Origin of the sequence: Roseisalinus antarcticus (assembly GCF_900172355.1) — a bacterium.
Classification (GTDB): Bacteria; Pseudomonadota; Alphaproteobacteria; order Rhodobacterales; family Rhodobacteraceae; genus Oceanicola; species Oceanicola antarcticus_A.
Map to the genome: position 1 here is coordinate 112,783 of NZ_FWFZ01000003.1, position 55,493 is coordinate 168,275.

The 55,493-nt window shown below is 68.3% G+C and carries 55 protein-coding genes (1 of these 55 running past the window's edge); 28 read left to right on the forward strand and 27 right to left on the reverse strand.

Going from position 1 to position 55,493, the window contains the following annotated elements; genetic code table 11:
- Positions 1-83: 83 nt before the first annotated feature.
- The 5 genes from ROA7023_RS04365 to ROA7023_RS04385 form a co-directional block, all read right to left on the reverse strand.
- Positions 84-593 (reverse strand): CarD family transcriptional regulator, encoded by a 510-nt coding sequence (locus tag ROA7023_RS04365; protein ID WP_085877799.1) that lies wholly within the window; start codon positions 591-593, stop codon positions 84-86.
- 204 nt (positions 594-797) lie between these two features.
- The gene (fdxA, locus tag ROA7023_RS04370; RefSeq protein WP_085877800.1) at positions 798-1,133 is read right to left on the reverse strand and encodes a ferredoxin FdxA; all 336 of its coding nucleotides are present in this window, start codon (positions 1,131-1,133) and stop codon (positions 798-800) included.
- A 52-nt stretch (positions 1,134-1,185) separates the two neighbouring features.
- Positions 1,186-1,584, reverse strand: coding sequence for an RNA-binding S4 domain-containing protein (locus ROA7023_RS04375; protein ID WP_085877801.1), 399 nt, complete (start codon positions 1,582-1,584; stop codon positions 1,186-1,188).
- A 6-nt stretch (positions 1,585-1,590) separates the two neighbouring features.
- Positions 1,591-4,461: a helicase-related protein gene (locus ROA7023_RS04380; protein ID WP_085877802.1), complete on the reverse strand. Its 2,871-nt coding sequence runs from the start codon at positions 4,459-4,461 to the stop codon at positions 1,591-1,593.
- 46 nt (positions 4,462-4,507) lie between these two features.
- Positions 4,508-5,065 (reverse strand): tetratricopeptide repeat protein, encoded by a 558-nt coding sequence (locus ROA7023_RS04385; RefSeq protein WP_085877921.1) that lies wholly within the window; start codon positions 5,063-5,065, stop codon positions 4,508-4,510.
- 73 nt (positions 5,066-5,138) lie between these two features.
- On the opposite strand from ROA7023_RS04385, the gene ROA7023_RS04390 reads away from it, so the two are divergent.
- The 4 genes from ROA7023_RS04390 to ROA7023_RS04405 are packed head-to-tail and all read left to right on the forward strand — an operon-like array spanning position 5,139 to position 9,021.
- Positions 5,139-5,429 (forward strand): SCP2 sterol-binding domain-containing protein, encoded by a 291-nt coding sequence (locus ROA7023_RS04390; RefSeq protein ID WP_085877803.1) that lies wholly within the window; start codon positions 5,139-5,141, stop codon positions 5,427-5,429.
- A gap of 1 nt (position 5,430) precedes the next feature.
- On the forward strand, positions 5,431-6,366 hold the full coding sequence (locus tag ROA7023_RS04395; RefSeq protein WP_085877804.1) for an alpha/beta fold hydrolase: 936 nt from the start codon (positions 5,431-5,433) through the stop codon (positions 6,364-6,366).
- 48 nt (positions 6,367-6,414) lie between these two features.
- Entirely contained in the window at positions 6,415-7,431 is a 1,017-nt protein-coding gene (locus tag ROA7023_RS04400) for a ligase-associated DNA damage response exonuclease (RefSeq protein ID WP_085877805.1), read from the forward strand.
- Entirely contained in the window at positions 7,432-9,021 is a 1,590-nt protein-coding gene (locus tag ROA7023_RS04405; protein WP_085877806.1) for an ATP-dependent DNA ligase, read from the forward strand. It abuts the gene before it with no gap.
- Between the two features lie 83 nt (positions 9,022-9,104).
- On the opposite strand, the gene ROA7023_RS04410 is transcribed toward ROA7023_RS04405, so the two are convergent.
- The 7 genes from ROA7023_RS04410 to ROA7023_RS04440 all read right to left on the reverse strand — a co-directional run bounded on the left by ROA7023_RS04410 (position 9,105) and on the right by ROA7023_RS04440 (position 17,794).
- The gene (locus ROA7023_RS04410; protein ID WP_085877807.1) at positions 9,105-10,046 is read right to left on the reverse strand and encodes an ABC transporter permease; all 942 of its coding nucleotides are present in this window, start codon (positions 10,044-10,046) and stop codon (positions 9,105-9,107) included.
- On the reverse strand, positions 10,043-11,095 hold the full coding sequence (locus ROA7023_RS04415) for an ABC transporter permease (protein ID WP_085877808.1): 1,053 nt from the start codon (positions 11,093-11,095) through the stop codon (positions 10,043-10,045). The genes ROA7023_RS04410 and ROA7023_RS04415 overlap by 4 nt, the downstream gene beginning before the upstream one ends.
- Positions 11,085-12,638, reverse strand: a complete 1,554-nt coding sequence (locus tag ROA7023_RS04420; RefSeq protein ID WP_085877809.1) for an ABC transporter ATP-binding protein — start codon at positions 12,636-12,638, stop codon at positions 11,085-11,087. Before ROA7023_RS04420 ends, ROA7023_RS04415 begins: the two co-directional genes overlap by 11 nt.
- Complete coding sequence (locus ROA7023_RS04425) at positions 12,635-14,014, reverse strand: amidase (RefSeq protein ID WP_085877810.1); 1,380 nt, start codon at positions 14,012-14,014, stop codon at positions 12,635-12,637. Before ROA7023_RS04425 ends, ROA7023_RS04420 begins: the two co-directional genes overlap by 4 nt.
- Before the next feature lie 65 nt (positions 14,015-14,079).
- Positions 14,080-15,069, reverse strand: a complete 990-nt coding sequence (locus ROA7023_RS04430; protein ID WP_085877811.1) for a BMP family protein — start codon at positions 15,067-15,069, stop codon at positions 14,080-14,082.
- Positions 15,070-15,246: 177 nt separating this feature from the next.
- Complete coding sequence (locus ROA7023_RS04435) at positions 15,247-16,539, reverse strand: amidohydrolase family protein (RefSeq protein ID WP_085877812.1); 1,293 nt, start codon at positions 16,537-16,539, stop codon at positions 15,247-15,249.
- 367 nt (positions 16,540-16,906) lie between these two features.
- The gene (locus ROA7023_RS04440; RefSeq protein WP_085877813.1) at positions 16,907-17,794 is read right to left on the reverse strand and encodes a LysR substrate-binding domain-containing protein; all 888 of its coding nucleotides are present in this window, start codon (positions 17,792-17,794) and stop codon (positions 16,907-16,909) included.
- A 109-nt stretch (positions 17,795-17,903) separates the two neighbouring features.
- On the opposite strand from ROA7023_RS04440, the gene ROA7023_RS04445 reads away from it, so the two are divergent.
- Genes ROA7023_RS04445 through ROA7023_RS04455 form a run of 3 tightly spaced genes read left to right on the forward strand, consistent with a single transcriptional unit; the run spans position 17,904 to position 20,779 of the window.
- Positions 17,904-19,034, forward strand: a complete 1,131-nt coding sequence (locus tag ROA7023_RS04445; RefSeq protein WP_085877814.1) for a TauD/TfdA family dioxygenase — start codon at positions 17,904-17,906, stop codon at positions 19,032-19,034.
- Positions 19,031-19,771: a class II aldolase/adducin family protein gene (locus tag ROA7023_RS04450; RefSeq protein ID WP_085877815.1), complete on the forward strand. Its 741-nt coding sequence runs from the start codon at positions 19,031-19,033 to the stop codon at positions 19,769-19,771. Before ROA7023_RS04445 ends, ROA7023_RS04450 begins: the two co-directional genes overlap by 4 nt.
- A 48-nt stretch (positions 19,772-19,819) precedes the next feature.
- Complete coding sequence (locus ROA7023_RS04455) at positions 19,820-20,779, forward strand: NAD(P)-dependent oxidoreductase (protein WP_085877816.1); 960 nt, start codon at positions 19,820-19,822, stop codon at positions 20,777-20,779.
- A 5-nt stretch (positions 20,780-20,784) separates the two neighbouring features.
- On the opposite strand, the gene ROA7023_RS04460 is transcribed toward ROA7023_RS04455, so the two are convergent.
- The 4 genes from ROA7023_RS04460 to ROA7023_RS04470 are packed head-to-tail and all read right to left on the reverse strand — an operon-like array spanning position 20,785 to position 24,381.
- Positions 20,785-21,615: a PPC domain-containing DNA-binding protein gene (locus ROA7023_RS04460; protein WP_085877817.1), complete on the reverse strand. Its 831-nt coding sequence runs from the start codon at positions 21,613-21,615 to the stop codon at positions 20,785-20,787.
- Positions 21,612-21,818, reverse strand: a complete 207-nt coding sequence (locus ROA7023_RS25545) for a hypothetical protein (protein ID WP_306372474.1) — start codon at positions 21,816-21,818, stop codon at positions 21,612-21,614. Before ROA7023_RS25545 ends, ROA7023_RS04460 begins: the two co-directional genes overlap by 4 nt.
- Positions 21,767-23,215 carry an AMP-binding protein gene (locus tag ROA7023_RS04465; protein ID WP_306372475.1) on the reverse strand — a complete coding sequence of 483 codons (1,449 nt, stop codon included), beginning with the start codon at positions 23,213-23,215 and terminating at the stop codon, positions 21,767-21,769. Before ROA7023_RS04465 ends, ROA7023_RS25545 begins: the two co-directional genes overlap by 52 nt.
- Complete coding sequence (locus ROA7023_RS04470; RefSeq protein ID WP_085877818.1) at positions 23,212-24,381, reverse strand: thiolase domain-containing protein; 1,170 nt, start codon at positions 24,379-24,381, stop codon at positions 23,212-23,214. Before ROA7023_RS04470 ends, ROA7023_RS04465 begins: the two co-directional genes overlap by 4 nt.
- Positions 24,382-24,586: 205 nt before the next feature.
- On the opposite strand from ROA7023_RS04470, the gene ROA7023_RS04475 reads away from it, so the two are divergent.
- Positions 24,587-25,825: an aspartate kinase gene (locus ROA7023_RS04475; RefSeq protein WP_085877819.1), complete on the forward strand. Its 1,239-nt coding sequence runs from the start codon at positions 24,587-24,589 to the stop codon at positions 25,823-25,825.
- 179 nt (positions 25,826-26,004) lie between these two features.
- Positions 26,005-28,257: a phosphoenolpyruvate--protein phosphotransferase gene (gene ptsP, locus ROA7023_RS04480; protein WP_085877820.1), complete on the forward strand. Its 2,253-nt coding sequence runs from the start codon at positions 26,005-26,007 to the stop codon at positions 28,255-28,257.
- A gap of 15 nt (positions 28,258-28,272) precedes the next feature.
- Here ptsP and ROA7023_RS04485 read toward each other — a convergent pair whose 3' ends face one another.
- From ROA7023_RS04485 to ROA7023_RS04520, 8 genes are all read right to left on the reverse strand, one after another.
- On the reverse strand, positions 28,273-28,812 hold the full coding sequence (locus tag ROA7023_RS04485) for a sarcosine oxidase subunit gamma (protein WP_085877821.1): 540 nt from the start codon (positions 28,810-28,812) through the stop codon (positions 28,273-28,275).
- Positions 28,805-31,732 (reverse strand): sarcosine oxidase subunit alpha family protein, encoded by a 2,928-nt coding sequence (locus tag ROA7023_RS04490; protein WP_085877822.1) that lies wholly within the window; start codon positions 31,730-31,732, stop codon positions 28,805-28,807. Before ROA7023_RS04490 ends, ROA7023_RS04485 begins: the two co-directional genes overlap by 8 nt.
- Positions 31,729-31,980: a sarcosine oxidase subunit delta gene (locus ROA7023_RS04495; protein ID WP_085877823.1), complete on the reverse strand. Its 252-nt coding sequence runs from the start codon at positions 31,978-31,980 to the stop codon at positions 31,729-31,731. The genes ROA7023_RS04490 and ROA7023_RS04495 overlap by 4 nt, the downstream gene beginning before the upstream one ends.
- Before the next feature lie 6 nt (positions 31,981-31,986).
- On the reverse strand, positions 31,987-32,448 hold the full coding sequence (locus ROA7023_RS04500; protein ID WP_085877824.1) for a hypothetical protein: 462 nt from the start codon (positions 32,446-32,448) through the stop codon (positions 31,987-31,989).
- Positions 32,449-32,452: 4 nt separating this feature from the next.
- Positions 32,453-32,962: a hypothetical protein gene (locus ROA7023_RS04505; protein WP_085877825.1), complete on the reverse strand. Its 510-nt coding sequence runs from the start codon at positions 32,960-32,962 to the stop codon at positions 32,453-32,455.
- Entirely contained in the window at positions 32,940-34,193 is a 1,254-nt protein-coding gene (locus tag ROA7023_RS04510) for a sarcosine oxidase subunit beta family protein (RefSeq protein ID WP_085877826.1), read from the reverse strand. Before ROA7023_RS04510 ends, ROA7023_RS04505 begins: the two co-directional genes overlap by 23 nt.
- Positions 34,194-34,271: 78 nt before the next feature.
- Entirely contained in the window at positions 34,272-34,724 is a 453-nt protein-coding gene (locus ROA7023_RS04515; protein WP_085877827.1) for a CopD family protein, read from the reverse strand.
- Positions 34,725-34,803: 79 nt separating this feature from the next.
- Entirely contained in the window at positions 34,804-36,246 is a 1,443-nt protein-coding gene (locus ROA7023_RS04520; RefSeq protein ID WP_085877828.1) for a Glu/Leu/Phe/Val family dehydrogenase, read from the reverse strand.
- Between the two features lie 584 nt (positions 36,247-36,830).
- Here ROA7023_RS04520 and ROA7023_RS04525 point away from each other — a divergent pair.
- The 3 genes from ROA7023_RS04525 (at position 36,831) to ROA7023_RS04535 (ending at position 39,796) form a co-directional block, all read left to right on the forward strand.
- Positions 36,831-37,367: a TadE/TadG family type IV pilus assembly protein gene (locus ROA7023_RS04525; protein WP_159458438.1), complete on the forward strand. Its 537-nt coding sequence runs from the start codon at positions 36,831-36,833 to the stop codon at positions 37,365-37,367.
- Positions 37,368-37,496: 129 nt separating this feature from the next.
- Positions 37,497-39,134: a TadE/TadG family type IV pilus assembly protein gene (locus tag ROA7023_RS04530; protein WP_159458439.1), complete on the forward strand. Its 1,638-nt coding sequence runs from the start codon at positions 37,497-37,499 to the stop codon at positions 39,132-39,134.
- A 62-nt stretch (positions 39,135-39,196) separates the two neighbouring features.
- Complete coding sequence (locus tag ROA7023_RS04535) at positions 39,197-39,796, forward strand: TadE/TadG family type IV pilus assembly protein (RefSeq protein WP_085877831.1); 600 nt, start codon at positions 39,197-39,199, stop codon at positions 39,794-39,796.
- 20 nt (positions 39,797-39,816) lie between these two features.
- Here the strand turns inward: ROA7023_RS04535 and ROA7023_RS04540 are convergent, their stop codons facing one another.
- On the reverse strand, positions 39,817-40,305 hold the full coding sequence (locus tag ROA7023_RS04540) for a hypothetical protein (RefSeq protein ID WP_085877832.1): 489 nt from the start codon (positions 40,303-40,305) through the stop codon (positions 39,817-39,819).
- 100 nt (positions 40,306-40,405) lie between these two features.
- Here ROA7023_RS04540 and ROA7023_RS04545 point away from each other — a divergent pair, with 100 nt between their 5' ends.
- The 3 genes from ROA7023_RS04545 (at position 40,406) to glpX (ending at position 43,229) form a co-directional block, all read left to right on the forward strand.
- A complete protein-coding gene (locus ROA7023_RS04545; protein ID WP_085877833.1) occupies positions 40,406-40,711 on the forward strand; it encodes a hypothetical protein in 306 nt (101 codons plus the stop codon).
- A 62-nt stretch (positions 40,712-40,773) separates the two neighbouring features.
- The gene (locus ROA7023_RS04550; protein WP_085877834.1) at positions 40,774-42,060 is read left to right on the forward strand and encodes a homoserine dehydrogenase; all 1,287 of its coding nucleotides are present in this window, start codon (positions 40,774-40,776) and stop codon (positions 42,058-42,060) included.
- A gap of 200 nt (positions 42,061-42,260) precedes the next feature.
- On the forward strand, positions 42,261-43,229 hold the full coding sequence (gene glpX / locus ROA7023_RS04555; RefSeq protein ID WP_085877835.1) for a class II fructose-bisphosphatase: 969 nt from the start codon (positions 42,261-42,263) through the stop codon (positions 43,227-43,229).
- A 33-nt stretch (positions 43,230-43,262) separates the two neighbouring features.
- Here the strand turns inward: glpX and ROA7023_RS04560 are convergent, their stop codons facing one another.
- Positions 43,263-43,712 (reverse strand): nucleoside deaminase, encoded by a 450-nt coding sequence (locus ROA7023_RS04560; protein WP_085877836.1) that lies wholly within the window; start codon positions 43,710-43,712, stop codon positions 43,263-43,265.
- A gap of 117 nt (positions 43,713-43,829) precedes the next feature.
- Between ROA7023_RS04560 and ROA7023_RS04565 the strand changes: the two genes are divergently transcribed.
- The 9 genes from ROA7023_RS04565 to ROA7023_RS04605 all read left to right on the forward strand — a co-directional run bounded on the left by ROA7023_RS04565 (position 43,830) and on the right by ROA7023_RS04605 (position 51,196).
- Positions 43,830-44,687 (forward strand): pseudouridine synthase, encoded by an 858-nt coding sequence (locus ROA7023_RS04565; RefSeq protein WP_085877837.1) that lies wholly within the window; start codon positions 43,830-43,832, stop codon positions 44,685-44,687.
- Between the two features lie 61 nt (positions 44,688-44,748).
- Complete coding sequence (locus tag ROA7023_RS04570) at positions 44,749-45,594, forward strand: TerC family protein (protein WP_085877838.1); 846 nt, start codon at positions 44,749-44,751, stop codon at positions 45,592-45,594.
- Positions 45,595-45,646: 52 nt separating this feature from the next.
- Positions 45,647-45,859 (forward strand): hypothetical protein, encoded by a 213-nt coding sequence (locus tag ROA7023_RS04575; RefSeq protein WP_085877839.1) that lies wholly within the window; start codon positions 45,647-45,649, stop codon positions 45,857-45,859.
- Entirely contained in the window at positions 45,859-46,731 is an 873-nt protein-coding gene (locus ROA7023_RS04580; protein ID WP_085877840.1) for a 5-bromo-4-chloroindolyl phosphate hydrolysis family protein, read from the forward strand. Before ROA7023_RS04575 ends, ROA7023_RS04580 begins: the two co-directional genes overlap by 1 nt.
- A 27-nt stretch (positions 46,732-46,758) precedes the next feature.
- Entirely contained in the window at positions 46,759-47,958 is a 1,200-nt protein-coding gene (locus ROA7023_RS04585; protein ID WP_085877841.1) for a toxic anion resistance protein, read from the forward strand.
- Positions 47,955-48,926, forward strand: coding sequence for a DUF2927 domain-containing protein (locus tag ROA7023_RS04590; RefSeq protein WP_234992022.1), 972 nt, complete (start codon positions 47,955-47,957; stop codon positions 48,924-48,926). Before ROA7023_RS04585 ends, ROA7023_RS04590 begins: the two co-directional genes overlap by 4 nt.
- A 75-nt stretch (positions 48,927-49,001) precedes the next feature.
- Entirely contained in the window at positions 49,002-50,132 is a 1,131-nt protein-coding gene (locus ROA7023_RS04595) for an SPFH domain-containing protein (protein ID WP_085877842.1), read from the forward strand.
- A 3-nt stretch (positions 50,133-50,135) separates the two neighbouring features.
- Complete coding sequence (locus tag ROA7023_RS04600) at positions 50,136-50,540, forward strand: hypothetical protein (protein ID WP_085877843.1); 405 nt, start codon at positions 50,136-50,138, stop codon at positions 50,538-50,540.
- 65 nt (positions 50,541-50,605) lie between these two features.
- Complete coding sequence (locus ROA7023_RS04605; RefSeq protein WP_234992024.1) at positions 50,606-51,196, forward strand: cytochrome B; 591 nt, start codon at positions 50,606-50,608, stop codon at positions 51,194-51,196.
- On the opposite strand, the gene ROA7023_RS04610 is transcribed toward ROA7023_RS04605, so the two are convergent.
- Entirely contained in the window at positions 51,193-51,729 is a 537-nt protein-coding gene (locus tag ROA7023_RS04610; protein WP_085877845.1) for a hypothetical protein, read from the reverse strand. The two genes, ROA7023_RS04605 and ROA7023_RS04610, sit on opposite strands and share 4 nt — an antisense overlap.
- A 196-nt stretch (positions 51,730-51,925) precedes the next feature.
- Here ROA7023_RS04610 and ROA7023_RS04615 point away from each other — a divergent pair, with 196 nt between their 5' ends.
- From ROA7023_RS04615 to ROA7023_RS04630, 4 genes are all read left to right on the forward strand, one after another.
- Positions 51,926-53,017 (forward strand): TFIIB-type zinc ribbon-containing protein, encoded by a 1,092-nt coding sequence (locus ROA7023_RS04615; protein WP_085877846.1) that lies wholly within the window; start codon positions 51,926-51,928, stop codon positions 53,015-53,017.
- A gap of 97 nt (positions 53,018-53,114) precedes the next feature.
- Positions 53,115-54,029, forward strand: a complete 915-nt coding sequence (locus tag ROA7023_RS04620; RefSeq protein ID WP_085877847.1) for a carbohydrate kinase family protein — start codon at positions 53,115-53,117, stop codon at positions 54,027-54,029.
- Positions 54,026-54,469, forward strand: coding sequence for a D-aminoacyl-tRNA deacylase (gene dtd / locus ROA7023_RS04625; RefSeq protein ID WP_085877848.1), 444 nt, complete (start codon positions 54,026-54,028; stop codon positions 54,467-54,469). Before ROA7023_RS04620 ends, dtd begins: the two co-directional genes overlap by 4 nt.
- A gap of 160 nt (positions 54,470-54,629) precedes the next feature.
- Positions 54,630-55,493: the 5' portion of an alpha/beta hydrolase family protein gene (locus tag ROA7023_RS04630; RefSeq protein ID WP_085877849.1), read on the forward strand. Its footprint extends 9 nt past the window's final position; 864 of the gene's 873 nt are visible here — the first part of the coding sequence; it begins with the start codon at positions 54,630-54,632; its stop codon lies off the right edge, out of view.

Here is a 55,493-nt window from a genome sequence, read left to right on the forward strand (position 1 = left end):
CCCGCGCAGGCAGCACCAGAAAACGGCAAAGCCGCGGACAAGGTCCGCGGCTTTTCAATTTGACAGGGGGCGGGAGGCTTGGCTCAGGCTGCCCGGCTGACCAGGACGTCGCCGATCTCCTTGGCCGCGGCATTCTCGTCATTGCCGGCCACGGCCGCGATCTCGCGGGTCAGACGCTCCAGCGCCGCTTCGTAAAGCTGCCGCTCGGAATAGCTCTGCTCGCGCTGGTCGTCGGCGCGGTGCAGGTCGCGCACCACCTCCGCGATCGCGATCAGGTCGCCGGAATTGATCTTTTGCTCATATTCCTGGGCCCGGCGCGACCACATGGCTTTCTTGACCTTGGCCTTCCCCTTGAGTGTCTTCATCGCATGCGCCACCACATCCGGCGACGACAGGGACCGCATCCCGACCTCTTCGGCCTTGTGTGTCGGGACCCGAAGCGTCATCTTGTCCTTCTCGAAGGAAATCACGAAAAGCTCCAACTCGTAGCCCGCGACCTCCTGCTTTTCGATCGAGATGATCTGCCCCACGCCATGGGCAGGGTACACGACGTGTTCATTCGGGTGAAAATCGTTCTTCTTGGTCTTGCTCATCATCTCGTCCTTCCAGGTCATCGACCCACGTCGACCCCGACGCGACAGAGAACCGGCGGTGACCGTGGCCTCCGTCGGTTCGCATCAATCGTATCAGGATCAATAATCCAGCAGCATTCTGCAGAACATATCACAAAAACGGCCTGCGCGGAAGGGCCGTCGTCGCGCGGATCCGATACAGTTTCGGCGGGATCGCAGCCCGGGTCAGCCGCCTTCGCCGGGGGCTTCGGAAAACAGCTCCAGCTTGCCGCTTTTCCCGTCCATCTCCTCGGCCCCCGGAAGCGGGTCCTTCTTGGTGATGATGACAGGCCATTGCTCGGAATACTTGCGGTTGAACTCCACCCACTTGTCCATGTCGGGCTCGGTGTCCGGGCGAATGGCGTCGGCGGGGCATTCCGGCTCGCAGACGCCGCAATCGATGCATTCATCCGGATGGATGACCAGCATGTTCTCGCCCTCGTAGAAACAATCCACCGGACAGACTTCGACGCAGTCGGTGTATTTGCAGGCGATGCAGTTGTCGTTGACGATGTAGGTCATGGTCGGGCCCCGAATGTCTCGCGCGAGGACCTAGTGCAATGCCGGGGCAACTTCAACCGTCCTCGGACCGGTTCCCCGGCAGATGTTTCGCCATGTCGCGCCGATCCTTGGCCGAGGGGCGGCCCTTGCCGTCATAGCGCGGGCCGGACGGCGCGGACGGCGCCTCCGGCGTCAGATCCTCGTAAAGCTCCTGCGCCTCGGGGGCGGGCCCGCGCCGCACGCTGGCCGCCAGGATCCGCACCACGCGAATCTGTTTGCCTTGCGGAAAGGTCAGAACATGACCGGCCCGCACGCTGCGCGACGGTTTCGACACCGGCGCCCCGTCGACCCGCACCCGCCCGGCATTCACCAGATCGGCCGCCAGCGACCGGGTCTTGAAAAACCGCGCATGCCAGAGCCACTTGTCGAGCCTGACTGTTTCCGGCCGCTCAGCCTCTGGCCGGTCCGCCACGCCGCCTCAGTTCGGCTTGAACCCGGCGAGCGCCGCGGCGAAGGGGTTGTCGGGGTCGATCTTCTTTTCCTTGCGGGGCGGCCGCGCCTCGTGCTGGCGGGGACCATCGGACTTGGCCGCACCCTTGCCACCCTTGCCGCCCTTCGGCCCCTTGCCGCGGGCCTGTTGCGGCTTGCCGCGGCCCTTCTGCTGGCCATCGCGCCGGGGGCCTCTCTCGCGTCGGGGGAGCCAGGTGAAGGTGTAGAAGACCTCCATCTCCGGTGGTTCCACGGGCTCGACCGGAGTCTCCTCGGCCACCGAATCTGGCTGCGCCTGATCCGGCGGGGGCATGTCCGGCACCTCTATCGGCATGTCCGCGGGCATTTCCTGCGGAGTCTCGGGCGGCGCCTCCGGCGGCGTTTCCACCGGCGTCTCCTGGGGCGTCTCGACCGGGGTTTCGGGTGGCGTTTCGGGAGGCGTCTCCGGGGGCGGCTCGTCCGGCACCTGCGCCGCGGTCGCCTTGATCTTGGGCCGCTCGCCCTTTTCGGCGGCATAGCCCAGGCCCTGCATCAACCCGGCGAATTGCTCCAAAGTCATGCCGGTGATCGACAGCATGTCGGCGGTCGCCTCAAATCCATTGCGGCTGTCGCGGTCCCGCACCATGTCGGCCAGACGTTCCAGCATGTCGATCCGGATCGCCCGTTCGCCGGCGGCGCGGTAGCCCGACATCGCATAGACCTCGGCCTCGACCCCGTCGACCGCGGGCACGGTCACAAGGCCGGGCGGCGGCGCCTCGGGGAAGGTGTCGAATCCGCGGGCCAGCGACCAGAGCACCAGCCTCAGCCGGGTCGGCGCGGGTTTGAGCATCAGCGGCAGGAACACGGTGAACTGGCCGAACCGCACCCCGTGCTTGCGCAGGGCCGATCGCGCGTCCTGATCCAGGGCCTTCACCTCTGTCGCGACCGCGCTGCGCGGGATCACGCCCATGGTCTCGACCAGGCGATAGGCGAAGCCGCGGGCCGCGCCCGTCATCTCGGCATCGTCGCGCAGCTTCAGCAGCGGCTCGAAATCCTTGGCGATCTTGCGGTCGATGAAATGCTGCAACCGGCGCTGCACCTTCTGGGCAACCTCCCGGCCGGCCTCGTCATCGACGAAAGGCGTCACCTGCGGCGACAGCGGATCGGTGCCCGCGACCAGCTTGCCGACGGCCTTGTCGCCCCACATCAGCCCGCCCTGCTCGGTAAAGTCGAGCTCTGGGTCGGGCGCGTTGTAGAAGCGGTCCGCCATCAGGTGGAATTGCGGCGCCAGGGCCTGGACAGACGCCTGACGCACCGTCTTGTCCTCATCGGCCGCGCCGGATTTGTCCTGCCGGAAACGGAACCCGTCCAGCCGTCCGACGAATTGACCCTCGACAGTCACTTCGCCCTTGTCGTTCACCTCGGCCACCATGGCCTCCTTCTGCTTGAGCCGGCGAAGCAGAACACTGGTCCGCCGGTCCACAAATCTCTGGGTCAGCGCACCGTGCAATGCATCCGACAGGCGATCTTCTACAGCGCGAGTGTCCTCACGCCAACGAGAATCGTCCCCAGTCCAGCCCTTGCGCTGCGCGACATAGGTCCATGTGCGGATATATGCCAATCGTTTGGAGAGCGTGTCGATGTCGCCATCGGTGCGATCCAGCCGCGCGACCTGCCGCGCGAGCCAGGCGTCCGGCACCCGGCCCGCCTCATGCAGATAGCCGTAGATCTGCCGCAGCATGTTGGCATGCTCGCCGTGCGAGATGCCGCGAAAGTCGGGGATCCGGCAGACATCCCACAGCAGCCGGATCGAGGGCCCATCCGACGCGCGGGCCACGACCTCGGCATCGGCGGAAAGCGCTTTCAGGGCGGTCAGGTCATCGGCCTCGCGCACCCGGGTCAGCCAGTCGTCGTCGGTCTTGCGCTCCAACGCGCCGATCAGCCGGCCGACCGATCCGAATTCCAGCCGGGCGTTGCGCCATTGCAGCTTCTTCACCGGCCGGAAACTGTGGCTGGTGATCGCCTCGACCGAGCCCGGGTCGATGTCGGGCGCCTCTCCGGTGACGCCGAAGGTGCCGTTGTTCATGTGCCGGCCCGCCCGGCCCGCGATCTGGGCAAGCTCGTCATCGGCCAGCATCCGCATCCGGCGGCCGTCGAACTTGCTGAGCGCGGAGAACGCCACGTGGTCGATGTCGAGATTGAGCCCCATGCCGATCGCATCCGTCGCCACGAGGTAATCGACCTCGCCCGACTGGTACATCTCGACCTGCGCGTTGCGGGTCCTCGGGCTGAGCGCCCCCATGACCACCGCGGCGCCACCCTTCTGGCGGCGCAGCAGCTCGGCGATGGCATAGACATTTTCAACCGAAAAGCCGACGATTGCGGCCCGCCCCGGCATCCGGCTTATCTTTTTCGAACCCGAATAGGTCAGCTCGCTGAACCGCTCGCGCCGCAGGAACTGCACCCGGTCGACCTTCGCCGCGATCGCCGGGCGCATGGTCTCGGAGCCCAGAAACAGCGTTTCATGCAGGCCGCGGGCATTCAGCAGCCGGTCGGTGAAGACATGGCCACGCTCGGGATCGGCGCAAAGCTGGATCTCGTCGATGGCAAGGAAATCGCAGCCCATGCCCTCCGGCATCGCCTCGACGGTGCAGACCCAATACTGGGTGCGCTCAGGCACGATCCGTTCCTCGCCCGTCACCAAAGCCACCACCGACGGGCCGCGCACGGCCTTGATCCGCTCATAGACCTCCCGGGCGAGCAGGCGCAGCGGCAGGCCGATCACCCCGGTCCGGTGCGCCAGCATCCGTTCGATGGCATAGTGGGTCTTGCCGGTGTTGGTCGGGCCGAGAACGGCCGTTATCCGGGAGTGCGCGGTCATCGAGGCCCCTTGCCCGTGTCGGTCGCCGTCTGGAGACCTCTGGTGGCTACAGTGTCACGCCGTTGAGCCGTTCCACAAGCCGATCCCGGGCCGCCTCGATGTTGTCCATCAGCGGGTTGATCGCCAGGATGGCGTCGATGACCTCAAGCGCCTCCTGCTCCTCGCCGATCTCTTCGAGGATGATCGCGAAGCCCCGCATCGCGCCGTAATGGCGCGGATTGAGCACCAGCACCTGGCGGATGTCGTCCAGCGCCGGGCCGTAGAGGTCGAGCATGAAATAAGCCGTCGCGCGCCCGTTGTAGGCCTCCGCGAAGTCGGGGGCATGGTCGATCGCGGCGGTGAAATGCTCGGCCGCGGCCCCGGGGTCGCCGTTTTCGAGCGCATCGATCCCACGCTGCCACAGCAGATCTATCGCCGCAGATCCGCTCCGCGACCATTCCGTTGCGATTCGCTCCTCGATCCGGGCGGCTTCCTCGGCCGATTGCGCCGCGCCCAGGCTTTCGAACATCTCGTCCAGCGTTTCGGTGGATCCAGGTAAGGAAAACCCGACCACGGCCACGCCCGACGCTACGATCTGTTTGATGATATCTTTGATGCTAGCCATATAGACCAATGTAGAGATCAGACGGCCGGGCGCCAGCCCCCGGGTCGTCACAAACAGCGGAAGGACGGCGAGAATGAGCGAAGTGGTGACAGAGGCCGTGCGCCAACTCAATGAAAAGATGGGCGGCCAGGGCTTTGACGGGCCAGCGAAATTCGTCATCGAGGACGAAGGCAGCATCATGATCGATTCAACCGGCGCACATGAGGGCGACGACGATGCCGAAGTGACGCTCTCGGCAAGCGCCGAGACGTTCAAGGCGATTCTGGACGGGTCCGAGAACGCGACCGCGGCCTATATGACCGGCAAGCTCAAGCTCGACGGCGACATGGCGACCGCGATGCGTCTTGCGAGCGTGATCAGCTAGGATGGAGCCTGCGCCGTATTTCGCGGATGTGGCCGACGGCCCGCCGGACGGGGTCGCCCATTGGGTGACCACGTCGGACGGGCTGCGGCTTCGCGTCGGGCATTGGCCGCTGGAGAAGGCCTCCGGCACGGTCCTGATCTTTCCAGGGCGCACGGAATACATCGAGAAATACGGCCGCGACGCGCAGGCCCTGGCCGAGCGCGGCTTTGCCGCGGCGACGATCGACTGGCGCGGCCAAGGGATCTCCGCCCGGATAAACCCGGATCCCAAGCTCGGCCACGTGGATCGGTTCGTCGATTACCAGACCGATGTCGCGGCCTTCCTCGACCATGTCGACCTGCTGGACCTGCCGGGGCCGTATTTCCTGCTGGCCCATTCCATGGGCGGCTGCATCGGCCTGCGCTCGGTGCTTGAAGGTCTCCCGGTTCCGGCCGTCGCCTTCTCGGCGCCGATGTGGGGGATCCAGATGTCGGCGGCGCTGCGCCCCATCGCCTGGGGCCTGTCGTCGCTGTCGCGCCCGCTTCGGTTCAGCCGCGCCTTCGCCCCGGGCCAAGTGGCCGAACCCTATATCCTGCGGTCCGACTTCGCGGTCAATTCGCTGACCTCGGACAAGAGCATGTTCGACTACATGCAGCACCAGCTGCAGGCCCATCCCGACCTGGCCCTGGGCGGCCCCTCGCTGCACTGGCTCAACGAGGCCCTGCGCGAGATGCGCGGGCTCGTGGACGCGCCCTCCCCCGATCTGCCCTGCGTCACCTTCCTCGGGACCGACGAGGCCATTGTCGACCCCGCCCGCATCGAAGAGCGGATGGCCCGGTGGGACGGCGGCGACCTGGTCCCGATCCTGAACGGCCGCCACGAGGTTCTGATGGAGACGGCGCATCACCGCCGGGCGATCTTCGACCGGATCGCAGAGCACTTCTCCGCCGCGGCCTGAGCACCGAAAATCGTGGCGCGACCCGGGCCCGCGCCCTAGCTCTGTCCCATGGCGAACGTGCTCACCTTCACCGATCGCGGCATCTATTGTCCGGCGGGCGATTTCCACATCGACCCCTGGCGCCCGGTCGACCGGGCCCTGATCACCCATGGCCACGCCGACCACGCCCGCCCCGGCATGGGCCGCTACCTCTCCACCGAGGCCGCGGCCCCCGTCATCCGCCACCGGCTGGGCGACATCGCGCTCGACACCGTCCGCTATGGCGAGGGGCGCCGGATCGGCGGGGCGCAGGTCTCGTTCCATCCCGCCGGCCACGTGCCCGGTTCGGCCCAGATCCGGGTGGAGGTCGCGGGCGAGGTCTGGGTCGCGTCGGGCGACTACAAGGTGGTCGACGACGGCCTGTCCGAGCCGTTCGAGCCGGTCCGCTGCCATGCCTTCATCACCGAATGCACCTTCGGTTTGCCGGTCTTCAACTGGACGCCCCTGCCCGAGCTGCGGGCCCAGATCAACGCCTGGTGGTCGGCGAACGCGGCCGAGGGACGCCCGTCGATCCTGGGCGCCTACTCGTTGGGCAAGGCCCAGCGCCTGCTGCACGACCTCGACCCCGCCATCGGCCCGATCCTGACCCACGGCGCGATCGAGAACACCAACGCGGTGCTGCGCGGCCAGGGGCTGTCCCTGCCCGACACCACGTTGGTGACCCCTGACACCAGGGCCAAGGACCATCCCGGCGCCATGGTCCTGGCACCGCCCTCGGCCCTCGGCTCCGCCTGGGCGCGGCGCTTCGCCGGCGCTTCCACCGCTTTCGCCAGCGGCTGGATGGCCCTTCGCGGGGTGCGCCGCCGGCGCGCCGCCGACCGCGGCTTCATCGTGTCCGACCACGCCGACTGGCGCGGGCTGAACAGCGCCATCGCCGCCACGGGCGCGGAGCGCATCTTCGTCACCCACGGCTATACCTCGGTCTTCCGCCGGTGGCTGTCCGAACAGGGCTACGACGCCGCCATCGTCGAGACCGATTATTCCGGCGAGAGCCTGGACGCGCCCGACGACCCGGAGGCCGCCTGAATGCGCGATTTCGCCACCCTCTTCACCCGCGTCGACCAGACCACCCGGACCAATGCCAAGGTCGCGGCCCTGGCCGAGTTCTTCGCCACCGCGGCCCCGCAGGACCGGCTCTGGTGCATCGCGCTGTTCTCGGGCCGCCGGCCCCGGCGCGTCATCACAACCACCACCTTGCGTGAATGGGCCGCCGAGCGCGCCGGCATCCCGCTGTGGCTGTTCGAGGAAAGCTACCCCGTCGTGGGCGATCTGGCCGAGACGATCTCGCTGGTGCTGCCCCCCGCCACCACCGAAGAGGACCACCCCCTCAGCCACTGGATCGACCGCCTTGCCGCCCTGTCGCAAGCCGAAGACGACAGCCGCAAGGCCGGCATCCTCGCCGCCTGGGACAGCATGGAGCGCACCGAGCGTCTGCTCTTCACCAAGCTCCTGACCGGCGGCTTCCGCGTGGGCCTCAGCCAGAAGCTCATGACCCGCGCCCTGGCCCAGGCCACCGGCCAGGACGAAGCGGCGCTCACGCACAAGCTCATGGGCTCCTGGACCCCGCGCACCACCAGCTGGGAGGCGCTGATCGAGGCCGATGACCCGGGCGCCGACCTCTCCCGGCCATACCCGTTCTACCTCGCCCACCAGAAAGAGCCCGATGCCGACCTCGGCCCCGTGACCGACTGGTTCGCCGAGCGCAAATGGGACGGTATCCGCGGCCAGCTGATCCTGCGCGGCGGCAGCCACCACCTGTGGTCCCGCGGCGAAGAGCTGATGACCGACCGTTTCCCGGAGCTTGCCCGGCTGATCGACTACCTGCCCGCCGGCACGGTCCTCGACGGCGAAGTGCTGGCCTTCAGCGACGAGGCGCCGCTGCCGTTCAACGCCCTGCAGAAACGCATCGGCCGCAAGACCGTCCCGAAACGGCTGCTGGCCGAAAACCCGGTGATCCTGATGGCCTACGACCTGCTCGAGGATGCGGGCCGCGACATCCGCCACCTCCCCTTCGCCGAGCGCCGCACCCGGCTGGCCGAGCTGGTGGCCACCGCCCCGCCCGGGGCCCCCCTGCGCCTGTCGCCCGAGGTCACGGCCGCCGACTGGGCCGGGCTCGCCGCCGAACGCGCCCGCTCACGGGCCGTGAACGCCGAGGGGTTGATGCTGAAACGACGCGACAGCCCCTACCTCGCGGGCCGAAAGCGCGGCGATTGGTGGAAATGGAAGGTCGACCCGCTGACCATCGACGCGGTGATGATCTACGCCCAGGCAGGCTCCGGCCGCAGGGCGACGCTGTTCACCGACTTCACCTTCGCCGTCCGCGACGGCGCGGCGCTGGTGCCCTTCACCAAGGCCTATTCCGGCCTCACCGACGCCGAATTCCGCCAGATCACGGCCTGGGTCCGAAAGAACACGCTGCAACGCTTCGGGCCCGTCCGCCAGGTCACCCCCGAGCACGTGTTCGAGATTGCCTTCGAGGGCATCCAGACCAGCCCGCGGCACAAGTCCGGCGTGGCGCTCAGGTTCCCCCGCATGTCCCGCTGGCGCCGCGACAAACCGGTCTCCGAGGCCAATACCCTCGACGACCTCCGCGCCATGCTCGACGCCTACGGCTGACCTCCCTTCATCTTGGCCGGAAAACTCCGGGGGTGAATTGCGCCGCAGGCGCAAGCGGGGGCAGCGCCCCCGGCCACGTGCGCCTAACGCTCTCCGCGCCGGTAAGGCTGCATCAACGCATGCGGCACCCGCGCCCGCCGCGCCATCACGATCAGCGCGAGGATCGACAACAGGTAGGGCAGCATCAGGAACAGCTGGTAGGGCACCCCGTCCACCACCGTCTGCAACCGCAACTGGTAGGCGTCGAAGAACGCGAACAGCAGCGCCCCGAGCAGGGCCCGCCCCGGCCGCCAAGACGCAAAGACCACCAGCGCCACGCAGATCCAGCCCCGCCCCTGCACCATGGTCGGGAAGAAGCTGTTGAACGCCGCCAGTGTCAGGAACGCACCGCCCATGGCCATCAGCGCCGACCCCACCATGATCGTCCCGATCCGCAGCCGCACCGGGTCGATCCCCTGGGCATCCGCCGCATGGGGGTTCTCACCGGTCATCCGCAGCGCAAGGCCCAGTGGCGTGCGATAGAGCAGCCACGCCAGCATCCCCACGAGGACCAGCGCCAGATAGGTCGGCGCGGTCTGGTTGAACAGCGTCGGCCCCAGGTACGGAATGTCCGACAACCACGGCACCGGCAGGGGGCGGAATGGCTCCACCGTGGGCGGGGAGGACGATGTCGGCACCGCCAGCCGGAAGATGTAATAGGACAGGCTCGAGGCGAACAGAGTGATACCTAGGCCCGTCACATGCTGGCTCAGCCCCAGCGGCACGGTCATCAGCGCGTGCAGCAGCCCGAACATCAGCCCCGCAAGCGCTGCCGCCAGCATCCCGGCCCAGAGGTCGCCCCCGGAATAGACCGCAAGCCAGCCCGCCATCGCCCCGAACGACATGATCCCCTCGATCCCGAGGTTCAGCACCCCGACCCGCTCGCACAGCAGCACCCCGAGGGTGCCGAAGATCAGCGGCGTGGCGATCCGAAGCACGGCTTCCCACATGCCGATGGTCAGAAGGATGTCGAAAAAGGCACTCATCTGCGGATCCTGTATTGGGTCAGGAAAATCGCCACCAGCATCGTCAGCAGCGACAGCGCCACGGTCACGTCGGCGATGTAGGACGGGATGCCCAGCGCACGGCTCATGGAATCCGCGCCCACGAACATCACCGCCGAGAACAGCGCCGCGCCGATCACGCCGATCGGGTTCAGATTGGCGAGCATCGCGATCACGATCCCGGAATAGCCGTAGCTGGGCGAGAGATCGGTCGAGACATAGCCCTTGACCCCCATCACCTCGACCGCGCCGGCAAGCCCCGCCATGCCACCCGACAGGCACGCCACCGCGATCAGCGTCCGCCCCAGCGGCACCCCGGCGAAGGAGGCCGCCCGCGGGTTCAGCCCCGCCGCCCGCGAGCGCATGCCGAAGACCGTCCGGCTCTGCAGCCACCAGACCACCACCGCCGCCGCCAGCGCGATCAGCAGGCCCGCGTGCAGGCGGCTGCGCTCCAGCAGCTTGGGCAGCAGCGCGGAATCCGGCACTGGCACCGATTGCGGCCAGCCGAAGGCCAGCGGGTCGCGCATCGGCCCCTCGATCATCATCGACACGAAGAGCACCGCCACGAAGTTCAGAAGCAGGCTGGTCACGACCTCGTCGACGCCGAACCGCAGCCGAAGCCCCAGCGGCACCAGCAACAGCGCCATCCCCGCGGCCGCCCCCGCCGCCAGGCACAGCGGGATCGACAGCGCCCCGGGCAGCGACGCGATGCCCGGCACCATGGCCACCGCCGCGACCGCGAGCGCCCCCATGTAGAGCTGCCCCTCGGCCCCGATGTTCCACAGCCGCGCCCGGAACGCGACCGCCGCCGCAAGCCCCGTCAGCAGCAACGGCGTCGCCCGCGTCAGCGTCTCCGAAATCCCGAGGCGCGAGCCGAACGCGCCCTTCAGGATCAGCCCGTAGGCCTCGAAGACATTGGCCCCCGCAATGGCGATCAGCCCGCCCGCGACCACCAGCGCGGCCAGGATAGCCCCCACAGGGGCCAACAGCGTCAGCACCGCCGAGGGCTGGTCACGGCGTTCAAAGCGCATGATGCTTCTCCCCCTCACCCTCGCCGGCGATGGCCCGCGCTGCGGACCAGTCGCCCGCCATCATCAGCCCCAGCAACCGCGCATCCGCCCGGTCTGCCGGGATCGCCGGCGACAGTTTCCCGCCCGCGATGGCCTGGATTCGGTCCGACAGGGCGATCACCTCGTCCAGGTCCTCGGAGATCAGCAGCACCGCGGCACCGCGGCCCCGCGCCTCCAGCAGCCGCGCGTGCACCCCTGCAATGGCGCCCTCGTCCAGGCCCCGGCTGGGCTGGGCGGCGACCAGGATCGACGGATCGGCGGTCAGCACGCGGCCCAGGATCAGCTTTTGCATGTTGCCGCCCGACAGAAGCCGGATGCGCCCGTCCACGGTCGCGCCGCGCACGTCGTAGTCGCGAATGATCGCTTCGGTCGCGGCGCGGGCGGCGGCGCGTTTCACCACCCCGCGCGACGAGAATTCCGGCGACCAGATCCGCTCCAGCACGGCGTTCTCCCAGGTCGTCATCTCGGCCACGGCGCCTTCGGTGTTGCGGTCCTCGGGGATGCGGCCGATCCCGGCGGCGATGGCGCCCGGCACGTCGTGGCGCCGGGGCGCCTCGCCCGCCACCAGCAACGCGCCGCTGTCAGGCGGATAAAGCCCCGAGACCAGCCCCGCCAGCGTGGTCTGCCCGTTGCCGGACACACCGATGATGCCCAGCGTCTCGCCCGCGCGGACCTTGAAGCTCGCCCCCTTCAGGGACGCGCCGCCCTTGCCGCCGACCTTCAGGTCGCGCCCCTCCAGCAGCACCCGGCCGCGGGCCGTGTCGGTTCGGCTCGGACGCTCGACCTTGCGCCCGACCATCAGCTCGGCCAGCTCTTCCTTGCTGGTGTCGGCGGTGCGCCGCTCGGCCACCACCCGCCCCCGCCGCAACACCGTAACCCGGTGCGAGGCCGACATGACCTCGTGCAGCTTGTGCGAGATGAAGACCAGCGACAGCCCCTTGGCCGCCATGTCCCGCAGGGTGTTGAACAGCCCCTCGGCCTCTTGCGTGGTCAGCACCGCCGTCGGCTCGTCCAGGATCAGGATGCGGGCGTCGTTGTAGAGCGCCTTGAGGATCTCCAGCCGCTGGCACTCGCCCACCGACAGTTCCGACACCATCGCGTCTGGATCGACCTTCAGGCCGAATTTCTCGGACAACGCCAAAAGCTTGGCCCGCCCCGCCCGCCGGTCCGAGCGCAGCCGCCAGAGCGGTTCGGTCCCGGTCATGACATTGTCGAGCACCGACAGGTTCGGGGCCAGCGCGAAATGCTGGTGCACCATGCCGATGCCGGCCGCGATGGCGGCACGCGGCCGGCCGGGGGGCAAGAGCTGCCCCTCGATCCTCACATTGCCCGCGTCGGCGGTGTAATGGCCGAAGAGGATCGACATCAGCGTCGTCTTTCCGGCCCCGTTCTCCCCCAGCAGCGCGAGAATCTCTCCGCGGTCGAGGTGCAGCGACACGTCCTCGTTCGCGGTCACGGACCCGAAGCGTTTGGTGATCCCGTCGAGTTCAAGGACGCGGGTCATTGCGGGCCTCCGATCAGGGGGATGGGGTGGCGCCATTCTGCCGTGCGCTCCAGCGCGGCGGCAAGCCCCATCAGCCGCAGATCACCCCCCATGGGCGCGATCAGCTGGACCGGCAGGGGCAGGCCGTCCTTGTCCGCGCCGAATGGCAGGGTCAGGGCGGGGGCGCCGGTGACATTGGCCAGCGTGGCATAGGGGGCAAAGGCGCCCATGGCCGCGAAATGGCCCGCGACGTCGCCATGGTCGGTCGGGAAATGCCCCAGCGGGACCGGCGCCGTCGAAAGCATCGGGGTCAGCAGCAGATCGACCGCGTCGAAAACCTGCCACAGCCCATGGGCCGCGGCCACGCCCGCCTGCAGCGCCGACCACAGCGCCGGCGCGGTCAGCACCCGCCCGCGAGAGATCACCGCCTGCGTCATCGGCTCGCACAGGGACGCGTCCAGATCGCCCTCGAAAAGCGCGGCGAGATTGGCGCAGACGATATGGTCGAAGGCGGAGTCGCAGCGGGTGACGATCTCGGCGAGCCGTTCATGCGGAAGGACGCGCAGGCGGTGGCCCAGTTCCTCGGCGGCGCGACCGGCGGCCTCGACCGCCGCCGCGCGGTCCGGCGCGATGCCGGGGTGATCCACCACGAGGCCGATGCAAAAGGTCCCGGCCTCGGGCAGCTGATCCGGGTCAGGCTCCGGTCCCTGCGCAGCGCCGGCAAGGCCGCGCCACAAGGCGCGGGCGTCGCGCAGGCTGCGGGTGATCGCGTATTCGCTGGCGATGCCGCCGAGGTGGTTGCCAAAGCCGGGCCCCGCCGGGATCGCCCCGCGCGACGGCTTCAGACCGACCAGCCCGCAGGCCGCGGCCGGCACCCGGGTCGAGCCGCCCGCGTCGGTGGCATGGGCCAGCGGCACGATGCCCGCGGCCACCGCCGCAGCACTGCCCCCCGAGGAGCCGCCTGCCGAAAGATCCGGGTTCAGCGGGTTCCGGCAGACCGGGCCGATGGCCGGTTCGCTTGACAGCGACAGGCCGAATTCCGGCACAGTGGTCAGCCCGAACGGCCGAAAGCCCAGGGCCCGGAACCGCGCGGCAAGGACGCTGTCCTGCCGGCCGCGCCGCCGGGCAATCGCCGCGGACCCGGCTCGCGCCGGCAGTCCCGCGAAGGGGGCGCACAGATCCTTGGCCAGCAGCGGCACGCCAGCAAAGGGCCCCTGCTGCGCCGCGGGGACGGCCGCATCGGTCATCCAGCTGACCGCGCCCAGCCCGGCACAGGCCTCGGCCCGCGCCTTTGCTCGGTCCATCGCATCCTCGGCCGACAGCTCCCCCGCCGCGATCGACACGGCAAGGCCCAGGGCGTCGGCAGGCGCGAAATCGGAGACGGAAAAGCTGTCCATTGCGCGGGCTCCGCCCCGACCCGCCGCGGGATCGGCAGGCGGGGCAGGCTCTTGGCGTTCGGCCGTCAGGCGGGCTCGTCGAAGTTGCGCGGCACCTCGAATTCGCCGGCCATGATCGCCGCCCGAACCTCGAGCATGTTGGCCACGGCCTCGGGCGGGGCCACGCCCTCGACCAGCATCAGGTCGTTGCCGCCGTCCTCCATCAGGCTGAGCGGGGTGTAGTTCTTGCCCACCGGGTTGCCTGCGGTGGCATCGGCGAGGGCCGCGTTCACCAGCGGCCGGAAGTTCCACAGCGCGTTGGCGAAGACCGTGTCGGGATAGCGCGGGGTGTAGTTGATGAGCGAGCCGATCGCCTTGATCCCGCGTTCCTGCGCGGCGTCCGCGGTGCCGATACGCTCGCCGAAGAGAATGTCAGCGCCGGCGTCGATCTGGGCCAGGCCGGCCTCGCGCGCCTTGGGCGGATCGAAGAAGGTGCCGATGAAGCTGACCAGGTGCGTGGCGTCCGGGTTCACCGATTTCACCCCGTCGGCAAAGCCGTTGATCAGCATGTTGACCTCGGGGATCGGGATCGCGCCGACGCTGCCGACCACCCCGGTCTCGGTCATCGCGCCCGCCAGCATCCCGCCAAGATAGGCCGCCTCCCAGTTCCAGGTGCCGAAGACGCCGAAATTGTCGCCCGAGGCCTCGCCCGAGGACCCCATCAGGAACGCGGTGTCGGGGTAGTCGGCCGCGACGGTGCGCGCCTCGCGCTCGACCGCGTAGGATTCGCCCACGATCAGAAGGTTTCCGGCCTCGGCGAATTCGCGCATGGCACGGGGGTAGTCGGTGCCCGACACGCCCTCGGAGAAGGTATACTCGATCACCCCCTCGGCGTCCGCCTCGACCATCGCGGCATGCAGCACCGAGTTCCAGGCGTTCTCGACCGGCGAGGCGTGGATTCCGGCGACCTTCACCGGGCCAGACTGGGCGCGGAGCGCGGGCGCGAAGAGGGGCGACGCGCCAAAGGCGGCGCCGGTGGCCAGCAGGCGGCGACGGTTCATGATGAGCTTGGACATGTGCATCTTTCCCTTGTCGGTCCGGGCGGCGGTTTCAGGCATGTCTGCACGGGCCGCCTCGGGTCTGAGTGACGACAAGCAGGCGCGGCGCGGACAGGGTCTGTCAAGCATGGCCGCGCCAAACGGCCAGCGCCGCCAGACCCTGCCCGCGCCGCTGCCCACCTTTTGACCAACCGGTCAAATGGCGTTGCGAGGTGCATAGTCCGGCGGGTCGACGCTGTCAGGCCTGCCCTCGAGCGTGAGCCGGCTGACCTCGGGGGCGGTTTCGGCCAGAACCCGGCCCCGGCGCAAGACCAGCAAGCGGTTCGGGCGCAGGCGAATCGCCTCGGCGGGATCCCTGGCCTGCAGCAGGACCATGTCGGCGTGACAGCCAACCTCCAGCCCGTAGCCCTCCAGCCCCATGATCCGGGCCGAATTGACCGTTACCGCATCGAACAGCGCCCGTTTCTCGACGCCCGAGCCCATCTGCGTCGCGTGCAGCGCCATGTGCGCCACGTCCAGCAGGTCGCCGGAACCCATGGAATACCAGGGATCGAGGACGCAATCCTGCCCCAGCCCGACGGGGATGCCCGCGGCCATCAACTCGGGGATGCGGGTCAGGCCACGCCGTTTCGGATAGGTGTCATGGCGTCCCTGAAGCATGATGTTGATCAGAGGGTTGGGGATCGCGGCCATCTGCGCCTCGGCCATCAGCGGGATCAACTTGGAGACGTAGTAATTGTCCATCGAATGCATCGAGCTGAGGTGCGAGCCCGCAACGCGGCCCTGCAGGCCATGGCGGATCGTCTCGGCGGCCAGGGTCTCCACATGGCGCGACAGGGGATCGTCGGTCTCGTCGCAATGCATGTCGACCGGCAAGCCCCGGTCGGCGGCGATCCGACAGAGCGCCGCGACGGAGCGGGCGCCGTCCTCCATCGTGCGCTCGAAATGCGGGATGCCCCCGACGATATCGAGCCCCATGTCCAGCGACCGCGTCAGCGCCGCCTCGGCCCCGGCTGCGCGAAAATAGCCGTCCTGCGGGAAGGCCACGAGCTGCAGCTCCAGGTAAGGCGCGACCCGCTCACGCACCTCGATCAGCGCCTCGGCGGTGACCAGCCGGGGGTCCGAGACATCCACGTGGCTGCGCACCGCCAGCAGGCCCTTCGACACCGCCAGATCGCAATAGCGCAGGGCGCGCTCGACCAGCGCCTCGCGCGTCAGGGTCGGGCGCAGTTCGCCCCAGAGCGCGATGCCCTCCAGCAGCGTCCCCGAGACGTTCATCCGGGGCAGGCCGAGCGACAGGGTGGCGTCCATGTGGAAATGCGGATCCACGAAGGGCGGGCTGAGCAGGTGGCCGCCGGCGTCGATGACCTCGCCCGCCTCGGCCTCCAGCCCCGGCTCGATGGCGGCGATCTTGCCGCCCCGGACGGCGACGTCCTGCCCGGTGCGCCCGTCGGGCAGGGTCGCGTCGCGAAGGATCAGGTCAAACATGTCGGCAGGCTCTGTTTTGATTGCAACCGGCGGCAGACTAGCACGACGGTCGGTGGTGTCCCGCCAAAAGTGGCGTCGGTCCATCCACTGGCCGCCGTCGACGTTGTCGTCTTGCGCCACGATGGAATCCGCCTCGGACAAGGCCAGAATGGCCGCCGTGCCGGCCAGGTCCGCCGGGATCGCGAAGCGGTGCGCGGGCGGCGCCGGTATCGACGGCGGGGTGTCCGGCCAATCGGGTCGAGGTCTGGCGGATCCTTGTTGCATGCAACGCGCCCGGGCCGGGAGCCGCGCCGAGACGGATGATGTCGGGCGGGCGGCGCGATCGAACCTCAAGAACCGCGCCCACCATGGGGCTGTGCGGGCGGGTTCAGGGCCGCGCGGCGTCCTCGATCAACCAGGCGCCAAAGCGCTCGGCCGCGTCGTTGCCGCGCTTGTGCCGGGCGACGAGGTAGAAGGCATCGCGCGGCGCAAGCCGTGGCAGACCGGCCGTGACAAGCTGCCCCGCCGCGGCCAGCGCCCCGGTGATCGACCGCCAGCCCAGGATAAGACCGTGCCCCTCAAGCGCGGCCTGCGTCGCCTGCACATAGTTGGTGAACGCCTGGCCCCGCGCCGCAATGGCAGGCTGGCCGGTGCGGCGCAGGTAGTCGCGCCAGGTCACCCAGGATTGCTCGGCGGAGTGCACATGCAGCAGCGGCACCGCCTCGGGCGGGACCGGGCCGGCAAACCGCTCGCGCAGGGCCGGGAGGCACAACGGCTCGACCGTCTCCGCAAAGAGCCGGCGGACCTGCCCGTCGCTCCAACGGCCGTGGCCGTAGCGGATCGACAGATCGACGCCCTCGGCCAGATCGGGGGCGCCCATCTGGGTCGTGATGACGTTGACCGTCAGGTCGGGGTCGGTCTGGTAGAAGGCCGCGAGCCGGGGCATCAGCCAATAGGTCGCCACGCCGATCGAACAGGCCACCGTGACGGTCCGCCCCCCCTGGGTTCCGGTCCGGCGGATGTGGGCGAGGCAGGAATCGATCCGCCCCAACCCCTCCGCCAGGGCCTCCGCCAGCATCTGCCCGGCTTCGGTCGGCCGGGCGGGCCGTCGGCTGCGGTCGAGCAAGTCCGCGCCGACGTGGGATTCGAGCTGCCTGACCGCCTGGCTCACCGCGGGCTGCGTCACGTTCAGCTCGGCCGCCGCCGCCTGGATCGACCCGGTCCGCGCCACGGCGGCAAAGGCAAGCAGAGTCCGGAGGGGCGGAAAGGCGGGCATGACAGAATAACCCTAGGGTTATAGTTTGATAGCTGCAATCGCCGTTTCCCGCGTGCCGCCCCAAGGCTAGGCTGATTCCAGACACGACCGGGTTTTGCAGGAGGCTCCGATGGACGGCGTTCAGCTCGAAACACTCATGCTGGAGGGCGCGGGGCTGCGGCTGACCCTGCCCGGCGGAATGCAGGGATACTTCAATTACTGCTGGTTGCGCGACAATTGCCCGACCTCTTTCGATGCCGAAACCCGCGAGCGCAGCTTCGACATCTTCCACCTCCAAACCCCGCCCGTGCCCGCGGATGCCTGGATCGAAGAGCAGAGCCTCGTCATCGACTGGCAGGGCGAGGATCACGTCTCGCGGCACAGGCTCGACTTTCTTGCCGCTTATGCAATGGGCCGGCGGCGCCCCGACCCGGCGGCCCTGCCCCGCAGGCCCTGGTACAGCGATCACTACCCGGCCCTCACCCGCGTGTCGCACCCGCGCCTGAAGGACAGCCCCGAGGAACGCCGCCGCTGGATGGAGGCGCTGCTGGTCGAGGGCGTCGCCATCGTCACCGACATGCCCGACACCGACGCCGCGCTGACAGAGACCGCGCTGCTCATCGGCCAGATCCGCCCGACGTTCTTCGGCCCCTATTTCGACGTGCGCACCCATATCAAGCCGACCAACCTCGCCTATACCGCCAAGGCGCTGGAGATGCATACCGACGTGCCCACCGAGGACGCCGCGCCCGGCGTGCAATACCTGCACTGCCGGGCCAACAGCGTGCAGGGCGGCATGAACCTCTTTGCCGACGGCACGGCGGCGGCCAACGATCTGCGCCGCGCCGATCCCGAGGCCTTCCGACTGCTGGTCGAAACCGACGTGCCCTATTACAAGGAGCATGACGGATGTGACATGCGCGCCCGCCAGCGGGTGATCGAGCTGGACGAGCACGCAGAGGTCTCCGGCGTCACGATCAGCCAGCACATGGCCGACATCTTCGACATGCCCCAACGCGATCTCGATGCCTTCTACCCGGCCTTCGTCCGGTTCGGCAGGATGTTGCAGGACAGCAGGTACGTCATGCGCTTCTCGCTGCGGGCGGGCGAATGCATCACCTTCGACAATCACCGCGTGGTCCATGGCCGCGAAGCCTATTCCGCCACCAGCGGAGAGCGCTATCTGCGCGGCACCTATACCGACCGGGGCGAGCTGCGCAGCGCCTGGCGGGCGATGACCACCGAGGGCCGGTTCAAATGAAGGACGTGGTCACCGACATGGACACCCTGCGCATGGATCTTGCAGCGGCCTTCCGGCTGACGGCGCGGTTCGGCTGGCACGAATCGGTGGGCAACCATTTCAGCGCCGCCGTCTCGGCGGACGGGCGGCAGTTCCTGATGAACCCGAAATGGCAACATTTCGCGACAATCCGCGCTTCGGACCTGCTGGTGCTGGACGCCGACGACCCCTCGGTGATGGCGGGCCCGGACGCGCCCGACGCCTCGGCCTGGACCATCCACGGCGCACTGCACCGGGCGCGGCCGGATGTCCGCGTGGTGCTGCATTGCCACCCGCCCCACGCCACGGCGCTGGCGACGCTCAGGGACCCGCGCATGCCGCCCATCGACATGAACACCGCCCGCTTCTTCGGCGATCTGGCCATCGACCCTGAATGCGGTGGCATCGCCGACGACGCCGCGGAGGGGGCCCATGTCGTCCGGGCGCTGGGCCGGTGCTCGACGCTGCTGATGGCCAACCACGGCGTCACCTGCACCGGCGAGAGCGTGGCCCAGGCCTTCGAGCAGCTCTATTTCTTCGAAAAGGCCGCGCAGACCGTGCTGCTGGCCCATGCCTCCGGCAAGCCGCTCGCGGTCATGTCCGACGCGGTGGCCGCAAACACGGCCCGGGGCTGGAAGGCCTATGCCGGCATGGCCGACGCTCATTTCGCGCATCTCAAGTCAGAGCTGGACCAGAGCGACGCCAGCTACCGCGACTAGGCGCGGCATGGCCGGGCGGATCGCGCCCCTCACCTGAAAGGACACCACATGAAGGTCGGCTTCATCGGACTGGGCAATGTCGGCGGCAAGCTTGCCGGCAGCCTGCTGCGCAACGGCATCGACCTTGTGGTGCATGACCTCGACCCCGCGCTGGTGACGGCCTTCACCGGCCGCGGGGCAGAGGCGGGGGCGGACCCCGCGGCAATGATGCGGGCCTGCGACGTGGTCATCACCTGCCTGCCCAACCCCGCCGCCTCTGCCGCCGTGGTCGAGGCCATGCTGCCGGCCGTCCGCCCGGGCAAGACCTGGGTCGAGATGTCGACCACCGATGCCGACGAGATCATCCGCCTTGGCGCCGAGATACACGCCCGAGGCGGCCGCGCGGTGGAATGCCCGGTCTCGGGCGGGTGCCATCGCGCGGAGACCGGCAACATCTCGATCTTCGCCGGCGGCGACCGGGCGGGGGTGGAGCATGTGATGCCCCTGCTCACCCGGCTCGGGCGCCGGATCCTGCACACCGGCCCCCTGGGCACGGCCTCCAAGCTCAAGGTGATGACCAATTATCTCGCCAATGCCAACCTGCTGGCGCTCTGCGAGGCGCTGGTGACGATGAAGGCCGCCGGCCTCGACATGGCGACCACTTACGAGGCGATCCGCATCAGCTCCGGCACCTCCTTCGTCCACGAGACGGAAAGCCAGCTGATCCTGTCGGGCTCGCGGAACGTGAACTTCACGATGGACCTGATCCAGAAGGACATCGGCCTCTTTCAGAAGCTGGCCGACGACCATGGCGTCCCGCTGGAAATCTCTCCGCTGATGATCTCGATCATGACCGACGGCCAACGTCGCTATGGCACAAGGGCACAGTCCGACCGGATCATCGAACGGCTCGATGAGGCGACGGGCCTCGCGGTGCTGGCCCCCGGCTTTCCGCTGGAACTGGTCGATGACGAGCCCGAGGAACAGGGATACGAAGTGCACGCCGCCCGCCCCGCGGCCGCCGAATAGGCGGATCAGCCGGCGCGGATCACCATCACCTCGAAGGTCACGCAGACCGCGCCGCCGCCCGGGGCCACAGAGCCGCGAAACTGGCCGTCGTCCGGGTCCACGCAATGCATCGGCAAATGCAGGGCGCGGTCCCAGCCTGCGCCCGGCAGGATCAGCACCTCGGAGATCGGAGAGGCCATGGGGCCGGCGTCGGTAAATGTCGCGCCGATCAGGCTGCCGATGCCCAGGATCTCGGCCCGTGCGAAGCCCGCATCCTCGATGATCGAACACAATGCGCCATGGATGTCCTCGTGCGGGGCGATCCGCGCGATCAGTGCGTCGCCGCCGGCCCGCCCGCCCCGCGCGTGAAAGATCGGAAACAGGGTCTCGGGGTCCTGCGCCACCATGAGTCCGCCGCCGTCGAACGCCAGCAAGGTTACCGCCGCCTTCCGCGCCAGCGTCACCCCGTCGGGCAGAAGGTGGCCGCAGATTGTCCGGCCCTCCGCATTCCAGACCGCGTGGGCATGGAGCCACCATGCGCCGTCGCGCCGCCCGACGATCGCGGTGCCATGGTTCACTAGCCCTGCGCGGCCCTCGAACGTTTCCGAATACCAGGCGGCATGACTGCCGTCGTCCGACGGCCCCGGCATGACATATCGGTAGGGTCCGATCTCGACCCCGTCGAGACAGATGACACCGGCATCGGCCCCGGCGGCGTCCATGGCCTCGGCCACGGCATCCAGCAGGACGGCCCCGGCAGGCAGCACGATGGACAGCCGGCGCAGATCGCCCCGCGCCACGCTGATCCGCTCGGGCACCTCCGGGCCGGGGTGGCGCAGGCGGTCGCGGCTGGTCATGCGCCGGTCTCCGGCCAGAGGCCCCTGGCCTTCAGTTCATCGCGGACCAGCTTCTTGGTCACCTTGCCGTAGCCGGTGCGCGGCATCTCCTCAAGGAAGACGTAGCGGTGGGGCAGCTTGTAGCGGGCGAGCTTGCCCTCCAGCATCGCGGTCAGCGCCTCGGGAGAGACGGCGGCGCCGGGCAGGCAGACGCAGACCGCCACCCCGACCTCGCCCCAGCGGGGATGCGGGCCCCCAGCACGGCTACCTCGCCCAGCGCGGGATGGGTCAGCAACAGCTCTTCGATCTCGCGCGGATAGACGTTGGAGCCGCCCGAGATATACATGTCGGACGCCCGCCCGGTGATGTAGAGATAGCCCTCGGCATCCATGTGACCCAGGTCGCCGGTCCGGAACCAGCCATCGCGGAACGCGGCCGCGTTGGCCGCATCGTCCCCATCGTAGCCGGCGCAGACCGCCGGGCCCGCGACGCAGATCTCGCCGGTCTGCAGCGGCGCCAGCGCCGCGCCGGCCGCGTCCTGGATGCTGACCTGCATCCCCGTCCGCTCGAACCCGCAGGTGCCGATGAGGGCGGCGGGGGTGTCCTCCGGGTGGTGGTCCTCGCGCGGCAGGACGGTGATCGCCCCGGTCACCTCGCCCAGTCCGAAATACTGGACCAGCACCGGCCCCAGCTTGCGCAGGGCGTGCTTCTGATCCTCGCGGTACATCGGCGCCCCGGCGTAGATCACGAAGCGCAGGCTGGAATGGTCATGGGTATCGACGGCCGGATCCTCCGTCAGCATCTTCACGATCGTGGGCACGGTGAACATGTTGGTCACCCGGTGCCGCGCCACAAGTTCCCAGGCCACGGCGGGATCGAGCGGGCCCGGCGGCATCAGGACAGAGGCCGCCCCCGCCGCCATGTTCACCAGCTGGTGCAGCCCCGCGCCGTGGGACAGGGGGGCGACGACCAGGCTGATGTCCGCGGGGCCGGTGCCGGGCATCAGGTCATGCAGGTGGTTGAGGACCACGAAGCTCAGCTGGCCATGGGTCAGCACCACCGCCTTCGGCCGCCCGGTGGAGCCGGAGGTGAAGAACAGCCAGGCCGGGGTGTCGCGGTCCACATCGGCGTCCGAGACCCGAGCGCCCGTATGGTCCGCGACCGCCGCCTCGTAGTCCGCGCCGAAGCCGCCGCCGATGGCGATGACATGGCGCATCCCAGGCGCCGCGGCGGTGCAGGCGGCGGCGTGCGCGGCCCCGGAGGCGTCGCAGATCATCAGCGTCACGTCGGCTTTTTGCGCGAGATAGGCAACCTCGTCCGGGCTCTGGCGCACATTCGCCGGCACCCAGACCGCGCCCATCCGCCAGCAGGCCAGCATGACCTCGATCATCTGCGGGCCGTTCTGCGCGTGCACCAGCACCCGGTCGCCCGGTCCCAGGCCGAACCGGTCGCGCAGCGCCGCGGCGAGGGCGTTGACCCGGTCGTCCAAGGCGCTCCAGCTCAGCACCTCCGTGCCCCGGATGACAGCCGCCCGCGCACCCAGCCGCCGGGCGTTGCGGGTGAGGAAATAGGCCAGGTTCACCGACCGCGTGGACCAGGGCAGGCGCGGATCGCGGGTCATGCCACGCGCTCCAGGATCGAGACGTAATTGGCCACCGCCGCGCCCCCCATGTTGAACACCCCGGCCAGCGCCACGTCGGGCAATTGCATCGCCCCCGCCTCGGCGGTCAGCTGCATCGCGGCCATCACATGCTGCGACACACCAGTCGCGCCCAGCGGATGGCCCTTCGCCTTCAGCCCGCCCGACGGGTTGACCGGCAGCCGGCCGTCGCGGGCCGTGACCCCGTCGCGAATAACCCGGGCGCCCTGCCCGCGCGGCGCGAGCCCCATGGCCTCGTATTCCAGAAGCTCTGCGATGGTGAAGCAATCGTGGGTCTCGACCAGGTCCAGATCGTCCAGCGTCACCCGCGCCTCGGCCAGGGCGCCGGCCCAGGCGGCGCGGGCTCCGGCGAATTCGGTCGGGTCCCGGCGCGAGAGGGCAAGCGCATCGTTGGCCTGCCGGCGGGCGCGAAAGCGGATCGCCCTCCGCATCCCCGAGGCAACCTCGGGCGCGGCCAGCACCAGCGCCGCCGCGCCATCGGAGATCAGGGCGCAATCGGTGCGCCGCAATGGCCCCGCGACGATCGGGTTGCGGTCGCTCACCGTGTCGCAGAAGGCCAGATCGAGCGCCTTTTGCATGTGCCCGAACGGGTTGAGCATCCCGTTGGCATGGTTCTTGGCCGCGATCATCGCAAGCGCCGTCGACTGGTCGCCGTGCCGCTGAAAGTAGCGATCCGCGATCCCGCCGAAGATCCCGGCGAAACCGCCCGCCACGTCCCCCTCCTCCGCGCGGTAGGCGGCGGAGAGCATGATCTCCCCGGCCCGCGGGGTCGGTGTGCGGGTCATGGCCTCGGCCCCCACGACGAGGGCGATCGTTCCCCGCCCCGCGGCGATGAAATCCATCGCCGCATGGAGCGCGGCCGATCCCGTGGCGCAGGCGTTCTCCACTCGCGTCGCGGGCACCCCCGCCAGCGCCGGAAGGCCCATGCCCACGAGCGCGGCCTCGAACGCCTGCGGTGAGAAGCCGTTGTTGAAGACCCCGACATAGATCCCGTCGACATCTTCCGCCCCGATCCCGGCATGGAGCAGGGCGTCGGGCACGACGCCCGCGATCAACGGCTCCAGCCCCGGGGCCTCGGCCCGGCCGAATTTGCCATGGGCCCAGCCCACGATCAGCGGATCTGCCATTGCGCCTCCCCTCTGCCGCGTGTCCGTCCCGACTCGCGTCGCAGGGTCCACAATCGGCGGGACCGGGCCCGAAGGAAAGATGCCACGCGCCCCCGGCGGGCACCTGCGCCACGCTCGGCCTGCATGCATCGCGCATCTCATCCTCCGCCTTGCAGAAGACCGCGCCGCGCAATAAGAGCGCAGCCGATCGAGGGCGCGAGGGACAATGCCCATACTGGTGATGAAATTCGGCGGCACGAGCGTCGCGACGCTGGACCGCATCCGGCGCGCGGCCAAGCGCGTGGGTGTCGAGGTGGCCAAGGGCTATGACGTGATCGTCATCGTCTCGGCCATGTCCGGCAAGACCAACGAGCTGGTGGGCTGGGTCGGTGAGACCTCGCCGCTCTACGACGCCCGGGAATACGACGCGGTCGTCAGCTCCGGCGAGAACGTCACCGCGGGCCTCATGGCGCTGACCTTGCAGGAAATGGACGTGCCGGCGCGCAGCTGGCAGGGCTGGCAGGTGCCGCTGAGGACCAATTCGGCCCACGGCTCGGCCCGGATCGACGAGATCCCGCCCGAGAACATCCTGCGCAAGTTCGGCGAGGGCATGCGCGTGGCCGTGGTCGCGGGCTTTCAGGGCGTAAGCCCCGAAGGCCGGATCACGACCCTGGGGCGCGGCGGGTCGGACACCACCGCCGTCGCCTTTGCCGCCGCCTTCGACGCGGAACGCTGCGACATCTACACCGATGTCGACGGCGTCTACACCACCGACCCGCGCATCTGCGACAAGGCCCGCAAGCTTGACCGCATCGCCTTCGAAGAGATGCTGGAGCTTGCATCGCTGGGCGCCAAGGTCCTGCAGACCCGGTCGGTCGAGCTGGCCATGCGCTACAAGGTCAGGCTGCGGGTGCTGTCCAGTTTCGAGGAACAGAGCGACGAGGCCGGAACCCTCGTCTGCGCGGAGGAGGATATCGTGGAAAGCAATGTTGTCGCCGGGGTCGCCTACAGCCGCGACGAAGCCAAGATGACGCTGATCTCCGTGGCCGACCGGCCCGGCATCGCCGCCGCCATCTTCGGCCCGCTGGCCGATGCGGGCGTGAACGTGGACATGATCGTGCAGAACATCTCGGAGGACGGGCGCACGGACATGACGTTCTCCTGTCCCGTGGACCAGGTGCCGCGCGCCGAGAAGGCGATGGAGGATGCCAAGGCCGGCGGCGAGATCAACTACCACGACCTCGTGGCCGATACCGGCGTCTGCAAGGTGTCGGTGGTCGGCATCGGCATGCGCTCTCACGCGGGGGTGGCCGCGCAGATGTTTCAGGCGCTGAAGAACGAGAACATCAACATCAAGGTCATCACCACGTCCGAGATCAAGATCTCCGTGCTGATCGACCGCCGCTACATGGAGCTTGCGGTGCAGGCGCTGCACGACAGCTTCGGGCTGGACAAGGCGGCCTGATCGCGGACGGGTCCGCAGCCGGGCCCGGAACTTCCGCGCAGCGGCGCACTTGTCGTCACGACCGCTCAGAAACAGCGCATTCGATGCGTGTTTCGTCAGGGCGACCCGGCGATCTTCGTTTCATTTCGAAGGCACGTGGCCTATAGAGTCAAATCGGGCGAACCGAGGAGAGAGCCAGCATGGCGGTCGAGTTCGAAAGCGAAAGCCGCAAGCTTCTCGGGCGGTTGCGCGACGTCATGGCCGAGGATGCCGCGGGCCAGACCCGGCTGGACAAGATCGTTCAACTGATCGCCACCTCGATGAGCACCGAGGTCTGTTCGATCTACCTGTTCCGCGACACCGAAACGCTGGAGCTTTGCGCCACCGAGGGGCTGGAGGCCGAGGCCGTCCACCAGACCCGGATGCGCCTGGGCGAGGGCCTGGTCGGCCGCGTGGCCAAGTCCAAACGCCAGATCAACACCGCCGACGCGCCCAACGAGCGCGGCTTCCGCTACATGCCCGAGACCGGCGAGGAACGGTATTCCTCGTTCTGCGGCATCCCGATCCAGCGGCTGGGCGAGGCGCTGGGCGTGCTGGTCGTGCAGTCGAAGGCCGCCCGCCAGTTCACCCCCGACGAGGTCTATGCGCTCGAGGTCGTGGCGATGGTCATCGCCGAGATGACCGAGCTGGGCGCGTTTGTCGGCGAGGGGGCCGCGCTCTCTGCCCGGCACCAGCAGCCGGTGATGATTCGCGGCCTGATCGGCCAGGAGGGCGCGGTCGAGGGCCATGTCTTCCTGCACGAGCCCCGCGTGACCGTGACCAACCCGGTCAGCGACGATCCGGTCGCCGAACAGGCCCGCATGACGGACGCGATCGAGCGTCTGCGCGTCTCGGTCGACGATCTTCTGGAAAACAGCCAGGCGGTGGACGCCGAGCAGAAACAGGTGTTCGAATCCTACCGCATGTTCGCCAATTCGCGGTCCTGGCTGCGGCGGATGGAGGCCGACATCGCCAACGGCCTGACCGCCGAGGCCGCCGTCGAGAAAGAGCAATCGCTTGCCCGGACGCGCATGGGCCAGGCAACGGACCCCTATCTGCGCGAGCGTCTGCACGATCTCGACGATCTGTCGAACCGGCTGCTGCGGATCCTGACAGGCCAGGGCCAGGAGACCGGCGCCGAAATGCCCGAGGACCCGGTCCTTGTGGCGCGCAACATCGGGCCGGGCGAGTTGCTGGAATACGGCAAGCGCATCCGGGGCATCGTGCTCGAAGAGGGCTCGGTCGGCAGCCATGCCACCATCGTGGCCCGCGCCTGGGCCATCCCGCTGGTGATCCGGGCCGGCAAGATCACGACCGAGGCGCTGAACGGCGATCCGATCCTGGTGGACGGCGACCAGGGCATCGTGCACCTGCGTCCCGACGACGTGGTGCAGAATGCCTTCCGCGACAAGATCGCCATGAAGGCCCGCGCCCAGGAACGCTATTCCTCGATCCGCGAACAGCCCGCCAAGGCGCTTTGCGGCTCCGTGGTGGGGCTGCACATGAACGCCGGGCTGATGGCCGATCTGCCGTCGCTGGGCTCCTCGGGGGCCGAGGGCGTGGGCCTGTTCCGGACCGAGCTGCAGTTCCTGATCCGCAACCAGATGCCCCGGCGCGGAGAGCTTTCGGCGCTCTACTCCCGGGTGATGGACGCGGCCCAGGGCAAGCGCGTGGCCTTCCGGACGCTGGATATCGGCTCGGACAAGGTGCTGCCCTACATGAAGCCCAACGACGAGCCGAACCCCGCCCTGGGCTGGCGCGCCATCCGCGTGGGTCTGGACAAGCCCGGGGTGTTGCGGATGCAGGTGCAGGCGCTGATCCGGGCCGCCGCGGGCCGGCCTCTGACGGTGATGTTCCCCTTCGTGGCGCAGATGGAAGAATTCCGCGCCGCGCGCTGTGAATTCGAAAAGGCGCTGGAGCGCGAAAAGGTCCTTGGCCACCCGATGCCCGAGACGGTCGAGGTCGGCGCGATGCTCGAGACGCCCTCGCTCGGCTTTGCGCCGGATGTCTTCTACGACGAGGTGGATTTCCTCTCGATCGGCGGCAACGACCTGAAACAGTTCTTCTTCGCCGCAGACCGCGAGAACGAGCGGGTGCGCAGGCGCTACGACACGCTCAACGTCTCGTTCCTGCGCTTTCTGCGGCAGGTCATCGACCGCTGCGAGGCCCACAACACGCCGCTGAGCTTTTGCGGCGAGGATGCCGGGCGGCCTGTCGAGGCCTTGTGCCTCGCGGCCATGGGCTTTCGCGCCCTGTCCATGCGCCCGGCCTCCATCGGGCCGGTCAAGCACCTGATCCTGCGCTGCAATCTCGACGAGGTGCGCACGGTGATCGAGGAGGCGGCGGCGCGCGGCGATCAATCGGTGCGGGCGGCGGTGGTCGCCTATCTCGCCGATGTGGGCTGGGCGACCTGACCGGCGGCGAGGCGATCAGCCCCGCGCCGCGACCCCTGTCGCCGCCTCGGACAGCTCGTGCACCAGGGTCCGCGCCATCGACCGGAAGACGATGATCTCGAACGCCTCCTCGTCCGTGCGGGTGACGCTGGCGGTCATGTGGCCCACCATGGTCCGGGCCGTGGCGCCCACGGCGAAGGCGCCCGGGTGCAGGTCCACCGGCACCAGGCGCATCAGCACCTCCCGCGCGTCGGGCCCGGTGACCGAGACCACGGCCCAGCCGTCGGACTGGTCCGTCACCGCGGCCTGATCGAGGGCGGGTGGCGCGGCCCCGAGCAAAAGGGCCTGCCCCGGACCGACGGACAGCATCCGCGCCGCGCCCTTCCGGGTCGTCGCCTGCGGCCCTGGCATCTCGAGGCCGAGCGCCTTGGACAGCGCCGCGTCCGTCGCCGCCTGCCCGCCGCGAAACGGCGCGATCAAATGGATCGGCCCTGCGTCAACCTCGGCCAGGGCCAGATTCCCGACCGTCAGCGGCAAAAGCCCCGCGCAGGGTGTCAGCGCGATCAGATCAACCACGGGCCCGTCCTCCCTCGGGGTCAAAGGCCACGGGGCCGGTTACCTCGCAGAGCGTCTCGACCCCGCGCATATGGTCCACCAGCCGGATCGTCTCGCCATGACGCGCCCGCCCGCTCGCGAGAAACCCGAGCGCCAGCGTCGTGCCAAGCGTCGGCGAATGGGCGGTCGAGGTGACGTAGCCGTGCGAGTTCCCGCGCACCGCCGGGGCCGTCTTTTCGAACAGATGCGCTCCGGCGGGTAACGGGGCGCCGGCCTCGACCGGCCTCAGCCCCACCAGTTGCTGGCGGGAGTCCTCAAGCAGGCCCGCGCGGCCGGCGGCGGCGCGGCCCACGAAATCCTTCTTCTTCGACAGCATCCCGCCCAGGCCCATATCGAAGGCCGTCGTCCGGCCGTGCAGCTCGGCATGGGTCAACAAACCCTTCTCGATCCGCAGCACGTTGAGCGCCTCCATCCCGTAGGCGCCGCCGCCCAACACCTCTGCCTGCGCCACCAGCAGCCGCCACAGCGCGGCCCCGTATCTTGCCGGAACAGCCACCTCGTAGGCATGTTCGCCCGAGAAAGAGATCCGGAACAGCCGCCCCGACACGCCCGTGACGGAGACCGGACCGCAGGCCATGAAGGGGAACGCCTCCGGGTCGACGGGCGCGTCCAGCAGGCTGTCCAGAAGCTCCCGCGACTTTGGCCCGGCCACGGCAAACTGCGCCCAATGCTCGGTGACGGAGGCGATCTGCACGTCCATCTCCGGCCGCAGCACCTGCGCCACGTAATCCAGGTGCCGCATGACCAGCCCCGCGGCGGCGGTGGTGGTCGTCATCAGGTAATGGCCCTCGCCCAGGCAGGCAGTGGTGCCGTCGTCCATCACATGCCCGTCCTCGCGAAGCATCAGACCATAGCGCACTCGCCCAGGCTTCAGCTTCGAAAAGGTGTTGGCATAGACGAAATCCAGAAACGCGCCCGCATCAGGGCCCTTGATGTCGATCTTGCCCAGGGTCGACACGTCGCAGACCCCGACCGCCCCGCGCACCATGCCGACCTCGCGGTCGCAGGCCTCGCGCCAGGTCGCCTCGCCCGCCCGCGGGAAGTAGCTCGGCCGATACCAGAGCCCGGCCTCGATCATCGGTGCGCCCCGTTCCACGCTGGCCGCGTGCGAGGTGGTGAACCGCTGCGGGGCAAAGCCCTTGCCCTGCGCCCCCGCCCCCAGCGCGGCGATTGAGACCGGCGAGAACGGCGGGCGGAACGTGGTCGTCCCGGTCTCGGCGATCCCCCGCCCGGTCGCGTCGGCCAGCACCGCAAGCGCCGCGACGTTGGAATTCTTGCCTTGGTCGGTGGCCATGCCTTGCGTCGTATAGCGCTTCATGTGCTCGACCGAGCGAAAGTTCTCGGCGGCGGCCTGCACCACGTCCTTGACCGTCACGTCGTTCTGGAAATCCAGCCAGGCGCGGCCCTTTCCCGGCACCTGCCACAGCGCGGCGAGGCGGTAGGGATCGTCCTCCGTATCCGGCAGATCGATCTTGGGCGCGGCGAGGCCCAGCGCCTCCAGCGCCGAGGCCGCCTGCGCCACGCCGTCGGCGAGGCAGCCGGCGGTCGAGAATACGCCCCGCGCCGCCCCCGCAACCGCCAGCCCGGGCACCGCGCCGTCGGCGGGCAGGAACGCCTGCGTCTCGGGATCCCAGACCGGTCGGGCACCGAGGTGGCAGGTCAGGTGCACCGAGGGGTTCCAGCCCCCGGACATCGCCAGGCAATCGGTGCGGATGTCCCGGACGCCGCCCGCATGCGCGATGGAGATCGACGTCAGCCCCAGCCGCCCGCGCGTGCCGACCACCCGGCCCTGCCGGTAGACCGGGTAATCCCGGCTGTCGGGCGCGGTGTCCCGACTGTCGATCACGCCCGCGACCTTGATCCCGGCGGCGACCATGTCCCGCGCGGTGCGGTGCGCGTCGTCGTTGTTGGCAAAGAGCGTCACCGATTGCCCGGCCGCCACGCCCCAACGGTTCAGGTAGCCGCGCACCGCCGAGGCGGTCATCACCCCGGGCCGATCGTTGTCCTTGAAGGCCACCGGCCGCTCTATCGCGCCAGCACACAGGACCGCCCGTTTCGCCACGATCCGCCAGAAGCATTCGAGCGGCAATCGCGGATCGGCCGCGCGGTGCAGGCCCACCCGCTCCAGCGCCCCGTAGGTCCCCTGGTCATAGACGCCGGTCACCGTGGTGCGCGGCATCAGCGTGACGTTCGGCAGGCTCGCCAGCTCGTCCAGAACGCCGGAGGCCCAGACATGGGCCGGGCCCGCGCAGATCTCGAAACGTTCGGACAGGCAGCGCCCGCCCATCCGCGCGTCCTCGTCCGCGAGGATCACCCGGGCGCCGGACCGACCGGCCGTCAGCGCGGCCATCAGCCCCGCCGGCCCGGCGCCGATCACGAGCAGGTCGCAGTAGGCAAAGGCCCTCTCATAGCGGTCGGGGTTATGTGCGCCCGACAGACCGCCAAGGCCCGCGGCCCGCCGGATGATTGGCTCGTAGACCCTTTCCCAGAAGGCCCGGGGCCACATGAAAGTCTTGTAGTAGAAACCTGCACCAAGGAACCGCCACGCCAGGTCGTTGACCGCCATCACATCGGCCCGCAGCGACGGCCAGGCGTTCTGGCTTCGGGCCTCGAGCCCGTCCCAGACCTCCTGCACCGTGGCCCGCACGTTCGGCGTCGCCCCTGCCCCGTCGCCGGTGGTGACCAGCGCGTTTGGCTCTTCGGATCCCGCTGTCAGTATCCCGCGCGGGCGGTGATACTTGAACGACCGGCCCACCAGGCGGATGTCGTTGGCCAGAAGTGCCGCGGCCAGCGGCTCGCCCTCCCGGCCCTCGAAGCTCTGGCCGTCGAACCGGAACCGGGCCGCCGCGCCCGCGTGGATGCCGAAACCCGCGACTCTCACGCGCCGGCCTCCCGCGCCGCGATGCCGCCCGTCACCGCATGGCTGACCGTGTCGCGGGTGACTACGACCCAGGTCCCGCAGGGGTTGTGATACCAACGGTCACGGGTCTCGCCCGCCGGGTTGTCGCGCAGGTGGAGGTAGCTGTCCCAGTCGGGCGACCAGTCGCCCTCGGGCTGCGCGAGGGCCGCGCCCTGATAGGTGAACTCCCGCAGGTCACGGGTCCCGCAATGGGGGCAGGGTATGCGCATGCAGCCTCAGCCGGAGCAGGAATTCAACGACACGTCGGCCAGATCGACCCCGTCCGAGCCCTGGAACCGCACCCGCAGGGTATTGCCCAGATCGAAGAAGGTCTGCGCGGTGTCATCGGCGCAGAATCCGCTGCGCAGCGCATCCGTGAAGAGGGGGCCGACCTCGGCCCGTTCGTCCTCGGTCAGCCCGGCACCGGCGATGGGAACGCCGAAATCAGCGACCACGTTGGGCCCCTCGGCCTGCGCCCCCAGGACCTGCACCCCGCCTTCGATGGCCTGCCCGACCTGCGTGTTGAGCTTTGCCGCCACCGCCGTGGCGACCTGGCCGGCGGTATCCGGCGCGGGGGCCGACGCCTGGGTCACGCGCGGGGCCGGGCCCATCGTCCCGGCCGCCTGATTGCAGCCCGCCAGGGCCAGTGCCGCCAGCGGCAGCCCGAGAAGAGCGTTGCGGTAAAGCCGGTGCGTCATGGGGTTACTCCGTTTGCTCGTTGGACTCACAGATTTCGGGGGCGGCGCGGAACAGGCGATAGGTCGTGGCCTCGCCCGGGATCTCGGCCAGCGTCGTCGTGCCGCCGCAGCCGTCCGCCGGGCCGATGGTAAAGCCTGAGGTGTGGACCTGCAGGGATTCGTCGTCGAACCCGTCGATATGGATCACGCCGCCGTCGCAATCGACCGAGCAATACCAGCCGTCGTTGTCCTGAAAGCAGGTCGCGATCTGGGACAGCTCGCGGCCGCCGAAGCCGTCCTTGGCCGCATGGCCCTGGTTGGCCATCTGCGCGATCACCTCGGTGTAGAAATCGTCATGCGGTTCGTCGAAATAGAAGCCGACGGTGATGCCGGCGACCACCTGATCGGGATGGGCGGCCAGATGTTCGGCGCTGTAGGCGCGGGCATAGCAGCCCTCGGGCCGGTCCTGCGCCTGTGCCGCGCCGCCGGCCGCCAGCGCCAGCACCGCCAGGCTAGTGAAGATTGTGTTGCGCACCGGTTCCCTCCTCGTCCATGAGCCCGCGTCCCTTCGCGAAGCGATCCATCCGCAGCCGCGCGGCGCTGTCGTGGGGGCGATCCTGGGCGATCAGGTGGGCGAAGGCAAAGCCCGAGCCCGGCACCGCCTTGAACCCGCCATAGCACCAGCCGCAGTCGATATAGAGCCCCTCGACCGGCGTCTTGTCGATGATCGGAGAGCCGTCCGGCGTCATGTCCATGATCCCGCCCCAAGACCGCAGGACCCGCGCCTTGCCGATCATCGGCATCAGGGTCATCGCGGCCTCCATCACGTGTTCCTTCATCGGCAGGTTGCCGCGAGCCGCGTAGGAAGCGTAGAAATCCAGGTCGCCGCCGAACACCAGCCCGCCCTTGTCGGACTGGCTTATATAGAAGTGGCCCATGCCGAAACTGACCACGTGGTCGATGCAGGGCTTGAGCCCCTCGGTCACGAAAGCCTGGAGAACGTGGCTCTCGATCGGCAGGCGCATCCCGGCCATCGCCGCCACCTGGCCCGAGCGGCCGGCGACCACAATTCCAACCTTGGAGGCCTTTATGCCCCCCCGGGAGGTCTGCACACCTGTCACTTTTCCGCCTTCGATGTCGATTCCGGTGACTTCGCAATTCTGGATCAGATCGACCCCGCGCCGGTCCGCGCCGCGCGCATAGCCCCAGGCCACCGCGTCGTGCCGGGCGGTGCCGCCGCGCGGGTGCAGCAGGCCGCCATAGACCGGGAAGCGGACGTTGTCGAAATCGAGATAGGGTAGATGCGCGCGGACACCCTCGCGGTCCAGCAGCACCGCATCGTCGCCCTGGTTGGCCATCGCATTGCCCCGCCGGGCAAAGGCGTCCCGCTGCCCGTCGGAGTGGAACAGGTTGATCAGCCCCCGCTGCGAATGCATCACGTTGTAGTTCAGCTCCGTCTCCAGCCCTTCCCAGAGCTTGAGCGAATGAGAGTAGAACTCGGAATTGCCGGGCAGGAAGTAATTGGCCCGCACGATGGTCGTGTTCCGACCGACATTGCCGCCGCCGATATAGCCCTTCTCCACCACGGCGATGTTCTTCAAACCGTGCTCGCGGGCGAGGTAGTAGGCCGTCGCAAGGCCGTGGCCGCCGCCGCCGATGATGACGATGTCATAGGCGTCCCGCGGGGCGGGATCGCGCCAGACCGGCGCCCAGCCGGCGTTGCCGGTGAGCGCTTCGCGAATGATCCGCCAGCCGGAATAGGCCATGTCGTCCCCCTTGGTCGGGTTCAGACTAGCGAACGGCGAGGCAGGGGCAACGCCCTATCGCGGTCCGGACGGGCGGGATCACACCACCGCGAGCCCCATGAGCGCCATCAGGCCGATCAGAAGGGTCATCAATGCGCAATCGACCAGCCCGGCGCGGCGGGCAAGCGACGGGGCATCGGCGGAATACCGCGCTGGATCCTCCATCAGTGCCACAAGCGCCTTGCGGAACCGCGCACCGGTGGCCCCGAGCGCCCCCCAGAGCACCACGGACGCGATCACCGCCCAGCCATAGCCGGTGAGGAACAGGCTGTCGAAGCTGGTCAACGCCTGCGACGCCCGCCAGAGGCCGAAGACCATGGCGATCCCCGCCGACGCGGCCATCACCGGGCCGGTCATGGGGGCCATCAAGTGCCACAGGCGCCCGGCCTCGGCCGCGGGTTGCCGCGCCATGGCCGGGAAGACGAGCAGGGCAAAGACATAGGTGCCGCCGCCCCAGAGAACCCCTGCGAGGATATGCAGAAAATGAACCATCCGGCCTCCTCCGTTCCGCCTCCGTCCTTTGCAACAGTGCCGGGGCCGGACGAGAGCCGTCAACCCCGGCCCGCCCCCGTCACAGCCCCTTGGCGCGATAGCTGGAGGCCACCCGACCGATCGAAACGATATAGGCCGCGGTGCGCAGATCGTGGACGTCGTCGCGGGAATGCCAGACCTCGGACATCGACTGGTAGGCGCCGCGCATGGTGTCGTCGAGGCCGGAGCGCACCAGCTCCAGCTCGCCCGCGCCGCGCAGATACCTGTCCTTGAACGACGGGCTGAGCGTCCAGCCCAGGTTCTGGTCCGCCGAGAGCTTTTCCAGCTCGCGGACGATCAGCTCATGGCGCGATTCCTCCTGCCGGCGCTGCATCCGGCCGAACCGGATGTGGCTGAGGTTCTTGACCCATTCGAAATAGGACACCGTGACGCCGCCGGCATTGGCATACATGTCGGGGATGATGACCGTGCCGCGGGCCCGCAGGATCTCGTCCGCGCCGGCCGTCACCGGTCCGTTGGCCGCCTCGATGATCAGCGGCGCCTGGATGCGGGCGGCGTTCTCCTTGTGGATCACGCCCTCCAGGGCGGCCGGAATGAGGATCTCGCACTCCGCCTCCAGAATGGCCGCGCCGTCCTCGTGATGGACCGCGAGCGGATAATTCGCGACGCCGCCGTGCTTGCCGATCCACTCCTTGACCGCCTCGACGTCCAGCCCCTCTTCGGAAAACAGTGCGCCGTCCCGTTCGATGATGCCGATGACCCGGGCGCCATCCTCCTCGGACAGGAACTTCGCCGCGTGATAGCCTACGTTGCCCAGCCCCTGGACGACGACGCGCTTGCCTTCGAGCGTGCCGCTCAAGCCCGCCACGGCCACGTCCTTGGGATGGCGAAAGAACTCCTGAAGCGCGTATTGCACACCGCGGCCCGTCGCCTCGACCCGGCCCTGGATGCCGCCGGCATGGGGCGGCTTGCCGGTGACGCAGGCGTTGGAGTTGATGTCGGTCGTGTTCATCCGCCGGTACTGGTCGGCGATCCAGGCCATCTCGCGCTCTCCGGTGCCCATATCGGGGGCCGGCACGTTCTGCGCGGGGTGGATCAGGTCGCGCTTGGCCAGCTCGTAGGCGAAACGGCGGGTGATCTGCTCCAGCTCGTGCTCTTCCCACTCGCGCGGGTCGATGCAGAGCCCGCCCTTGGAGCCGCCGAAGGGCGTCTCGACCAGGGCGCATTTGTAGGTCATCAGCGCGGCCAGCGCCTCGACCTCGTCCTGGTTCACCGACATGGCGTAGCGGATGCCGCCCTTGACCGGCTCCATATGTTCCGAATGGACAGAGCGGTAGCCCGTGAAGGTGTGGATCGCGCCGCGCAGACGGACGCCGAACCGGACCGTGTAGGTGGCGTTGCAGACCCGGATCTTTTGCTCGAGGCCAGGGGACAGGTCCATCAGCGCGACGGCGCGGTTGAACATGATATCGACACTCTCACGGAAGGACGGCTCTCCGGCGGGGCGATGGGGTTGGGACATGGGTCACCTTTTGTTTTGGTCGCGCGATTCGGTCTGTGCACAGGCCCACTTAACCACGATTCGCACAAGAATTGCGCGCAGTGATCCCCGGCCGCCCCACACGAGCTGGCGCTGCCACGTTGCCATTGTGGTTACAATGCAGCGCCCTGCGCCGGACCGTTCATCGAATCCCGCGCATTTGCAGTAAATCGTCGGGAGAACGGTCAAAACGCTGCCCCATTCGTCTGGCTATATGACGGAGAGGGAGTCCGGGGTCCGGACTCTGCGGCCGTCCTGTCTGCGGGGCCGGCCGGCATCCAGCAACGAGGGACCAAGATGGGACCGCTGCCAGCGAAACGGCTCCTGCGCCTCGCGCCCCATTCGGGGCGCCGCCGCGCTGCGCCGCATCAGACCTCGGGCGAGGATGTGGCGGACACCGGCGGCACGCCCCGTTCCGCCAGGGCACGGGTCGACGATGCCAGCGGGCTGTCGATGCAGGACCGCGCTTCCGCGTCTGCCCGTGTCGACCGGCCCCCCGGGACCGAAGGGTCGGAGACCTTTCCGCACACCGCGCGCCAGGCACCCCAAGCGAGGTTTATCCAATGATGTTCCTGCGTCTCATCGCCCGCCTGCGACGGTTCCGCCGACGCGAGGACGGCAATCCGACTGTCGAATTCGTGCTGATCTTTCCGATCTTCATGGTGCTGATGGTCTCGGCGTTCGAATCCGGCCTGTTGATGGTGCGGCAGATGATGCTGGAGCGCGGGCTGGACCTGTCCGTGCGGGCCGTGCGGCTGGGCACCGGCGACATGATCGAGAACGACGAACTGCGCCGCATGATCTGCAACACCACCGGCATCATCCCGGATTGCATGAGCCAGGTGAAGGTCGAGATGATCCGCCTTGACCCGCGTGCCTTCGACCGGCCCGACCCCGCACCCGATTGTGTCAACCGGGACGAGGCGGCGCAGGTCAACCGCACCTTCCAGAACGGGCAGAACCACGAATTGATGGTGCTCCGGGTCTGTGCGCTGTTCGACCCGATCTTTCCGAACTTCGGCCTCGGCGTCCGGCTGAAGGAACAGCGGGGCGACCACTACGCGCTGGTCTCGACCTCGGTCTTCGTGATGGAGCCGGGCTAGGCCCGCGGGGAAAGGTGTCGATATGACAATAACTCAGGAAGCACATGTTCTGGACACAGTCCTGCCCAATCCACCGATTAACGTAGTCCAATGAAATCCATCCCTGGTAAAGACCGGAAAGATTCCGCGATGTCAGTCCAAGTTCTAGCAAGTCGATGGGTCCGCAGGTTCCGCGACAGCGAATCCGGCGGGATCATCATCTTTTCGCTGTATATCTTCCTCGTGATGATCGCGATGGTCGGCATGGCGGTCGACCTGATGCGGTTCGAAACCCAGCGGTCGATGCTGCAGAACGCGATTGACCGGGCCTCGGTCGCTGCGGCGGACCTCGACCAGCTGATGGACCCCGAGGAGGTCGTGCGCGACTACCTGACCAAGGCCGGCCAGATCCAGTACCTGGAATCCATCGAGGTCGACGAAGGGCTGAACTACCGCACCGTGACCGTCAACGCGAAGGTCGGGATGACCTCGCCGTTCTTCAACATCCTGGCCACCTACGGCATGGTGCAGCCGGCCAGCGCCACCGCGACGGAGCGGGTCGACGACCTCGAAGTCTCGATGGTTCTCGACATCTCCGGCTCCATGGGCGGCTCCAAGATCCGGGAATTGCGCACCGCCGCGACCAATTTCGTCTCGACCCTGATGAGCCGGACGGAATTCGGCGACATCACGATCAGCATCATTCCCTATGCCACGCAGGTCTCGCTGCCGCCGGAACTGGCCGACGCCTACAACTTCGACCGGTTCCACGACTTCTCGAGCTGCGTCAACTTCGAAGACGCGGATTTCGACACAACCGGCATCGACCCGGACCAGGACGTCCTGGCCCAGACCCAGCATTTCGATCCGTTCTACTACTGGGGCACCGTGGACAACAGCAACGAGCGGGCCTTCGTCTGCAACGAGAACACCTATGCCGAGGTGCTGCCCTTCGCCCACAACCTGGCGACGATCACCAACGCGATCAACGCGCTTCAGGCCGGCGGCAACACCTCGATCGACGTCGGCGTCAAATGGGGCGCGGCGCTGCTTGACCCCAGCGCCAACGACGTCGTGCTGGAGCTGATCCAGCAGGGGATGGTGGACGGGGCCTTCGCGGCGCGGCCCGCGACTTTCGAGGACGAAGAGGCGATCAAGGTCCTCGTCGTGATGACGGACGGCGTGAACACCACGCAGTACCGGCTGAACGACTCCCTGCGCGACGGGTGGTCCAACGTCTACGAGGAAGACAACGGAGAGCTCTGGGTCCACGACTACGAGCACCGCTACGACGGCGACGATAACGATTATTCCACCTACGAGCGCTGGTTCAACTCTCGTCGAGAGCGCAACGGCTGGGGCAATTTCTGGCGCAACACCTGGCATTTCAGCGACAGCGGAAACCTGGGCTACGACGACATCCCCCGTGAGCTCACGCGCCTGACCTGGGCCGAGGTCTTCGACAAGGTCTCGCTGCTCTACAACGCCTGGTATCACAACTATGCGCGGGAATGGCGATCCAACGATTTTTACACCTATGCCTACTGGGCGATGAACAACATCGGCCCCGCGACCAAGGACGCCCGGCTCGACCGGATCTGCACGGCCGCCAAGGAGCAGAACATCGTGATCTACACGGTCGGCTTCGAGGTCACGAACTACTCGGCCACGGTGATGGAAAGCTGCGCGTCGTCGCCCTCGCATTTCTTCCGGGTGGCCGGAGAGGAACTGACCACCGCCTTCACGACCATCGCCCGCAACATCACCGATCTGAGGCTGACCAACTGATGCCTCCCCGAACCTCTGTCAGCGATTGATCCGCAACCCAACGGTCCACCAGGAATAGCAACGTGATTCTGCGCAAACTCCTTTCAAGGCTGTCGCGTCTGAGGTCCGATGAACGGGGCAGCATCGCCGTGGAGGCGGTGCTGGTCTTTCCGCTGCTGACCTGGTGCTATCTCGCGAGTTTCGTCTTTTTCGACGCCTTCAAGGCGCAATCGACCAACGACAAGGCCGCCTTCGCGGTCGCGGACATCCTCAGCCGCGAGACGGCGATGATCAACGACGACTACCTGGCATCGCTGCGCGACGTTCATGCGCTGATGACCTTTTCGCGCAAGCCGAACCGTCTGCGCTTCAGCGTGATCGAATGGGACGAGGACGACAATCGGCATCACGTCATATGGTCCGAGATCGTCGGCGCCGCGGGCAAGACCCCGCTGGAAGAGGTCGACGTGGAGCCCGAAAGCGCGGTCGCGGCCAAGATGCCGGCGATGTCCGACGGCGAAAAGCTGATCGTGGTCGAAACCTGGCTGGCCTATGAGCCCGCGTTCAACATCGGGCTCGATGCCTTCGTGTTCGACGGCTTCACCGTGATCCGCCCGCGCTATGCCCCGCAATTGTGCTTTGACAACGACAACTCCGGCGACATCAACACCGCCCTCTGCTGACCGCGCCGAGGGGCGAGGGGTCAGCCAGCGTCGCGGCGGGCCAGGACCATCGCCAGCCGGTCTGCCATGGCCTTGCCCTGGCTTCCCGCCGTAACCCCGCCGATGCCGACCCGGCGCCCCATCCGCCACCACATGCCCGGCACCCAGGCCCGGGGTGCGCGGTGCTTCAGCACCACCAGGAAGCCGTGCGAGGGCTTGAAGGCGAAGGTCCCCCGCTCGACCCGCTCGATCTCGTCCAGCGCGGCCAGCACCCGGCCCGAGCCGTCGACCAGCCCCGCGGTCGTCAGCAGGATGGCCCCTTGCGTCGCGCGGCGCAGCGCCTCTCCCTGGAACAGGGCCGCGAACGCAAGCACCAGCAAGCCCAGGCGCGCACCCATGGACAGCGGCGGACCAAGCGCCAGCCACGCGACCATCCCGCCGAGGCCATAGAACACGCCCACCGCGAAAAGCCGCCGCATCGGCGAGGCGTCGAGGCGCAGATAGACGCCGTTTTCGTCCGGTTCCAACATGGCGGCTGTCTAGCGCGGGCCATGGTCCTGCGCCACAGGCTTTCTCCTGTCGCCGCGCCGGACTATCATGGCGCCGCAAACCCCGTTTCGGACATGTCCCATGCGCCGCGCCCTGCCCTGTCTGATCCTGCTGTGTTGCGCCCTTCAGGCGGGCTGTGCGCGATTTCCGGCGCTCGACAGCCGCCTGACGGAGGCTGACCGCAACGCCCCCTACCCCGCCCTTGTTCCGATCGGCCCGATCCTTGAGCAGGCCGCCGAGGCAAGCGGCGAGGCCGACCCGGCCGCAGGGCTCGATGCCCGGGCGGCGGCGCTTCGGAACCGTGCGGCCGGCCTGCGCAGCCCGGTGGTGCCCGACGAAACCCGCCGGCGGATGGGGCGCGGCATCGACACCACCGCGTTGCGGTAGCCACGGTTTCCGGCTAAGGCGCTGCCACCCGGTCTTTTCCGTCGATCCGAAGGAGCCACCCCATGTCCGACCCATTGCGCCTAGGCATCGCCGGTCTTGGCACTGTCGGCGTCGGCGTGCTCAAGATATTGCGCGACCAGGCCGACCTGATCGCGGCCCGCGCCGGCCGGCCGCTGGTCGCCACCGCCGTCTCGGCCCGCAGCCGGGACAAGGACCGCGGCGTCGACATCTCGGGCCTCGCCTGGGAAGACGACCCGGTGACCCTGGCGACCCGCGACGACGTGGATGTCTTCGTCGAGCTGATGGGCGGCTCCGACGGCCCGGCCAAGGCCGCGACCGAAGCCGCCATCGCCGCGGGCAAGGACGTGGTCACGGCCAACAAGGCGATGCTGGCCCACCACGGCCAGGCGCTCGCCGAAGCGGCGGAGGCCGCAGGCCATGTGATTCGGTTCGAGGCCGCCGTCGCCGGCGGCATTCCCGTCATCAAGGCCCTGACCGAAGGCCTGTCGGCCAATCGCGTCCTGCGGGTGATGGGCGTCATGAACGGCACCTGCAACTACATCCTGACGCGGATGCAATCCTCGGGCCTGCCCTACCAGACGGTTTTCGAGGAAGCCGACAAGCTGGGCTTTCTCGAGGCGGACCCGGAGCTTGACGTGGGCGGCATCGACGCCGGGCACAAGTTGTCGCTGCTGGCGTCCATCGCCTTCGGCACCAGGGTGGATTTCGCGGCCGTTCAGCTTGAAGGCATCGGCAACATCACGATCGAGGACATCGAACAGGCCGCCGACATGGGCTATCGGATCAAGCTGCTGGGCGTCGCGCAGATGACCGGCCGCGGGCTGGAACAGCGGATGCAGCCCTGCCTGGTGCCCGATTCCTCGCCCCTGGGCCAGCTCGAGGGCGGCACCAACATGGTCGTGCTCGAAGGGGACGCGGTCGGCCAGATCGTCCTGCGCGGGGCCGGTGCGGGCGAAGGCCCGACGGCCAGCGCCGTGATGGCCGACGTGATCGACATCGCCCGCGGGATCCGTCTGTCGACCTTCGGCCAGCCTGCGGCCGGGCTGCTGGCCGCGCGCGGTGCCAGCTCCGCCGTGCCCGCGCCCTATTACCTGCGCATGGCCCTGATGGACAAACCCGGCGCCCTGGCCAAGATCGCAACCGTGCTGGGCGACAACGGCATCTCGATCGACCGGATGCGCCAATACGGCCATACGGACACGGCGGCGCCGGTCCTGATCGTGACGCACAAGACGACCCGCGCGGCGCTGGATGCCGCGATCTCGGGGATGGACGTCACCGGCGTCGTCGCCGGGCGCCCGGTGGCGCTTCGGATCGAACAGGTCTGAGGGCGGCGCTCCGGGCGGGCCATGGTCCGGGCGGACGGCGGAGTTGCGGGACGGGGCGCCTTGTCCGCGCAAGCGCGGCGCCCCGCACCATCAACGCACAAAACATGACCACAGTTTGGCGGCGTTAGCGCACCCAGTCTTGCCCCTGTCATGCCCCACCGACATAGTTTGCGGCGAATGACATGAAGGAAGGACGCCAGATGACCCCGAAACCGCCCGAGTTCCACGATCGAATGCTGTCCCTCGGGCTGGCCCGCGTGTCGGAAGCCGCCGCAATCGCCTGTGCCTACCTGATCGGACGCGGTGACGAGAAGGCGGCCGACCAGGCGGCGGTCGACGCCATGCGGCGCGGCCTCAACCAGCTGGAGATCCAGGGCACGGTCGTCATCGGCGAAGGCGAACGCGACGAGGCGCCGATGCTCTATATCGGGGAAGAGGTCGGGTCGGGCACGGGGCCGAAAGTCGATATCGCGCTCGATCCTCTGGAGGGCACGACGCTGACGGCCAAGGACATGCCGAACGCTCTGGCGGTCATCGCCATGGGCCCGCGCGGCACGATGCTGCACGCGCCGGATGTGTACATGGACAAGCTTGCGATCGGGCCCGGCTTCAAGCCCGGGGTGGTCACGATCTCCATGTCGCCGTCCGAACGGGTGTCGGCGCTGGCGTCGGCCAAAGGGTGCTCGACCTCCGACATCACGGTGTGCGTGCTCGAGCGGCCGCGGCACGAGGAGATGATCAACGAGATCCGCGGCACAGGGGCGGCGATCCGCCTGATCACCGACGGCGACGTGGCCGGGGTGATGCATTGCGCCGAGCCCGATGTGACCGGCATCGACATGTACATGGGCTCGGGCGGGGCCCCGGAAGGGGTGTTGGCAGCGGCGGCGTTGAAGTGCATGGGCGGGCAGATCTACGGCAAGCTCCTGTTCCGCAACGATGATGAGCGGGGCCGAGCGCGGAAGGCCGGGATCACCAATTTCGACCGGGTCTACACCCGGGACGACATGGTGACCGGCGACGTGATCTTTGCCGCCACCGGCGTCACCGACGGCTCCCTGCTGCCGGGGATCAAGCGGGAGCCGGGCTATATCACCGCGGAAACCATCCTGATGCGATCCAAGACCGGCTCCGTCCGCCGGATGATCTACCGCAACCCGATGAGCTGAGCGCAACCAGATTATTCGCGAATAATCTGGGGCCTAGCGGAGATCGGCGAAAAAATCCTTCAGCAGGCGGGAGGCTTCGTCGGCCCCGATCCCGTCGTAGACTTCGGGGACGTGGTGGCTCTGGGACTGAGAATAGATCCGGGGGCCCTGTGCCACGCCCCCGGATTTCGGGTCCGCAGCCCCGTAGTAGAGGCGGCGGATCCGGGCGAAGCCGATGGCCGCCGCGCACATCGGACAGGGTTCCAGCGTGACATAGAGGTCGTGATCCGGCAGCCGATCGGACCCCGCCTTGCGGCAGGCCTCCCGCAGGGCCAGGATCTCTGCATGGGCGGTCGGGTCCGCCAATTCGCGGGTTCGGTTGCCGTCGCAGGCAACGATCCGGCCAGAGGGATCGACAATGAGCGCGCCCACGGGCACTTCGCCGCGGAGCCCCGCCGCGCGGGCCTCGTCGAGGGCGCTGGTCATGAAACTGCGAAACACCATGGGGTTTCATGTCCAAGGGCGGCGCAGAGTGCAAGCCGGGGCTGCCTCCGGCGGGGATATTGGCAGGCAATGAAGGGCACGGATTGTCTTTGTGCATGGGGCAGGGCAAGGAAGGGTATGGCAGAGACACCCTCAGGCGACAGGATCGCGAAAGTTCTGGCCCGGCGCGGCGTGGCCTCGCGGCGTGAAGTGGAGCGCATGATCGAGGCCGGGCGTGTCAGCGTCAACGGCAAGCTGATCGAAAGCCCGGCCCTGAACGTCACCGATCGCGACAGGATTCTGGTCGACGGCAAGCCTGTCCCGGCCCCCGAGCCGCCGCGACTTTGGCTCTATCACAAGCCCGCGGGCCTGGTGACGAGCGAGCGCGACGAGAAAGGGCGACCGACCGTCTTTGGAGCGCTACCGGAGGAGATGCCGCGGGTCGTGTCGGTGGGACGGCTGGACCTGACCTCGGAAGGGTTGCTGTTGCTGACCAACGACGGCGAGATCAAGCGGCAGCTCGAGCTGCCGGCGACGGGCTGGCTGCGGCGCTACCGCGTCCGCAGCCACGGCCGCCCGGACGAGGCGGCGCTCGACCGTCTGCGCAAGGGGATCGAGGTCGAGGGCACGCGCTATCAGCCGATGACCGTGACGCTCGACCGTCAGCAGGGAGCGAATGTCTGGATGACGGTCGCCCTGCGGGAGGGCAAGAATCGCGAGATCCGTCGCGCGATGGAGGCGATCGGCATTCCGGTGAATCGGCTCATCCGCATCTCCTACGGGCCGTTCCAGCTAGGCACGCTGAAACCCGGCGAGGTCGAGGAACTGCGACCGCGGGTGGTGCGCGACCAGCTTGGCCTTGCCGAGACACCTGGCGCGGGCCAGGGGTCGGGACAGGGCCCGAAAGCCGACGGCAAGGGCCGTGGTGGCGCAAGACCCGGCGGCGGGCCCTCGGCCAGGGCCAAACCGAAGGTCACGCGCAAAAGGCGGCTTTGAGCCTTGCCCTGCTCGGCGGCACTATGCATCCTTCGGGTCGGACAACCAACGGGAGCGCCAAATGGCCGATCTGCTCACGCTCGAGAACGCGACGAACCTTCTCATGCTCTGCTTTCTGCAGGCGGTTCTGGGCTTCGACAACCTGCTTTACATCTCGATCGAGAGCCAACGGGCCCCCGTCGCCAAGCAGAAGGCCGTGCGCACCTGGGGCATCGTGATCGCGGTCGCCCTGCGGGTCATTCTGCTTTTTGCCATGGTGCAGCTTCTGGCCCGGCTGCAATCGCCGTTCCACGTCTTTGAGTGGGAGGGGATCCTGACCGGCGGGGTCAATTTCGCCACCTGCGTCTTTGTCGTTGGCGGGGCCTTCATCATGTACACGGCGGTCAAGGAAATCAGCCACATGCTGTCGCTCGACAACGTGAACCATGACGTGCAAGGGAAATCCGGGCGTTCGGCCACCCAGGTTGTCCTGCTGATCGTGTTCATGAACCTGATCTTCTCGTTTGATTCCGTCCTCTCGGCCATCGCGATCACGGATGTCTTTCCGATCCTGGCCGCGGCGATCGTGATCTCGGGGCTGGCGATGCTGCTTCTGGCCGACGGGGTCACGCAGTTCCTGAAGAAGAACCGGATGTACGAGGTGCTGGGCCTGTTCATCCTGCTGATCGTCGGTGTCGTGCTTCTGGGCGAGGCCGGCCAGGCCGCCGTCCACGGCGCCGAGGCAATTGGCATGCCGCATGAGGAGGCCAGGGACCTGGCCATCAAGGTCCTCGGCCAGGAGATCGTGCCGATGTCCAAGAGCACCTTCTATTTCTCCGTCATCGTCCTCTTCGCGGTCGAAATCCTGCAGTCCGGTTACACCCGAAAGCTCAATGCAGAGCGCGCCGCGCTTCAGCGACACTCGTAATCGGGACCGATCGGTCTTATCATAAAGGGGAGAAAACGAGCTTTGAGCCGACATGACACGACTGATCCTTGCCCTGTTGCTGCTGTCCGTCGCGGTGATCACGGTCCAGATCGTGGGCGACTTCGTCCGCCCGCGCCCGGCACGATCCGAACGGCCCTCCCGCTCGGTCGAGATCCCCATGCCTGAGACCTTCCGGACCATCGCCTATGTGCTCTTGCTCCTGCTGGCGCTGGGCGTCACCTCGGGCCTTCTCGGGGGGAGCTGATGGCGAAGCGCTTTGGCGGCAGATACAGCCCCGGCGGGACGGACGAGACGCCGGCGCCGGCCCCGCTGGACAGCGCCCGCGTCGATGCGGGCGCGGGGGTGAAGGCGAACCTGATGTTCCTGCCGCCCGTCGTGCTGGCCGCGACCTCGCTGGGCTCGGGGCCGGTGGTGCTGGTGACGGCGCTGGTCGGCGCGGCCATCCTGGGCCTCGGCGCCTGGCTGACCCGCGAGGGGCTGCGCGCCGAGGCCGCCTATGACGACCGCAAGGTCGCGCGGCGGCCGGCGCTGCCGCGCAAGATGCTGGGCTCGGCGTTGACGGGTGTCGGCATCGCGATCGCCGGCTGGACCGGGGATGCGGGCCTTATCGGCGCGGTCCTCTATGGTGTCGCGGCAGCCGGGCTTCACGTCGCGGCCTTCGGCATCGACCCGCTGCGCGACAAGCTGGTCGAGGGGATCGACGAGTTCCAGCAGGACCGTGTCGCCCGCGTCGTGGACGAGGCCGAGGCCTATCTCGACACGATCTGGGGCAAGATCCAGACCACGGACGCGCGGGCGCTGCAGGATCGTGTGGCGAGCTTCTGCGCCACCGCCCGCCGCATGATCCGCACGGTCGAGGAGGACCCCCGCGACCTGACCGGCGCCCGCAAGTTTCTGGGCGTCTACCTTATGGGCGCCCGCGACGCGACGGTGAAGTTCGTCGAGATCTGGAACCGCAAGAAGGACAGCGACGCCCGCGCCGCCTACGAGGCCCTGCTCGAGGATCTGGAACAGAACTTCGCGGCGCGAACGGAACGGATGATGTTGGACGATCGCTCCGACATGGATATTGAAATCAAGGTATTGCGCGATCGACTGCAGCGCGAAGGCGTTTGATTGCGCCCCCAACACAGGAACCGCCTCATGTCCGAGACCACCGCGAACAACATGGCCAAGGCACAGGCGACGCTGGCCGATGTCGAGAAGGTCACCGCCGTCGTCCTGCCCGAACCCAAGGGAGAGCTTGTCACCATGAAAGCCGCCGATGCGCCGACCTCGACCCTGATCCAGAGCCGTATGGACGAGATCGACATGTCGGACACCAATTCGATCATCGCCTTCGGGTCGGCCGCGCAGGCCGAGTTGCAGGAGATCTCGCAATCCATGCTGCAGGGCGTGCGCAACAAGGACGTGGGCCCCGCCGGCGACAGCCTGCGCGACATCGTGACCACGATCCGCGGCTTCAATGTCTCCGAGCTCGACGTCCGCCGAGAGCGGTCCTTCTGGGAGCGTCTGCTGGGCCGCGCCGCGCCCGCCGCCAAGTTCGCCGCGCGGTTCGAGGACGTGCAGGGCCAGATCGACAAGATCACCGACAACCTGCTCAAGCACGAGCACACGCTGCTGAAGGATATCGAGAGCCTCGATCTGCTCTATGAAAAGACCCTGAATTTCTACGACGAGCTGGCCATCTACATCGCCGCGGGCGAGGCCAAGCTGGCCGATCTGGACGACAAGGTCATCCCCGCCAAGGAGGCCGAGGTGCAGGCCGCCCCCGAAGAGCAGGGGGTGATGAAGGCGCAGGAGTTGCGCGACCTGCGCGCCGCCCGCGACGACCTGGAGCGCCGGGTGCATGACCTCAAGCTCACCCGGCAGGTGACGATGCAATCGCTGCCCTCGATCCGGCTGGTGCAGGAGAACGACAAGAGCCTGGTGACCAAGATCAACTCGACGCTGATCAACACCGTCCCCCTGTGGGAGACGCAGCTCGCCCAGGCGGTCACGATCCAGCGCTCCTCGGAGGCGGCGAAGGCGGTGCGCGAGGCCAATGACCTCACGAACGAATTGCTGACCGCCAATGCCGAGAACCTGCGGTCCGCCAACAAGACCATCCGCCAGGAAATGGAGCGTGGCGTCTTTGACATCGAGGCGGTGAAGTCGGCCAACGCCAACCTGATCGCCACGATCAACGAAAGCCTCCAGATCGCGGACGAGGGCAAGCGCAAGCGGGCCGAGGCCGAACAGGACCTGCAGAAGATGGAAGCGGAGCTGAGACAGACCCTCGCCTCTGCCAAAGCCAAGCAGACCGGCCTTGGGGAAACCGTCGGACAGGCCGCCGGCGCGTGAGGCATCGGTCGCGCATCCTGATGATGGCGGCGACGGCCTGTCTTGGCCTCGCCGCCTGCGAGCCGGCGCCCGACCGCGGCGCGGAGGCCGACGGTGCCGCCGCCCGGCCCAATTCCGCGCCGAATTCCAGCGCCACGCCTCCTGTGCGCAATGTGGGGCCCTCGGCGGAAAGCGCCTCGCTTGCGGCCTATTACCGGCGGCTGGAAAACGACCTTCTGGTGCGCGGGTTGATGCGCACCGATGGCGGCGGCCCCGACACGCCCTTCACCGACACGATGCTGGCGCGGAATTTCGTGCAGATCGCGCTTTACGACGAATACGTCTCGACCGGCGGCCAACTGCAGGCCCGCACCACCCAAAGCCGGCTGCGCCGCTGGGACATCCCGGTCCGCTACGCGGCCGAATTCGGCCCCGGCGTCCCGACCGGCCAGCAGGCCGAGGACCGCGCGAACGTGCGCAACTACGTGGCCCGGCTTGCACGGGTCACCGGCCACCCGATCACCTACGACGAAAGCAACGCCAATTTCCACGTGCTCTTCCTGACCGAGGACGACCGCGACAACATCGCGCCGCGCCTGCGGCAGCTTGTTCCGGGAATCACCGACAGCTCCATCCGCGCGTTCCAGACGCGGGATCGCGGGACGCTTTGCCTTGTGCTCGCCTTTTCGCAGGGGGGAAGCGCGACCTATACGCGCGCAGTCGCCCTGATCCGGGCCGAACATCCGGACCTGCTGCGGCTGTCATGCATCCACGAAGAGCTGGCCCAGGGCCTTGGCCTGGCCAACGACAGCCCCGCCGCCCGCCCCTCGATCTTCAACGACGACGAAGAGTTCGGCCTTTTGACGACCCATGACGAATTGCTGCTGCGGATGCTCTACGACAGCCGCCTCACCCCCGGCATGACCGAGGCCGAGGCCGGCCCGATCGTCCGCCGGATGGCGACGGAGCTTGTCGGCGGGCCGGTCTAAGCTTGTCCGGCGCGGCGATTTGGTGACATTCTTCCGGGGCAGGCCCCGCCACTTTGACTTTTTCAGGAGCGCACAATGGCGATCTTCGACTTTCTGTCCGGCCAGTTCATCGACGTCATTCACTGGACCGATGACACCCGTGACACCATGGTCTGGCGCTTCGAGCGGCATGGCCACGAGATCAAGTACGGCGCCAAGCTGACCGTGCGCGAGGGGCAGGCGGCGGTCTTTGTCCACGAGGGCCAGATGGCCGATGTGTTCACCCCCGGGCTCTACATGCTCGAGACGAACAACATGCCGATCATGACCTCGCTTCAGCACTGGGACCACGGGTTCAAGTCGCCGTTCAAGTCCGAGATCTATTTCGTCTCCACCACCCGGTTCTCCGACCTGAAGTGGGGCACGAAGAACCCGATCATGCTGCGCGATCCCGAGTTCGGGCCGACCCGCATCCGCGCCTACGGCACCTACACGGTCAAGGTGAAGGATCCGGCCACCTTCATGACCGAGATCGTCGGCACCGACGGCGAATTCACTATGGACGAGATCAGCTTTCAGGTCCGCAACATCATCGTGCAGGAATTCAGCCGCGTGGTGGCCGCCAGCGGCATTCCGGTGCTCGACATGGCGGCGAACACCGCCGATCTGGGCAAGCTGGTCGCCGGTGCGATCTCCGACACCGTGTCGCAATACGGGCTGGTGATCCCCGAGCTCTACATCGAGAACATCTCGCTGCCCCCGGCGGTCGAGAAGGCGCTGGACACCCGCACCTCGCGCGGGCTGACCGGCGATCTCGACGCGCATATGAAATACGCAGCCGCCGAGGCCCTGCGCCAGGGCGGCGACGCCTCGGGCGCCATGGGGGCCGGGATGGGCGCCGGCATGGGCATGGCCATGGCCGGGCAGATGGCCGGCCAGTTCGCCGGGGCCGCCGGACCGTGGGGCGGGGCGCGTCAGCCCGCCGCCGCCGCCGCGCCCGCCCCGCCGCCGCCGCCGGTCGAACATGTCTGGCACATCGCCAAGAACGGCGAGACCTCGGGCCCGTTCTCGAAAGCCAGCATGGGCAAGATGGCCGCCACCGGCGATCTGACCCGCGAGACCTACGTCTGGACCGCCGGCCAGGACGGCTGGATGAAAGCCGACGACGTGGCCGAGCTTGCGCAATTGTTCACCGTGATGCCCCCGCCACCGCCACCGGGGGTCTGACAGATGATCCGCCCCCTCTGCACGCTCGTCCTTGCCGCCGCCGTTTGCGCCGGCTGTGGGCCGCAACGCCCCGAAGGCGCCGTGGCGCTTGACCTGTCGGGGGCGCAGCAGGCGTTCTTCGCATCCAACCCCGCGGCCTCGGGTGTGCGCATCATTGCCGAGGGCAAGGGCCGCTACGACGTCGCGCGGGATGGCACGGCGCTCTATCGGCCCAGCGGGTCCACCTCGGGGCTGACGACGTCGACGGACGCGGTCAGCGTCTCGGGCAACACGCTCTGCGTGCCGCCCTCGGGCACCTGGACCGGTGTGTGCATCGACGTCTTCGACACCGGAACGGGCTATTTCTGCGAGGGCACCTTCGGCAACAATGCCAGCTGGGCCGTTCCCTGCCGGTTCGAGCCGGTCTGACATCCGCCGCGCCCCAAAGCGGCGGGGCCTGAAACTTCGGGCCCGCGTCCTACGTGGCTGATCGCATGGATGCCCAAGTTTCATATTCCGACGCAGGCTCGGTCAGGGCGCGGCTGACGCGGGCGATACCTGCACGGCGGGTTGCGCTGAAGTGGATGCACTGGACGATCGTGCCGTTCTTCATCTGGTTCCTGCTGGTCCAGCCCGATGACGTGCGCCACGTCGGCCAATGGGCGGTGCGGCTGCACTCCGTCTTCGGGCTGGTCTTCGTGACCCTGTCGCTGCTCTGGACCGCCGACTTCCTGCGCCGCGGCCTTGCCGGGCGCCCGGGGCCGAAGCTGTGCGGTTGGCAGCGGCGGTTTCACGGGCTGCTGCACCGGACGCTGGTGCTGGGGCTTTTCGGCGTGGCGCTTACCGGGTTCCTGCTCGGGCTCACCTCGACGGTGCTGCTTTGGGCCGGGGGGATCGTGCCGATCGCGCCGCCCCTCGCCCTGCCCCGCGCGAGCGAGATCGTGGGCCTGGTGCACTACGTGGAGTTCTACGGCCTCGCGCTCGTGGCCCTGATTCACGCGGGCTTTCACCTCTGGCGCCACCTGCGGCTGCGCGACAACGCCCTGCGGATCATGGCGCCCCGCTTCCTGCACCGGTTCCTTTAGCTCGTGGGGATGATCCCGGCGCAGGCATCCGCCGGCAGCACGGCGTCATCGTCCCGCAGCGCCTTGAACGGCCGGTAGGAGCCCACGCGCGAGGCCTCGTGCAACTCGTTGTCGAGGCACAGGTCCTGCCCCAGGTTGCCGAGGTTGAACCCGAACCCGCCCGGGCCGCAATCGTCGCCCCGCCCGTTCATGTTCCAGCCCTGCGGCATCGCGTAGGACGGGTGAGAGACGGCGAATTCGCTCCGGTCCGGCAGGAAGGTCAGGATCCAGGTGGTCTCCGGGGCCAGGTCGGACAGCGCCCAGCGCCCGACCTTCCGGTCCGCCACGAAGCCCTCGATCACGAAACACGAGATGTCGTCCTGATCGACGAAGGGCGCGGTCGCGAGATCGGCATCGAAGGACATCGCGCCCTGCATCTTGTAGCCGCCGTCGCCGATCCACTCGAAGACATAAGTCGCCTCCTGGGCGCAGGCCGCCCCCACGGCCATGTTCGACGCCAGAAGCGCGGCAAAGATACGCTGAGATACCGCCATGCCGGGGCCTCCCTTCCTTAACAAATCGCTAATGAAACTAACCGCTCCGGGCAGTGGCGCAACCGGGCGGGGGCCGCAAAGTTACCCGAAGGTTAACGCGGCCTCGCCCGGCCGGCCGGTCCGGCGAAAGGCGGTTTCCCCCCGGGGCGATGCGAATTAGTCTCGGCCCCGACAGGCGGGCAAGAAGGGGCGGACCATGGCCGAGGAACATCGCTTTCCCTGTGTGCAATGCGGGGCGGACATGCGGTTCGACCCCGGCGAGGACCGGCTGATCTGCGACCATTGCGGCCACACCGAGGCGATGCAGGACGAGGTCGGCCCCTGGGCCGGGCATGCGATCCGCGAGCTCGATTTCCAAAGCGCGGTCGCCGGCCAGATCGGCGAGGCCGAGATGGAGGAGACGCGCACGCTCTCCTGCCCCAATTGCGGCGCACAGGTGGAGTTCGACAGCGACACCCACGCCACCGAATGCCCGTTCTGCGCCACCCCGGTCGTGACCGACACCGGCACCCACCGCCATATCAAGCCGCGCGGGCTGCTGCCCTTCAGGCTGGAGGAACGCGCGGCCCACGACGCGATGAACGAGTGGCTGGGCAAGCTGTGGTTCGCCCCCTCCGGCCTGCAGGAATATGCCCGCAAGGGGCGGCGGATGTCGGGGATCTATGTGCCCTACTGGACCTTCGACGCCGATACCAAAAGCCGCTATTCCGGCGAGCGGGGCGACGATTACTACGTCACGCGGACGGTGATGCGCGACGGCAAGCGGACCCAGGTGCGCGAGCGCAGGACCCGCTGGTCGCGCCGGTCGGGCCGGGTCGCGCGGTTCTTCGACGATGTCCTGGTGCTGGCCTCGAAATCCCTGCCCAAAAGCTACACCGACGCGCTGGAACCCTGGGACCTGTCCGAGCTGGAGCCCTACAAGCCCGATTTCCTGGCCGGATTCCGCGCGGAAGGCTACCAGGTGCAGCTCGACGAAGGATTCGTCGAGGCGCGGGCCTACATGGACCGGATGATCCTGCGGGACGTCAAGTTCGACATCGGCGGGGACCGACAGCGGGTGCACGACATCGACACCGAGGTGGACAAGGTCACCTTCAAGCACATCCTGCTGCCGGTCTGGCTCGCCGCCTACAAGTATCGCGGGACCTCCTACCGCTTCGTGGTCAACGGCCGCACCGGCAAGGTGAAGGGCGAGCGGCCCTGGTCCGCCTGGAAGATCGCCTTTGCCGTCGTGGTCGGGGTGATCCTCGCGGCCGGTATCGGCTATGTGATCGCGATGAACCAATAACCCGCGCGGCCGGTGGCCCCGGCAGACAGCGCACCCGCGCTCTGGACGCGCCCGCGCCGGGCGGTCATGTTCGGGCCAATCAATTCTGGAGGTGACGATGATCCTGGCCTGCGGCGAAGCCCTGATCGACATGCTGCCACGCAAGAGCGCGGCGGGCGAGGATGCGTTCGCGCCCTACCCGGGTGGCGCGGTGTTCAACACCGCCATCGCGCTGGGGAGGCTGGGGGCGCCGGTCAGCTTCTTCTCCGGCATCTCCACCGACATGTTTGGTGACATGCTGCGCGGCTCGCTGGCCGACAGCGGCGTCGACACCGGCCCCGCCGCCCTGTCCGACCGCCCCACGACGCTGGCCTTCGTGAAGCTGGTCGAGGGCTCCGCCACCTATGCCTTCTACGACGAGAACACCGCCGGCCGCCTGCTGACAGAGGCGGACCTGCCCGACGTCTCGGCCGACGCGCTGTTCTTCGGCGGCATATCGCTCGCGGTCGAGCCCTGCGGCGCGGCCTACGAGGCGCTGATGCTGCGCGAGGCCGGCCGGCGGGTCACGATGATCGACCCGAACATCCGCCCCTCCTTCATTCGTGACCCTGCACGTTATCGCGCCCGGATCGACCGGATGGTGGCTACCGCGGACATCGTGAAGCTGTCGGACGAGGATCTGCGCTGGCTTGGCGGCGAGGGCGACCTGGCCAGCCTCGCCGAGGGGATCGTCGCGAAGGGCCCGAAACTCGTCTGCATCACCGAAGGGCCAAAGGGCGTCACCGGGTATTCGGCCCACGGCGCGACCTTCGTCGCCTCCGAGCGGGCCGAGGTCGTGGACACCGTCGGGGCTGGCGACACCTTCAACGGCGGCCTGCTAGCCAGCCTTCACGCGGCCGGAGCGCTGACCCGCGACGGGATCGGGGCGCTGACCGAGGACACGATCCGCGCCGCCCTGACCATAGGCGCTCGCAGCGCGGCGATCACCGTCAGCCGCGCCGGCGCGAACCCGCCCTGGGCCCACGAATTGTGAGGGCGCTGCTGCAACGGGTGACCGAGGCCTCGGTCACCGTCGACGGCGAGACCATCGCCGAGATAGGCCCCGGGCTGCTGGTGCTCGCCTGTGCCATGGCGGGCGACGGGCCGGACCAGCCCGGCAAGCTCGCCGCCAAGATCGCGAAGCTGCGGATCTTTGCCGACGAGGCGGGCAAGATGAACCGTGCGCTGGTCGATACCGGTGGCGCGGCGCTGGTGGTCAGCCAGTTCACCCTGGCGGCCGATACCTCGCGCGGGAACCGCCCCGGGTTTTCCGCCGCAGCGCCGCCCGCCGAGGGAGAGGCGCTCAATCTTGCCCTGGCCGAGGCCCTGGCGGGGTTGGGCATTCCCACCGGGACCGGGCGCTTTGGCGCCGACATGAAGGTGCGCCTGCTCAACGACGGACCGGTGACGATCTGGATCGACACCGACGGCTAGATGCCGGGCGCCGGGCGGCAGGTCTCGCGCCGTCCCAATCACATGCCGCGCAGATCGCCGCCAACAGCATCCGCGGCGCCGGGGCGGCGCGAGGAATCGCTTGCCCGACGTGGGAATCGGCCCAAACTGAACGGGAAGCTACAACGAAGGACACCCTGCCATGCGACTTTTGCCTGCCATGATCGCCTCTGCCCTGGCCGCACCTGCCCTGGCAGCCACCGAAGAGGATGTGACCTTCTTCTCCGCCGGGCAGGAGGTGGTCGGCACCCTGTCCCTGCCTGACGGCCCGCCCGCGCCGGTCGTTCTGCTGCTGCACGGCTTTACCGGGTCGCGGGACGAGCTGCTGATCCTGAGCGTCGACGAGGGCGTCTTCGTGCGCACCGCCCGGCTGCTGGCCGAAGCAGGCTATGCCAGCCTTCGAATCGACTTTCGCGGCTCGGGCGAGAGCCTGAAGGACCTCACCTTTGCCGACACCACCTTCGAGGGCCAGATCGCCGATGCGCTTGCCGCCTTCGACTACCTGACCGATCTCGACAGCGTTCAGGGCGACGATATCTATCTGATTGGCTGGAGCCAGGGCGGCCTCGTGGCGACCGCCGCCGCCGGGCGCACCAGCCTGCCCGATGCGACGGCGCTCTGGGCGGCGGTGGCGGACCCCCAGATCACCTACGCCGGCATCCTCGGCGAGGAGCTGATGGAGGCCGGCTATGCCGCCGCCCCGGCAGATCCGGTGCCCACGACCCTGCCCTGGGGGCTCGATATCGAGTTGAAGGGGGCGTTCTTCGACCAGGTGGCGACTTTTGATCCGCTGGCCGAGATCGCCGCCTATTCGGGCCCGCTGTTCGTGGCGCAAGGCACGCTCGACACGACGGTCATGCCGGTCTCGGCAGAGATGCTGATCGAGGCCCACGAGGGGCCGGAAGAGCTCTGGACCGCGGAGATGGACCATGTGTTCAACGCCTTCACCACGGCGGAGACGCTGGATGCGATGGCGGCGGCGACCGTTGACTTCTTCGCGCAGCAT

Coding starts and splice junctions, on each gene's coding strand:
- ROA7023_RS04365 (WP_085877799.1), bottom strand. CDS start 593: ATGAGCAAGACCAAGAAGAACGATTTTCACCCGAATGAACACGTCGTG.
- fdxA (WP_085877800.1), bottom strand. CDS start 1,133: ATGACCTACATCGTCAACGACAACTGCATCGCCTGCAAATACACCGAC.
- ROA7023_RS04380 (WP_085877802.1), bottom strand. CDS start 4,461: ATGACCGCGCACTCCCGGATAACGGCCGTTCTCGGCCCGACCAACACC.
- ROA7023_RS04385 (WP_085877921.1), bottom strand. CDS start 5,065: ATGGCTAGCATCAAAGATATCATCAAACAGATCGTAGCGTCGGGCGTG.
- ROA7023_RS04390 (WP_085877803.1), top strand. CDS start 5,139: ATGAGCGAAGTGGTGACAGAGGCCGTGCGCCAACTCAATGAAAAGATG.
- ROA7023_RS04395 (WP_085877804.1), top strand. CDS start 5,431: ATGGAGCCTGCGCCGTATTTCGCGGATGTGGCCGACGGCCCGCCGGAC.
- ROA7023_RS04400 (WP_085877805.1), top strand. CDS start 6,415: ATGGCGAACGTGCTCACCTTCACCGATCGCGGCATCTATTGTCCGGCG.
- ROA7023_RS04405 (WP_085877806.1), top strand. CDS start 7,432: ATGCGCGATTTCGCCACCCTCTTCACCCGCGTCGACCAGACCACCCGG.
- ROA7023_RS04410 (WP_085877807.1), bottom strand. CDS start 10,046: ATGAGTGCCTTTTTCGACATCCTTCTGACCATCGGCATGTGGGAAGCC.
- ROA7023_RS04415 (WP_085877808.1), bottom strand. CDS start 11,095: ATGCGCTTTGAACGCCGTGACCAGCCCTCGGCGGTGCTGACGCTGTTG.
- ROA7023_RS04420 (WP_085877809.1), bottom strand. CDS start 12,638: ATGACCCGCGTCCTTGAACTCGACGGGATCACCAAACGCTTCGGGTCC.
- ROA7023_RS04425 (WP_085877810.1), bottom strand. CDS start 14,014: ATGGACAGCTTTTCCGTCTCCGATTTCGCGCCTGCCGACGCCCTGGGC.
- ROA7023_RS04430 (WP_085877811.1), bottom strand. CDS start 15,069: ATGTCCAAGCTCATCATGAACCGTCGCCGCCTGCTGGCCACCGGCGCC.
- ROA7023_RS04435 (WP_085877812.1), bottom strand. CDS start 16,539: ATGTTTGACCTGATCCTTCGCGACGCGACCCTGCCCGACGGGCGCACC.
- ROA7023_RS04440 (WP_085877813.1), bottom strand. CDS start 17,794: ATGCCCGCCTTTCCGCCCCTCCGGACTCTGCTTGCCTTTGCCGCCGTG.
- ROA7023_RS04445 (WP_085877814.1), top strand. CDS start 17,904: ATGGACGGCGTTCAGCTCGAAACACTCATGCTGGAGGGCGCGGGGCTG.
- ROA7023_RS04450 (WP_085877815.1), top strand. CDS start 19,031: ATGAAGGACGTGGTCACCGACATGGACACCCTGCGCATGGATCTTGCA.
- ROA7023_RS04455 (WP_085877816.1), top strand. CDS start 19,820: ATGAAGGTCGGCTTCATCGGACTGGGCAATGTCGGCGGCAAGCTTGCC.
- ROA7023_RS04460 (WP_085877817.1), bottom strand. CDS start 21,615: ATGACCAGCCGCGACCGCCTGCGCCACCCCGGCCCGGAGGTGCCCGAG.
- ROA7023_RS04465 (WP_306372475.1), bottom strand. CDS start 23,215: ATGACCCGCGATCCGCGCCTGCCCTGGTCCACGCGGTCGGTGAACCTG.
- ROA7023_RS04470 (WP_085877818.1), bottom strand. CDS start 24,381: ATGGCAGATCCGCTGATCGTGGGCTGGGCCCATGGCAAATTCGGCCGG.
- ROA7023_RS04475 (WP_085877819.1), top strand. CDS start 24,587: ATGCCCATACTGGTGATGAAATTCGGCGGCACGAGCGTCGCGACGCTG.
- ptsP (WP_085877820.1), top strand. CDS start 26,005: ATGGCGGTCGAGTTCGAAAGCGAAAGCCGCAAGCTTCTCGGGCGGTTG.
- ROA7023_RS04495 (WP_085877823.1), bottom strand. CDS start 31,980: ATGCGCATACCCTGCCCCCATTGCGGGACCCGTGACCTGCGGGAGTTC.
- ROA7023_RS04500 (WP_085877824.1), bottom strand. CDS start 32,448: ATGACGCACCGGCTTTACCGCAACGCTCTTCTCGGGCTGCCGCTGGCG.
- ROA7023_RS04510 (WP_085877826.1), bottom strand. CDS start 34,193: ATGGCCTATTCCGGCTGGCGGATCATTCGCGAAGCGCTCACCGGCAAC.
- ROA7023_RS04515 (WP_085877827.1), bottom strand. CDS start 34,724: ATGGTTCATTTTCTGCATATCCTCGCAGGGGTTCTCTGGGGCGGCGGC.
- ROA7023_RS04520 (WP_085877828.1), bottom strand. CDS start 36,246: ATGTCCCAACCCCATCGCCCCGCCGGAGAGCCGTCCTTCCGTGAGAGT.
- ROA7023_RS04525 (WP_159458438.1), top strand. CDS start 36,831: ATGTTCCTGCGTCTCATCGCCCGCCTGCGACGGTTCCGCCGACGCGAG.
- ROA7023_RS04530 (WP_159458439.1), top strand. CDS start 37,497: ATGTCAGTCCAAGTTCTAGCAAGTCGATGGGTCCGCAGGTTCCGCGAC.
- ROA7023_RS04540 (WP_085877832.1), bottom strand. CDS start 40,305: ATGTTGGAACCGGACGAAAACGGCGTCTATCTGCGCCTCGACGCCTCG.
- ROA7023_RS04545 (WP_085877833.1), top strand. CDS start 40,406: ATGCGCCGCGCCCTGCCCTGTCTGATCCTGCTGTGTTGCGCCCTTCAG.
- ROA7023_RS04550 (WP_085877834.1), top strand. CDS start 40,774: ATGTCCGACCCATTGCGCCTAGGCATCGCCGGTCTTGGCACTGTCGGC.
- glpX (WP_085877835.1), top strand. CDS start 42,261: ATGACCCCGAAACCGCCCGAGTTCCACGATCGAATGCTGTCCCTCGGG.
- ROA7023_RS04560 (WP_085877836.1), bottom strand. CDS start 43,712: ATGGTGTTTCGCAGTTTCATGACCAGCGCCCTCGACGAGGCCCGCGCG.
- ROA7023_RS04565 (WP_085877837.1), top strand. CDS start 43,830: ATGGCAGAGACACCCTCAGGCGACAGGATCGCGAAAGTTCTGGCCCGG.
- ROA7023_RS04570 (WP_085877838.1), top strand. CDS start 44,749: ATGGCCGATCTGCTCACGCTCGAGAACGCGACGAACCTTCTCATGCTC.
- ROA7023_RS04575 (WP_085877839.1), top strand. CDS start 45,647: ATGACACGACTGATCCTTGCCCTGTTGCTGCTGTCCGTCGCGGTGATC.
- ROA7023_RS04580 (WP_085877840.1), top strand. CDS start 45,859: ATGGCGAAGCGCTTTGGCGGCAGATACAGCCCCGGCGGGACGGACGAG.
- ROA7023_RS04585 (WP_085877841.1), top strand. CDS start 46,759: ATGTCCGAGACCACCGCGAACAACATGGCCAAGGCACAGGCGACGCTG.
- ROA7023_RS04595 (WP_085877842.1), top strand. CDS start 49,002: ATGGCGATCTTCGACTTTCTGTCCGGCCAGTTCATCGACGTCATTCAC.
- ROA7023_RS04600 (WP_085877843.1), top strand. CDS start 50,136: ATGATCCGCCCCCTCTGCACGCTCGTCCTTGCCGCCGCCGTTTGCGCC.
- ROA7023_RS04605 (WP_234992024.1), top strand. CDS start 50,606: ATGGATGCCCAAGTTTCATATTCCGACGCAGGCTCGGTCAGGGCGCGG.
- ROA7023_RS04610 (WP_085877845.1), bottom strand. CDS start 51,729: ATGGCGGTATCTCAGCGTATCTTTGCCGCGCTTCTGGCGTCGAACATG.
- ROA7023_RS04615 (WP_085877846.1), top strand. CDS start 51,926: ATGGCCGAGGAACATCGCTTTCCCTGTGTGCAATGCGGGGCGGACATG.
- ROA7023_RS04620 (WP_085877847.1), top strand. CDS start 53,115: ATGATCCTGGCCTGCGGCGAAGCCCTGATCGACATGCTGCCACGCAAG.